A 41,053-nucleotide genomic window follows, 5' to 3' on the forward strand; every position below is an offset into this window, starting at 1 on the left:
GGCCCGCGCCAATAGCCTCGTTGCGGATTAAACTTTTCATGGGCGGCACTCAAAGTAGGGAATGGCATTGGCGTATTAAAGCGGGTGCTGTCCATCATCACTTTTACTGCTTCTTTAGCCTGATCGGCCGTAGCCACCTGGTTATATAAGGGTGCCCATCCCTCGGGTCCCTGGATACGTATTTTATCCTGGCTCTTTAACTCAACATCATAGAAAAAGCCATCTTCGGGACAATACATCACTTCCTGAATCTGAGCTTTCAAAGCATTGGCTTCCTTTAGATACATATCAGCCGTTTCGACTTCACCCAGTATACCGGCAATCTCATGAATATAGAGCTTTTCCTGTGCCAGGTAAGCATTCAAGTCCACCGACTCCTGATCCAATGAATAAGCTCCTTTGTGGTTTTCAATTATCTTAGCGTGATCAAAACGAACAGCATTATCCATACCGCTTTCCCATGCTGCAGCGATTCGTGTACCATCTGTAGATCCATATTCACACAAACCATTCTGGTCATGATCACGATTGATATACCACCACTCATGGTACTTCAACAGCTTCGGATACAACTCTTTTAAGAAGTCCAGATCCTGTGTTTCGCGATACACTTCGTAGATACACCATCCAGAAAGGGGTGCCTTGGTATTACGCCAGTTAACTCCTTCGATGCTCAAATCCCTGAAGAAACAGTCAGCAATCATGCCTTCCTCGTTCTGGTAATCGTACATAGCACGAATCTGATCTTTTGCCAGCTCTCCTTCGAAGGGTGCAATTGCTACGGCATGCTTCCATGAGTCCCAAGCCCATAAACCCTGAAAATATGCAGCTGCATAAGACGGTACAATACCCTGGTGATAGATATCGCCGGCTGCACTGCGCCAGTTATGTATCAAGGTAAGCAGAGACTTTACAGCCAGCTTGTCGTATGTATTCACATCCAGCAAACCCATGCCGGAACCATTCATAAGGATTTTCAGGTAGTCATTCCACCGTTTTTCGTTTTGTTCTAAATATGGCTTTGCATCCTTTAGCACTGGGTTATTCAACACTGCATATTTCTGTTGCTCCTCTTTTGTGAATGTGTAGGTAAAAGCAGCCACCAGCGATTTTTGCTCACCCCCCTTTAATTGAACAGGTTCTTGAAGGTAAGAGTAGGTACTATCGTCATGGCTTATGTTATCACCACTGAACATGAGCTGCGCCCTCTCCTGCTCATTGATATTAACCACCAAACCATTCTCTCCCGACTCCATCGATTCTTTCACATTGGAAAAAACACTACCCGTCCAGCCGAGCTGCAATTGCCGTTGCGCTCCTTTATTCTGAATATCTGCTGAAACAACCGTAGTGCGTTCGTTCACATTAAATAAACAGAGATTGACCTCCAGCTCATTAATCTCGAACGACTGCTTTAGTAGGCCGGGATAGAATGTGTTGGTCACTTGTTTGGCCTGCGACAGGTCCATAAGGCTGCCATCAGCCGGATCTTTAATCTGCAATCCAATAATAGAAGGGCTTAACCAAAAACTCTGCTGCTGCCGCATTAGATAGGGTCCAACAAAACTACCAACCTGGCTTTGATCTTTGTTCAAACTAAAGGAGTGCCAGGTGCCTAAATCAGAGAAGGACGCCACTCCGTCCTGCTGAGGCAAGGTAATGGTGCCTTTCATATCCAGTACATCCGGATAATCGTAGCGGCTGACTGCTGTTTGCTTTGCCTGGTTCTCACACCCCATCAGCAGTAACATGAGCAAAGAACCTGTAATAAACTTTCGCATACTTTTAACTTGTTTTAAGGTCTGACCGGCCTCTTCGGGCTGAAATAGCAGTGGCTGCAGCGACATTATCTGCTAATTTCATAATTGGTTAATACCTCTTTGATTACTTTCAATTACGAAGAAGGGGCTTAATTAGCAAAATGTAAAATGATTAACCTATACGGCATCTATACATTTTATTTCACAAGAACTTCTATTCTTTATTTATCTGTATTTAAAAGATATACAAGTTTATTGAGGTGATGTGATTCTATTATTTTCAGGATGGTTTGTAGAGGTAAAACTCTACATGATTTTGGTGATGTTGATGATGTTGGTCTATTTGTCAATCCCCCGAAAGCATTTTAGTTTGAAGCTTCGTTTTATTAACCCCCTTCGCCAAGGGGGAAAAATGTTTGAATTGAATAGCTAACCCTCTAAATCTCCCTTAAAAGGGAGACATGAATAGCAATTTTGCATGACGTATTGTAAAGAAACTCGCTAAGCGCTTTTATGCGCTAAGCGAATGACAGACACTATTAGTACATAGTATGATGAGAAACTACCATACCTTCTCAACATGCACTTTCCTGATATTAAACTGAACTAACTTATCTTTTTAATTCCTTCAAACCTTGATTTGTACAAACTACCGACTACTAATCTCCCAACTTCATAATAAAATCCTTTAGCTGAACACCTTTTTCAAGTTGCAATTTTTTACGGAGGCGATAGCGACTCATCTCAATGGATTTGACTTCAACATGGTATTTGTCGGCCAATTCTTTTGATGATAAGTTATTACGAATATCAATGATCAGTTGTATCTCCTTCTCTGTTAGTGATGGATATTTGCTTTGCAGTCTGAATTTAAGATCTTCTATCAGTTCTTCGGATAAGTGGTTGGAGTCATCGTATTGATTCAGAGCCAGCTCAAACTTCTTCCAGGCACTGGTTACTTCTTTGGAATTGGATTTATGCACGCTATCAGCCATCTGCTTGACCAGTTCATTACGTTTTGAAATGGTGAGGGCCAATGTTTCTATAGCCTCGTTCTTAATGGCTAATTTGTTACTCAGTTCGGCCTGCTGTTCTTCTTTCTTTTGTAGTTCCTGGCTTAGTAATTGCTGTCGTAACAAGGACTTTTCAGCCTTGGATTTAAACACATAATAAAACACGGCAATCACCAATAAGGTAAAAACAACAATCACAATGCTTAAAATGCGACGACCGCGCTGTAGTTTCTCAGCCTGCATCAGCAACAATTCATCCTGCTTAATCTTTTCATCCTGAACATTTAGCAGGTAGTTCATCACCTCCTGAACATTACGATTATTGATCTTTTTATAGAGCTGAATGTATTTATCCTGATAACGGTAGGCTGTTTGTAAATTACCGACGATTCGCTCGTATTCATACCTCACCTGGTAATATTCAATCAGGCTAAAACTGTATGAGGTTTGATAACTCAATTCCTCTGCCATGTCCAGATACCGTTGACACTTATTATGCTGATGCGTCCGCAGGTAAACCTTAGCCAGTAAAGCATAGGTTTCAACCAAACCCGATGCATGTCCCGAGCTGTTCTCAATTGATTTCAACAGATACTCTTCTGCCTTATTCCAGTCCTCATAGCTGATGTAAACAATTCCCATATTGTTTTGCAAGGTCGACATCAGTGAGTTATGGGGTTCACCGTTACGTTCGAGCAGAAACAGTGCTTTTTGAAAGAAACCCAAAGCCTTTTGGTACTGACTGGCGCTCAAAGCATTTAATCCTAAAGCATTGGTATATGTCACTTCACTCTGCAAGTCACCCCGGCTTTGTGCCACCTCAAGCGCTTTTTGATGATAGGGTAAGGCATGCTGAGAATTACCAATATCATAATAGATCCAGCCAATGGTAGCTAACACATCCTGGTGCATCCGCGAGGTATCTTCGTTATTAAATAGCTCTTTGCCTTTCAGGGCGTAAAACAAGGCTGTATGATACTGATGTTTATATAGGTAGGCTTGCGCCAGATTCCAATAGGCATGACTTTTCTCTTTTACCTGATCATCCGTCAAAAGGGTATAAACTTTTTGCGTGATGTAAATGCAACTGTCCGGGTTGCTCTCTTGCAGGCGACTGGCATGCTGAAGCTGTTTAACGAGTGAATCACTTTTGGCTGGTGCAGCTAAAAGAAGAACGCTAAGTATGATCAATACAAACCTCATAAGTGCCTTGTTTAAGCAATTAAATGTAAAACTAATGTTTTCATGAGATATGGAGAGATAAAATTTTACTTTACTGATATATCTCAGCTTGAGCCGCTGGGGCTGCTTCTTTTTTCTTGATAAAAAAGAAGCCAAAAAATCATTGACTACACCACTCAGCGACCCACTATTATCTTACTTCGGGAAAGATTTAATAATTTGCATTACATGCTCCAAATCTTTCTATCCTTCGCTTCAACGAGTGGGATCCCCGCTTACGTTGCTGAGGTCACAATAACTAGTAACAGTTGTTTAATTAGCTGAAACAGTACTTTAAAAGTGCGAGAGCTTGTCAGACAATGTGGCCAGTGCCGGGGTGAATGAAATGATTCGCGAATACTTCTTAAAAGGAGTTTACTTTTGCGTTCGATAGAATGCCTAACTTTTACTAGAAATATCGAATCGTTGCAGAGCGAAGGGGAAGTTCTGTCTGACCAGACGTTTTGTTTCTTTTACGGCAATGGTAAAAGAAAACCTGCCTCGTAAGGCTAATAATCACAATGTTTTTTTCAGCTTGAGCCGCTGGGGCTACTTCTTTTTTCTTGATAAAAAAGAAGCCAAAAAATCATTGACTACAACACTCAGCGACCCACTATTATCTTGCTTCGGGAAAGATTTAATGATTCGCATTACATACTCCAAATCTTTCTATCCTTCGCTGCAATGAGTCGGTCCCCGCTCGCGTTGCTGAGGTCACAATAACTAGTAATAGTTGTTTAAAGAATTGAAACGGTGCCTCAATAGTGCGAGAGCCGGTTCCATTGGCGAGTCTGCGCAGGCGTGAATAATCAATCATGCAGTTGAACAACAAAGGAGTTTGACTTACTTTGTTTGTGAAACTTAGGATTGCTTAGAGAGAGGGGAAGCATCAATAGAACTAGATCTTTTGTTTCTTTTACAGCAATGGTAAAAGAAAAAATAGTGAACCTTATAAACCAAATATTAAAACTCAATCATTAACAATATCAAGCAATACACCGTCACCACTTATGTTACCTAAATCTTCCACAAGAAAAATAACAACTTAACACCTAATCAATAAGTAGAAATTGATTTCTCTATTGCAAATACAGTAGAAAATCGCTATACTGCAGATGGCTACATGTTGAATGACAGATATTTGACTGATTGATTAAATGTTTAAAACAGATACTTTTCCCTCTCTCAAACTACACTCATTACGCTCTATATCAAATCCTTAATAGACATTCGTAAATTATTACTCTAAACACTTTTACAATGCATTTTTAAACTCAAAAGCTAAACTTGTTTCAATTTTAATTCAATAGCCTATTTTAAACAGAACACAAAATATCACACTAATATCCATTCATCATGTAGAAACATTAGTTTACCAATAATTTTGATTCATTCATCAGAACAAAGAAAGACTACACTTGCCAGTTAGGATCGATTTATTAGTTTTATGTCAAGTATTGAAAAGTAAACCGCCGGCGGGACATCAACCTTGCTTGATTGCAGTCGTGCTTTGGAGGATGTGGCCGGCGGAGCTTTGCAATATATAACTAAATCAGAAAACAAACCAATCTTGATTTGTTCAAAAATGGCAGATGACACTAAAAATCAAAAACAAAATTGAGAAAGGTAAAAGCTGATTAAACACTTAATTATATGGCTGTAAAATATAAAGTCATTGAAAGAGGCCAGCCTGGTGTCGAAGGCGGCGGTGTAAAAAAGCACTATGCCAGTAGTGTCACTAATGGTGAATTAACACTGGAGAAACTAACAAAAAGAATAGAGCAGAACAGTACTGTTGGTGGTGCCGACATACGAGCAGTTCTCTATTCGCTGGTTGAGGTGATGCAACATGGACTGGAAGAGGGCTCCATCGTTCGGCTGGGCGACTTAGGAAGCTTACGAATCAGTATTAGCAGCAACGGCGAAGCAACAGCTGAAGAGGTTACTTCGCACAGCATTAAAAATGCCAGGTGTATTTTTAATCCAAGCAAGGCTTTAAAGAATATGCTTAAGACTTTAGAGTACGAAAAAGTAGGCTAAAAACCTGCATTGTCATCTGCTATTAAAAACATCACTATGTTTTTATCAGAACTTAGTGAAGCACAACCCAAAACATAGTTACGTTTTGACTAAAACATAACTATGTTTTTTACATCTTAAAATTACTATTGATTATCAACGACTTACAAAGCCATTTCTCATGATAGAATTCAAAGCCGTTGCCAATAAAAGTAATCTGCAAAATGATGAGCAAAAAACACTTTACTATCCACGAGTTTGCAATTCAATTAAGATTGAGCCAGATCGATTAATTAAAGATTTATGTCAAAACTCAAGCCTAAACCCAATATCAGCAAAACATGTGTTGTTTGGATTGGAATACCTGTTAGAAGAATATATGAAACGAGGCTATCGCGTTGAACTACCAGGGATCGGTATTATATCTCCCTCCATAAAAGGCACTCCTGCAGAAAGCCCCTCTAAACTAAGCTCTCGTAATATCACAAGTACACATATCAACTTTATAGCAAACAAGCGGCTGAAGAATGCACTGAAAAAGGTGGACTTTAAAAAGCAGGTTTAATTATAACCTGTTATTCTCCCCTCACCTGCTCTTTATCATTAATCAAGAGACTCCATTATTTTATCAACATAAGAGGGTTTATTAAAGTAAAAATTCTATTTTAGTATTCACTAATCGGAAATAGCTGCCCTGCCAGGTGAGGCATGAATCAGAAACAAGGGGGTGGTACAGCAAAAATAAAATAAGTGGAACGCTCCTGTTACTTAGGAGCTGTAATCAATTATGTAACGTATTCAAAGCCATGTTTTTTTTTCAAATAAAAGAACACAATTAACTGCCAAGAACTGAAGGGTCGCGCAGCATGATGGGTATACAAAAAAGCATGTTACATTTTTCGATTTTCAAGTATTAACTAAATAAATGCGGATGCCGAAAAGCATTAATAGAGTAGGCACACTTTTAAACTCAAATTATGAAAAATTTTAAATTACTTTTAGTAGCGTTTTTCTTGCTCAATTTAGTGGCTTGTAACAAAGATAATGCAGTTGAACAATCTACTTTTCTCAACAAAGATCATGTTGAATTAATTAAACAAATGGGGTTTACTGAAGAAGATATTATTGAATTGACTGAGACATACATTCTTGAGGGAGATGTTGTTGTGTTTAAAGATGCGCTAGACCAAATTAATAAAAATGGTCAGAATGAAGGAAATGCAAGATTAAAACAGGCATTTGGTGGTATGTCATTTTTAGTAGGTTATGGATACAGGCATATCAATATCTTTTTAGATCAACAGTCGTTTAATAATTTAAATGTAGAAGCTGAATTAGAAGTTGTAGTTAATGCTTATAATTCTATGAAATCCTATCTTGAATTTAATATTGTTGACAATGCAAATGATGCAAGTATTATAATTGAACAGGGAGTTGGTCATGGAACAGATGACTGTGCGGAAGCAGGGTTTCCATTAAATGGCAGACCAGGAAGTACTATAATCATTGATGAAGGAGTAGTAGGAGCTAATTTTACACATAATCAAATGGTTTTTTTAATTGCCCATGAATTAGGACATTGTATTGGCTTGAGGCATACTAATTGGCATTCCCCAAGTAATGGATGGGGACCGGAGCCAAAGTATGTTACTCATCCTGATAATGATGCAATAATCGTATCAGCTCTTACTATTACCGGAACACCGTGGACTGATAATAATTCAGTATTTAATAGATTTACATGTGGGTATTCATGGAGTGGATTTTCTTATTACGATGATTTAGCTATAGAAACGCTTTATCCAGGGGTATCAGTCGCTATTAATGGTCCTAATGACTTTTATAATCAATGTCCTGCTACGGGCACATATACAGCTCACGGTAGTAATGGTACCGGAAGTTATAGTTACAAGTGGTATTTATCAACTAAAGCAGGTGGATTTGATGATTGGCTTTATATTGGCTCAGGAAGCAGTGTCACCAGAACATTTAACTATGATGATTTTCTCAAAATCCGTGTGGATGTAACCAGCGGGGAAGAACATGCCAGTTCTACCCTTGGTATAAACAATAAATGCTTAGGAGGAGGAGGGCCACTATAAACCCCTTATAACCAATTTTTTACCAAGTAGATTGAGCAATGTTTTTTGATATTAACGGATTTTAGGATCATTTATATTAATATGTCATATAAAGCATTTTAAACCAATGAAATAAACATCGAAACAACTTAACAAAGCCCCTGATGATCAGTAACTTCATGAATAATTTTGATAACTTCATTAAGATACTGATCATCAAGGGAACAACAATTTCAACATACACATAAATAGATTATTATAAACAACATCAATCATTGGAACATGAGTTTATTACAGAGACTCTTTTCTTGTGTTTGTGCATCAAAGGATCTATTAACTTCCTACAGTTGGGGCGCTTTGGTAAGTATAAAGAAGTCGGTTTAATTCCTGAACTCTGTTGTTCTAAACGCTACACAACCAACCAAGTCAAACCTCTCCTCCTACCCTTCCTATCTTTTATCAACTGGTATCTATATTTTATCAACATAAGATGGTGTATTAAAACAAAAATTCTATTTTAGCATGCACTAATCGGAAATAAGCTGCCCTGCCAGGTGAGGCGAGAATCAGAAGTTGAGGGTGGTACAGCATTATTTATATTACAATAGTCAGTTTACTGACAAAGAATTGATATTTAAAGAGATTATCTAATGAAGTTTCTTGCAAAAAACATGGGCAAGTCAGATACAAAATCACAAGATAATTCTCAGTATAATAATAACATACACAATGAGATGTATAATTAATGTATAGTGCATTGCACTATATACAAATGTTACCGCTAATTAAACAGAGACGACATACAAGTAATTAACATGGAAAACAGATTATTAAAAACAAAAAGAAAGAGATTTTTATCTTTCATCTTCGACATGATATTTATAATGTTCTTAGCATTTTCATTAAACGGATTGCTTGGAATGATTTTCAAACTTGATTCAGAAATTTACCAGAATGTAATACCTTATGTGTTACTAATTTTGGTATTGCCATACATTTTTTTCGGGGAAATGATTTTTAAGAATACTCTTGGTAAGTATTTGTTTGGAATTGAAGTTGTCAATTCTAAAAACTTTGAAAGATCATCAGTTTTAAGTTTTATAAAGCGAGGACTGATAAAGATTATCTGGCCAGTCGAAGGACTTGTTTTGCTATTTGCAAAAAATAAAAAAAGACTTGGTGATTTATGGGGCAAAACAATTGTTGCTAATAAAACAGAAAATCAATATAAGCCAGCGATTAGATTAGCAATTGGAGTAATAACATTAATAGTTTTATATTTCAGTTTTTCAACTTTTATGGGATTAGGTGTAAAAAATACTGATTTTTACGCAACTGGATTGGAATATTTAAAGACTCAAAACATTGATGTAAGTGGATTAACTAAAGAAGTAAATCAAAACGGAAACATTGTAAATTATGTTGTGCCTGTTGATTTTGATAATAAAAATAAATACGCACTAATTTGTTTAGAAAAAGTTGATGGTAAGTGGACTGTGTATCACCATGAATTAATGAAAAAACACAAAGGACGTACTTTTAATTTTACTTTATCTTCATCGCTTAAGAAAGAATACCATGAAAATGGAGAACTGCGTTTTGAAGGAGCCGTAATTGAAAGTAATAAAGAAGGAACTTGTAAGTGGTATCATGAAAATGGACAACTTAGCGAATTGACTGTTTGGCATAATGATTTACCAACAGGAAAAATATTGATGTATCATCCAAACGGACAAAAATCAACAGAAGCAAATGCTGTAAACGGAATAAAAGAGGGAAAAGCAATGTTATGGCATGACAACGGACAAATTAGTGAAGTTCTGTATTATTCAAATGATTTAATAAACGGAGAGTATATTTCCTATTATCCAAATGGACAGGTAAAGGAGAAAGGAATTTTTGAAAATTCAGAAAGAATTGGAGATTGGGAAAAATATGATGAAAATGGAAGTAAAATAAAGGAATAACTAGCGGTAACAATGTATACAAAATAGGCGAGATAGCAATAAATTCAAGGGATGTAGCCCGCTTCAACTTCTCCACAGTTTGAAAGTTTTAAAGCCCGAATTCACCTACTTTGCATGTACTCACCATTATGGGCAACCAAAAGAAAAAACTGCAATTTCATGAATCTATATAATGAAATATTGAATTTAATTCAGTCTAAAAGAGAAGGGACACATTGGGACTTTAAAGCTATTCCACACGAAAATAACGCCTCTCTTTTACATGATATCTTATCATTAGCAAATTGTAATCATAATGGAGATAGGTTTTTGATTATTGGCGTATCTGACCCAGATAAAGGGTGCGACATTGTTGGCTTAGAAAAACAACAGATAAACAGAAAGAATCAACCAGGTTTTGTTGACCTGCTGAGAACTAAAAAGTTTGGAGGAGACTTAAGGCCTGAAATTGAACTTACAACATTAATTGTTGATGAAAAGGAAATTGATGTTATTAAAGTCATAAATAAGCCCAATAAACCGTATTATTTAACTGAAGACTTTCAAGACAAAGGAAAAAAGGTAAGAGCTAATCACATATACACTAGGATACAAGACACAAATACACCAATTGATAAATCAGCAGATATCTATCATGTTGAAAAAATGTGGAAGGAAAGGTTTGGTATAGACGTGTCACCGCTTAATAGAATGAAATATTTGCTTCAAAAGCCTAATGAGTGGTTTAAAGATTTAGGTAATAAAAGTTATTCATATCATAAACAATTTCCTGAATTTAGAATTGAGTTTTCAGAGTTAGAAAAAATACATGAATCATACAGCTTTTTATATACAAACCCTAATTCCTACCTTGGTACTGCTACGTTTAAGTTTCATTCAACGACGCTTTTTGAACTTGAATATTTGACTGTTGATGAAATGCGTATTCATATTAGTGCTCCCAAACCTCATTGCATAAGGAATGGCAGTGATAAAGATTTCTATTATTATTTTAACTTGTCAGAGTTAGAAGGTATTTTTCACATATTCTTGACAGATGGAAAAATTGAAGAATCCGCTAGAGGAGATAAGTGTCCATTTTTGTTTTTTAGCAATGAATTGGAGCAAAAGAGTTTTGATGATTATTTCTTAAAGAATCAAGAAACAATAAAACAAATAAAGCCGAGTGTATTGTGGCTTCATGCGGAAAAAGAAATGAAAAGACATGGTTATAATTATACAATAAATCCAATTTCGCTAATGCAAATAAGACAAGCATATGATGATTGGAATTTTTCTAAATAAATGGCAGCCCATAACAATGGCTCATAAAGCATAGCTTACCATAGGCGTAACACAAGCTAAGCTTCATTGTGACATCCGTTTATAACCACCAGCAGTCAAAAAAGGTTAATCTTAGATATTAAATCAAGTTATGAGAGCAATTAATTTGAAATGGAAAGTTTTAATGATAATCTTACTGTTGACAATCTCAATAGTATATAATTTTATGTATTTGGAACAGCCATCTTTAAAATCATTCCTTAATATTGCCTTTGGATTTCTCGGATCTAATTTAGTTGGCTTAGGCTTGTTCAAAGCGCAAAGAAACAAATATTACCTCTGGATAGACTTTTGGTTGACACTTTATCTGTTATTTGTAATTGGGAACCTGTTTCTTAATTTTTCTGTATAGCTTTTCAATGTGATTAATTGTTATGGTATATTTTCTAGAACATTATGACAAAGAATTAAGGAAATTGGAGCTATAACTATGAAGCACTTAAATGATAAGATTAAACAACGTTTATTATATTCTATTTTACCACACATTTTGATTCGCAATAATTGTAGGTGGCTAACACGCCGTAACGAACATGAATTTTAGTATTCTAAACTATATACACGAGAATGATTAAGATTCATAGAGAGTTCCACATGACAATTGAAAACAAATTATAAACAGATGACAAAGTATATCATTTTAGCAATTTCTTTAGTGCTAATATCATGCACGGAAAAAACAGATAAAGAACAACTCATATCATTAAAAGAAAAGTTGCATTCAATAAAGTCATGCAATTATGACTTAGTATATCATAAAGAAAGGCTCGGCAGTGATAGATCTGTACATTACAGCCAATATGAAGTTATTCATTGTGAAATTACAGATTCAATTTTTGGATATAAATGGTCAAAATTAAAGAATGATGCTCCAATGTTTTATGACGGACTAAATATTGTACAGCTGTATCCAGAACAAAAAGAAGCATGGTGTGACACTATAAGATATGTGCCTTGTCCTTTGCCACATAGTCCGGGGATTATTCAAATTAAATCATTGGTAAATTATTCGTTAGAAAACTTTAAAGATAGCCACGTTGAAGTTGTAAATAGCAATGATACAATTTTGTTCAAGTTCAGGTTTGATAATTTGAGTATAGGTTTTAGTAGTTTGACTCCCTTTAAGTATGAATCAGATGAGGATACAACATTTTGCAATTTATACCTTAACAAAGTTCTGGAACCTCTGCGCTTTGAGCATAAGCAAAAAAATCAATTTGCCTCTTATAAGTTTGACAATTTCGAACAGTTAGATACAGAAAACAGAGCTTTTAATGCTTTAGAAACTATTCCACATGATTTTAAGCGCAAACCTATATATAATTAAAGAACGCTGTATGACAATGGTTAATAAAGCTTTGGCGATTCAATACATTATAGAGAGTAACTACAAAGGCGAGCAATTACATAATCACATATCAACAATTTAATAATGAAAGAAATAACAGACCATAATCGAATAGGTGCACTGGCGGCCGATTGGCCACCAGTGCACCTTTCATGCTTCTTTAAGTTGGACTGGCTGCACTCGTCTCCTACGTCAACACAGATTTATAACCTGCACTATAATTGACTTTAGCATGCTTTGTTTTTTTGCAGCCAAATAATATACCCAGCCAGCTTATTCGCCGAATGACAAACTCATAGATGATCATACTCCCTGCAATACTACCAATGGTTAGTATAGCAAACTTTAGCTCCGTCACAATAATAAGTGGTAGTACCACAACCGCTCCAGCATATAGAAATACCATATGCCATATATACACCGGGTAGGCTGCTTTACTCAGGTAGCTTAATAAAGCACTTGGGCGATTAAGGTATTGATACCCAAAAGCAAATACGGTATAGATCCATGCTATTGACTCAATGGGTAGTAAATACATTGGTGCCTGCAATTCAAAAACCAGTAAACGAATACTATACAAAAGCATGGCCATTGCAAAGTACGCCCAGCGCCAACGGCTAATGACCTTCCAGAATTGTCGACCGCCATATACCATTATAAAACCAAAGAAAAATGCCAACAGCCCTATAAAGAAACCATGCCAGCTCATGGCATATAGCTCGTATGCTTCAGGCTGTAAAACAAGTGCCTCTGCAATAAATGGAAGTACAACAACCAACAGGCTTAAGGGAGAACCTAACAGCCTTTCGATCAACCGATGAAACGAATTATTGACTTTCTTCTTTAAGTAGTAAAACACTGGCAATAGAAGCAGCACATAGGCAAATATATTCCCAAGAAACCACAAGTGTCCCCGACTTACGGAATAGCTATATTCCTGGTTATAATAATTGTGCCAGATCAGCTCATGAAGGGGTACAATACAAACAACACCAAAAAGGAAAGGCAGTAAGATACGCCTGCTACGTTCACTGATTAAGGCTTTCCATGACCGGTTTCGAAGTGCAAAACAAACACCCATACCCGAAACAAAAAACAATAAAGGTATACGCCAAATATTTAGCATCGACATGGGTATCCACAGCCACTCCAATGATTTCTGACTTTGAATAAAACCAATAAATACACCCCAGGGCTGAAACACAATTGCAGCATGATACACCAACAGCAAAGCAATAGCTATCACCCTCAACCAATCGATATCATATCTTCTTTCTGCAGCTTCCATCTCTTTGTTTTTTGATTTTTAACGAAATACTACTTTAAAAGCTCAGCTATCAACGGACGATTCTCTTCCAGGAAATCATAGTCCAAACGTAAACCCAGGGAGCCTAAGTCGCGGTTTAACTGCTCATAAATTGGCTTTACTTCAGCAAAAGAACCGGATACCGTCTGAAGTGGTGTTGAACCAAAGTTATTGGTTAAGCTTTTGTCAGCTCCATTCGTCAGCAAGCACTTAACAATCTCAGTTCTGCAAAAGAAAGCTGCAATATGCAATGCTGTCGAGCCATCACCACTCTTAATGCTTAGATCAGCACCTCCTTCAATCAGGGCTTTGGCCACTTCCTGTTTATTAAAAGTGACAGCGATGGCCAAAGGTGTTGAGTCATATTCATCCTTTACATTTAAATCGGTTCCTGCTTTGATATGATAATGAATAGCTTTGACATCACCCATAAAAGCAGCAGCATGAATATCCAACACCTTCGTGTTTTGTTTATCGTTTTTGTTTTGCTTGTTACTTTGTCCGCCTGCACCACACGAACTCAATAAGATTAAACTTAAAACCAACATTTTTGAAACCTTTAATACATTGTTATTACTCCTCGTTTTCATAGTCCTTTTATTTAGTTCCGGATGGGAACGGTTAATACTTCGTTTTGACAATGTAAAGTTGCCTAAGATGATGACGTAAAGCTTATCAACCACGTAGTCAATCTTATAAACTTTGAATCGCAACTGTAACTTATGGCGCAAGGGTATAAAATATGATGCAATTGTTATTTTTTATATCAGAAGTATGTATAGAAAGTGATATTCGTTTCAAAGATTTAATGCGTAGTCAGACGGTGTTGATTACCTGTTCTGATTACCAGAAACACTTAGTATCACGTACTCCTTGCAAAAGAGAATTCTTTTTGCTAGAGCCGCAAGGGCTTCTACTTTTTGCCTCCAGCTCAAAAAGTATACTCTGACAAAAACAAGTGTTTATGCAACTTTTTCATTCAGTCTGGGATCCTCTGTTATATATCCTAGTTGGTATCTTTTTCCTGTTTTAACAACGCTATATATTGTTCGTAGTAATTTATTAGAAATATTATTCATAATGAGAAAATAAGGTTTTCCTTCAAGCTTTTTTCTGTCAAAATATAATCGGTATTCCGGGTTTAAGCGGGCGGCGGATACAGCGCACATATATAGTAGTGATTTCATTTCTTTATCTGCCATATGGCTAACCCTGGACTTGCAAACCATCTTGCCACTGGAATTGGGAAAAGGACATACGCCTGAGTAGGATGCAGCTTTGCGTGCTGTGTTTATTGTCTTGAAGTTATCTGTCTTAACGATTAAATCACAAGCTGTAACCTGTCCTATTCCTATGATATCTGTAACCAGGTTATAATTCCTTCTCAAGTCTATATCTGCATCAATGATATGCCAAATTTCTTTCTCCAGCTCGTCTATTGATCTGGTAAGGCATTCTAGCATATTTGTTGTGATACTATGTACTTTAATTGAATTATATGGCATATGAATTGTGCGTTTCTCATGCGTTGCCAGCATCTTTCTTTCCTTCACTAATTGCGACCTCAGCTTAAAAAGTTCTTTCAATTCCTTCAATGATTCACTTTGGAAATCTATGGATGTCAATTTGTCTCCAAACCGCTCTCCATACTCTCGTATCCTGATTGAATCAATCTTGTCTGATTTTCCTTTAAGAAGTCCTAAGCTATGTCGTATTTGATACCCTGTACTAAGTGCAATAGGTATCTTTAAACATCCACACATAAAGACTAAGAGTTCTCCATATACACCAGTATGCTCTGCACATAAAAGAGCATCTGCCGGGAGTTCCTCCAAGAAACGAACAATTCCATTTAAATTGTTTTTTATGATCCTGTGAACATTCTTGTTAGACTCGTCCATAAAGCTTACATCAAACTTTTTCTGTGATAAATCAATTCCATAAATTCGTGCCATACTTAATTATTTAGGAGGCTCCAGATTGAGTGGCTACAACCGTAATAATGGGTTTTTCCCGATATACTCTCTGGCTTTAACTCAAAATATATACTGTCCTTAAAACTTTTTATAGGTTTTACCTAAGACAAAAATGAAGTTTACGCAGTATAAAGGAGTCTCTTTATTAAACCTCTTTAAGTTCAATAAAATCCAGAGGTAAATCTAACGGTAGACAAAAACGCCGTCGACTGATGCACTCGCTTACCCATTATGACAATGTTCCGGGAAAAACTTAAAGATTGACATATCATACTCCAAATTTTTCTTTCCTTCACTTTTGTCAATGGGTCCCAAGCTACGTTGCATGGATCGCTATTACTTAAACACGATTACACTGAAAGCTTTTCCTCCTACTAAAATGAAATTGCTATAATTTGTATCTTCATGCCAAATTCATACTAGCACAAGTCGATAATATGGACGAGGCATTTATCAACAAGCTGAAAGAGCTTATTCTGCAGAATATTTCCAATGATAAGTTTGGGGTTTCGGAACTCGCTGAAGCTATTGGAATGAGTCGTTCTAACCTGCTTCGTCGTATCCGGAAAGAACAACAGTGCTCTGCCAGCCAGTTTATTCGAAACGTTCGTCTGCAAGAGGCTATGTCGATATTAAAAAGTGATAGCAAAACTGTTTCGGAGGTTGCTTACATGGTGGGCTTTAGCAGTACCTCTTATTTTATTAAATGCTTTAGAGAACAATATGGCTATCCCCCAGGTGAAGCTAATAAGCACCATTCAGATGATACCAACGATACTAAAGTATCTAAGAAAGTCAATAAGCCAATATGGGTATATGCTGTGGCTATAATTGCAATTGTAGCATTAAGTATCCTGTATTTCAACACTAATAGAAAAGAAGTTCATGTTGAGAATTCTATAGCCATTCTTCCATTTAAAAACAACAGTAGCGACTCCACAAATGTATATGTGATCAACGGATTGATGGAATCGATCTTATACAAACTACAATCGCTAAAGGACCTTAAAGTAGTGAGTCGCACCTCGGTTGAGAAATTCAGACATTCACAATTAACTATACCTGAGATTGCAGACGAGCTTAACGTTAGCTATATACTTGAAGGAAGTGGTCAGAAAATTGGTGATCAGATTCTTTTAAGCGTGCAACTGATTAAAGCCAGCACCGATGATCATTTATGGGCCGAACAATTCAATCGGCAAACCGAAGATGTTTTTCATATTCAGCAGGAAGTGGCGCAAAAGATTGCAGGAGCCATACAGATAGCCATCAGTCCTGATGAGCAGGATCGTATTAATAAAGTGCCTACCAATAACATGCTGGCTTACGATTATTTTCTAAAAGGAAAAGAAGAGTTGAACAAAGAATCGAAAACGGGACTTACTAAAGGTATTGCGCTGCTGCGAAAAGCCATTAATGAAGATGAACACTTTGCTCTGGCACACGGCGTTCTGGCCATTGCCTACTACTACCAGGATCTTTTTGCAGCGCAAAAACAATACAATGATTCACTTATCTATTTTGCAGATAAAGCACTGCTTTACAACCCTCAACTATCTCAGGCATTAACTGCTAAAGCATTGTATTACATGCGAACAGATGAAATCGGGCAAGCCATTGATTACCTCGAAAAAGCATTGCAATACCAACCTAATTCGGCAATGGTAATCAATACATTGTCTGAAATTTATACAAATTACCAACCTAACACCAGAAAGTACCTGGAGTATGCGCTTAAAGGTGTTAGTGTGGACATTAATTCCTACGATTCCATTACGGCTAGTTACATTTACTTACACCTGAGTAATGCCCTGGTGCAAAATGGCTTTGTTCAAGAAGCTGAAAATAGCATTAACAGATCATTAAGTTACAACCCCAAAAACCTGTTTTCTGAATATGTAAAGGCCTATATTATGTATGCCAAAAATCAGGACCTAATGCAAACAAAAAACATGCTGATAAAGGCTCTTGAGAAAGACACAACGCGCTTTGATATTATGCAGGAAATAGGCAACATCTGTTATTTCCAACGCAATTGGGATGAAGCCTACCACTACTTTAATAAATACCTGGTCATTAAAAACCAATTACAATTGGATGCTTATGCACATAAGAACCTGGAAATAGCCTTTGTCTGTCAGAAGGTTGGTGATCGTGCTTTGGCCGAGAAACTACTGGCACAATTCAAAGTATTTATTGAACAAGAACAATCGGTGTATCGTCATTTGTTTTGGTCAAGTTACTATGCCTACCTGGGAAATGAGGACAAAGCTATAGAGCACATTCTGTTATTTGCCAATGAAGAACACGTGCAGATTTGGGTACCCCTTTTTACTCCCAAAGAACCTTTGAACGATGGCATTAAAAATAATCCTGCCTTTATACAAGCAATGAAAACAATTTCAGATCGCTTTTGGAAAAACCATAAAATACTAAAGAAGAAATTACAAAAGGATGGACTTTTGAAAGAATTGTCGGTTTAATTTATACAGTCTGTCTCACTCACCGCCATACAATCAACAAATCAAACCTCTCCTCCAACTCTTCCTATCTTTCATCAACAGATACCATTATTTTATCAACATAAGACTGCTTATTAAAACAAAAATTATATTTTAGCATGCACTAATCGGATAGCTAACCTATCAAATAGCATGTTACATGAAGATTTAGACATATAACGATTAATAAAACTTTAGGTGATTTACCTTGGTTGCTTGTTGCACCCAAACAGCATAAAGAACTCATTTACAAACAATAAACACCGAACAGTTCGATCAATTATAAAGAAATAATCTAATTATGAATGAAGAAACAGCATTTGATAAATTAAGCAAATATTTAAAAAATAAGAATATCGAGTTTAGTTCACATGTTGATGATAAACATTATATACTATTTCCAAGCGATCCAATGTCAAGAAAAAAGTTTATTGTCTTCAAGTCCAACAATTGCTATTTTATAGCAAATGACTCATATAGCACAAAAGCTTATAGCTCTAATACTTTCTCAGGATTATTTTGCGCTATTGATTTACCAAAAACTTTTAATCTGAAGATGTATAAAAAACACTGGGTAGATCTTGTATTACGAACTAAAAAGAGAAAAACAGGCAGTTTGAACATTGATAAGAAAGTAACAATTACATCAAGTATAAAAACTATTCCATCTCGTTTATTTGATACAGAAACAATTTCCAAATTTTTGGATCTTAATGAGAAATTTACCCCGTTTAAAATGATTATCGAAGATGACTATATTCCATTTATAAAAGATCTTAAAGGAAAAATGCTTGTTGGGATAGAGACAGATTATTGGATTTTTAAAGAAGAAGAGTTGGAAACACTTCTTAGGAAAGGTGAATTACTGTTGAATAACATGAAGAAAAACGCATCCATTATTAAATGAACATCATTATGGATTAATCATGACATCTGATATTATTGGAACTGTTGTTAACAGTTAACCAGAGCACATAAACCCACTTATATAAGAAGTTAAACTTAAATATTACAACCTCACATACAATGAAAAAAATACTAACCATCAGCCTCTTTGTTATATTGCTAGCTGATCTATCAGCACAAAGCATTCCGACACCTAAACTTTTTACAGGACGTAAACATCGTGGTTTTTTCCTGTCTATGGCAATGGGTGTTAATCAAACCAATGTAAAGATCGACACCAAAAACTTTGGTTTTACAACCATTAGCGGTCCGGGCGCTGGCTTTGACATTAAAATTGGTGGTACCTTAACCGAAAATCTTATTTTGCACGCCACTTTATTGAGTCATGGCGTAACGGGTCCTAAAATCAACAGTGATTACTGGGGCATCAACAATACCAAGGCCGATAATAAAGTAAGTTTAAGCGAAGGCCTGATTGGTCTTGGCCTAACCTATTATACACATGATAATTTCTTTTTCTCATCTTCAATGGGATTTGGAGGTTTCACACTCATCAACGAACATGAGGATATTGACATCACCACTGATAACGGCCTTAGCATGCAGCTCAAAGCAGGTAAAGAATGGTGGGTATCTCCCAAGTGGGGTATTGGCTGCGCCATCTATTATCATCACACCAACACTCTTAACCAAGAAGGTACCTTCGCTGAAGAACAATTGAAGAGTAATAATTTTGGCATTGTATTTAATGCTACATTAAATGGGAGAAAGTAAACATCCAATAAGAGATTCTAAAATACAATTAAACTATCAAACAATAACTTAAACCATCATCATGAAACATTTATTCATTATTCTATCTCTGATTCTATTATCTACAAGTAATGGAATTGCACAAAATTGTCAGGTCAATGAAGATCCTTTTACCAACGAAAAGGTAATCACCTATAATTGGAAACGGGGCATTGTATTTTATGAGCAAACCAAAGAGCACATCAAGTTTGGCATAAAAATTCACTATAGTGGTGAACGTAATGTCATCATCGAAAAAGGCACTAAAGTACTTTTTAAGCTGGATAACGGTGATCTATTAGAACTACATACGTGTGCTGATGCACATCCAGAGTCACAAGTAAGTGCATCGCAATATAGTGCATCTGTTTTAACGGCTTATAGTTTTGTTTTTTGCATTACAAACCAGGAACTTAAAAAACTTGCCACACATAAACTTACGGCGGTACGATATCCCGACACTAATGGAGAACCTTTAGATATTATCTTGAAAGGAAAGCGAAACAAATATAGCAGAGCTGTTAATGAAGGCAGCCAATGTATAATTGAGCATTCTTCTTAAAATAATCAGCTACTGCCATCAATTATTTATTATTAGTAGCAGTGATTTAATCATCAAAAACGCATAAATCATGCGCACCATTCAAATCACAAGCGATTTTTAAAGAAGCAAACCAGACAAATGGAAAATATCTTTGCCAGCAAAATGAAAGGTAAATCTGATCTTGAGTTACAAGAAATAATAGAGAACAGATTTGACTACCAGGAAGAAGCTTATTCTGCTGCTTTGTATGAAATAGAAACGAGAAGAAAAGCCAAAGCACAAATGCCTGCAGAGCCCGAAGAAGCAATACAAAATAAACAGGAACATATAGAAGAGGTAGAAGAAGATGATGACGAGCACAAATCGTTTTCAGGTGTAATGGAAGCTTTGGTTCCCTCCAAAAAATACTTTATTACACCCATCATCATTTACCTAAATATTTTGATATATATCGTCATGGTATTGGCTGGTGTTCATCCTATGGAACCAAGTGTTGACGATCTTATTACCTGGGGTGGTAACCTGCGTGAGCTTACATTGCTTGGTGAGCAATGGCGATTACTGTCGAATGTATTTCTTCACGGTGGTGTATTTCACCTCTTATTCAATATGTACGCCCTCTTGTTTATTGGTAAAGAAATTGAAACACAAATAGGTTCTTCCAGGTCTTTATTTGCCTACCTGGCCACCGGTATATTAGCCAGTATTGCAAGTATTGGGATCAATTACAACATTGTATCGGTTGGAGCCTCTGGGGCTATTTTTGGTATGTATGGCTTACTCATTGCCCTGTTGGCGTTAAAAGCCATTGATCTGCCCAAAGCAACACGTAAGAACTTTGTAACAAGTGTATCATTTTTTGTTGGATATAATCTCCTATTTGGATTTAAGGAGGAGGGTATTGATAATGCAGCTCACATAGGCGGCCTGATAAGTGGAGTAATTATGGGAGGTATTTATTATTTAGGAATGAATAATGCTCGTGCTACTAAAGCTATCTATGTAGCAAGTTCTTTAGTCATCTTTATGGTGATTATGATCTTGCCAAAGCTGGTGCCCAATAACCTGGGAAACTATAGCCTGCTTATGGAGGAATTTGCTTCAGCTGAGACAGAAGCATTAAGCATAAGTGAACTGGAACCCAATGCAAGCGCTGATAAATATCTGAAAACTATACAGGAAGATGGTATTCCTAACTGGCTTAAATGCCAATCTATTCTCAATCAGGTCGACTCAATTGAGAACCTCCCTCTGGAACTGCAAGAGCAAAACAAACTTTTTAAACGCTATTGCGACTACCGAATTGAAAGTTTCAGGTTAATGGAAAAATCAATAATAGAACAAACAAATAAGTACGACTTCAATATTGAAGAATACACCGAGAAAATTGATTTAATAATCAAGAAACTGGAAGGAGAATCCATTGCTGATAGTGCTCTGGTTATTAATATTCTACCTAAAAGTGACAAAAAACCGTTGTATATTCTGGATGGAGTACCTGTATCATCAAAACCAGACATCAAGCCTGAAAAAGTTGAGTCAATGGAAGTATTAAAAGATGATGCAGCTATCCAGCTTTATGGCAGTCGTGGGAAAAACGGAGTAATACTGATCAACACTAAACAATAAGGAATTGCCATAATGACTTATTAATTCGAGGTTAATGGTTTTTAGCATAAGGTGGAAATCTTCCGCTATCATATTAACGAACTAAAGCTATTCGATACCAAAGCCTGATCACCAAACGTAGTCAAAATGAAAATAGGTCATCAACGACTTGTAATGAGCTATCCATCTCGACTACGCTCTGTTAACACTTAAATCAGGTTCCAAATAACCTCATGAATTCATCAAATATTAACCACAACATCCATCTGATGAATTTGATTTCTTATCATCAGGCTTAACCTCTTCAATATTAATATCGCAGCAACCTGAAGTTTCTTTCAATTGTTTATCGTTTTTTACCTCTTCAATCTGAATGGTACAGCAGTTCGATTTCTTCTTTGTTTTTTTAAATAATCCCATCTTTCTTACTATTAATCAGAGTTATAAAATAATGTTAAATGCATAGCCTGAGATAACCGCCACAAGGAAAATCACTGTAATAAATGAGATCAACAGCTTCTTCTTAAATATTTTAGCCAGCATCGTCATTTCAGGAATAGCCATACCTGCACCACCTATGATCAAAGCAATAGCCGTTCCCATACCAACACCTTTTGAGATCAGTGACATCGCAATTGGAATAGCTGTTTCTGCCCTGATGTATAGAGGAATCCCAATAATTGATGCCAATGGAACGGCAAACAAGTTTTTTTCTCCTGCATATTTGGCAATGGTTTCACCTTCGGGCAAATAACCATATATGGCAGCACCTATACCAACACCAATAAATAAATACGTTAATATTGGCTTAAGAGAATCCCATCCTGCTTGCAATGAGATGTTGATTTTCTTTTGAACAGATAACTTTCTGCGTACATCAACTCCATCCACAACCAAATCCTTTCCACCGGATACTCTAACTGTTTTAACATGTTGGGTGAAACCAAGTTTTTCAAGTGCAAATCCAAATACGACTGATAATGTAAAAGCTAAACTAAAATAGATAACCGCATTTTGAACACCAACCGTTGCCGCCAACATTGCTACAATAATAGGATTCAGTAATGGTGATGAAATTAAAAATGACATCACTGAACCAAACGGAAGTTTAGCATTTAAAAATCCAACGGTCATAGGTATGGTTGAACAAGCACAAAATGGTGTAACAGCACCAAATATAGCCCCCGCAATATTGCCTATAATGCCTTTGCCTCTGAACAGCTTCTGCAACTTATTTTGATTGACATGAATCATGATGTATTCAATGATTGCTGTTATCGCAATAAAGAGCACAAACAACTCAAGCGTTATAAAAACAAAGTTTCCCAATGTTTTTGTTAAGCTATCAAGGAACGGAGTTGCATTAACCCCAATCACATCATAGAATAATCCTTTTATAGCATTTATAATTCCTTCCTGCATTTTCCTAATCTTTATTGTTTTCTATTAAACCATTATTAATTACCACAGCATGAAGACTGTTTTTTATCAGATTTCCTTTCAACAGCTGTTTCTTCAATTTCTGAATCCATACAACACGAACTAACTGTTTGCTTATTAACTGTTGATTCAGCCTCCGGAGTGGAACAACAATCTGGTTGCATTTGACCTTCACTGTTGACGTTTTCATTCAATAAGAAAGATGCAGAAACAGCTATTACACCTAACCAAAGCATGGGTTTGGGCAGCCAATTTGATTTTTTCGAAGGTGTGCAACAAGAAATGGTCAATTCTTTATTTTCTTCAGTGCTACAATCAGTCACAGGTTTAGTCTTAGCTCTTTTGAAATACACTATGTAGAAGCCATAGGCCAAAGCAATCATGGCAATACCTGTGAATAGCCATTGGTATTCAGAGAAAAAACTTAACTGCGAAGCGCCAATGCCAAACCAGGCCAAAAAAGCTGCTATCAATGGAAATCCACAACAACTAATAATTCCTAAAAAACTAAATACTGACGTTAGTAATCCCACAATGGGTATTGTTACCAATTTCTTTCTGGTCATTTTTTGACAAGTTTTAATGTTATTCTTCGTTTTCAATAAGGAAGTCGCTAAAACCTCAAAAAAGACACAATCCAAAAAAGGAAAATTTTAAATAAAAAAAGGAAAACCCTGAATCTCAAACGAAATGCAGGGGCTTCTTTTTTACAAATACTGTACAGATCACTCTATTTTCTTTTTCATATTTTCCTCAACCTTTAGTAAGGTATCACAGGATGATTTAATAGTGCAACCGGCAAATGCACCACTCTCCGTATATTCAATGTCACAACACTCAGAGAAAAGTTCATGCAGTTTTTTTCTGCCCCGCTGACACCTCATCTTTGTGGCCGATAATGATAAATGAAGACGTTTCGCTATCTCAGCTTGTTTTAAGTTCTCAATATCACTTAAATAAAGAGGTTGGCGATATTCTTCAGGAAGTAGGTTAATCATCGGAATAATAAAATCCTCTTCTGAGATTAAGCGTTCTTCTTCATCAGGAACATCATTGCTGATATCGGCAAAATCGAGTATTTCCTTCTTACGGTAACGATCTGCAAGTATGTTGCGGGTAACCTGAAACAACCAGGCTTTAATATTAGAAACAGGCACTTGTTTGTCGTATGCATCTATTAACCTCCCCATCACATCCTGCGTAATATCTTTTGCAAGCTCCGCGTTATTTACTTTTTTAATTACGTATCCCAATATTTTTTCATAAAAGTCATTAATGATTTTATGCGGATCACAACATGCCTCCTTATTCCCTGTCTCTTTCATGTCTGATAAATATCTGTTCCAGTACAAATTTAGAAATTCTAAATGTCAATTTTCACTTTGTGTCTGATGTCTGGTAGTAGCATAATTGCACCAACTTGTATGCTATATCATAGCCATTGATAGTTGAAAGAAGAAGTGATATTTTTGAAATGATAACATTACAACAGATTACTCTGGCTAACTATTACAGAATGCAAAAACTATGAATACCACCTTTCTAAAAAAATACCTATCAATACTAATTCTCCTTACAATTTCGATGCACATTAATGCTCACCCAACTGGTAATCTTATTCAGGTTGGCAAGTATTTACTATGGTCCTACATTGATCCTCTTGATGATGTTATGCACCATGCATGTGTTATGATCTGGAGTGAAGGCTCCAAGCCTCGTGTGTTGATAAATTCGGAATATCCCTCTAGTGACTATATGCTTTCAGCAAATGATGAAACTATTTATCTGATTGAACGGTGCTTTTTTCAAGCCAGTCAATCCTTTCAGATTAGATTACTAAAGATGAAAATTGATGAACAACCACAAGTGATATGGGACTGGATTGAAGATAAGTGGCGCATTGGTGAAGGGGGCTTTTTTATGCTCTCAGATGACCAAATGGTGTTTGCAAGTTACCCCTCAGTATATTCAATTAAGAAGGGACAAGTACCTCACAAATTATTCGAGTTTAAAGGAGCAGTAAATCGTTTACGAGCTGTAGACAAAAATAAGATTCTGCTTCTTGGCGATAGTTCATGTTGGCTGGTTAATCACATCGGAACAATCATCCACCAATGGGAGAATCTTATCGACCCTAAGGTTACTAATCCGCCACTTAATCGCAACCGCATCTTTGACGTTGATTATAAAGATCAGCAGCTGTTAATCGCTTATTGGGGCAAAAGAACTTTTGAAACAATTGATAAGAATGATCTACGATCCAGTATCCTTCAACAAAAAGAGCCACTCACTCCGCACTGGGTTACCTATTATAATAACACCATGATGCTGTTCTCATCACGCCTGACATTTAATAATAATGAAAGCCCCAGGCCGCTGCTCCTGCAATATGATAAGCAAAAGAAGATGCGTGAAATATGGACTGATTAATAATACTTTACTTGATAGCCTTAGACCCTAAATCTTCCATCTCAATCTTTGGTGAGTTCAGGATACTCTCTATATCATTTATACTTACATTAGCAGCATCCAGGAAATCAGATGGAACAACTACAATTCTAAATATCTGGTTTGTTGTATAGGCAGGAGGCAACGAGGCAAAATCAATAAATCCATCAAGAAACACTGACATGTCGAGAATACGATCGCTGCTAATATCTGCTGCAAAATCATAGTTATAGTTAAAGGAACTACCATCACTAAGATAAACTGTTTGTGGTAAAGGTCGCCAATAATCCACCCCGGCATTTGATTCCCATAATATGTAGGCTATAATCACGTCCGACTCGTAAGGTATAAAACCACTTTGCTGAAAATCAAACACCAGCTGATAATCATTTCCTTGGTTAAAATCACCGGTAAACTCAAAAGTCTTTCCAACAAAATCATCCCCAGGGCCGGAAGGCGAATCAATACTGTCATTGCAAGAAGCGAGCAACAGCGAGAATAGTACAAATAGTAAAACAATAGGCTTTTTCATAGTATAATCGATTTAATAAAGCAATCGCTAAATCAATTTTCATGCCGAAACAAATTCTACCTATAAATATCAACATACTCACTTCTCAATCTTCATCCATAATATCTTACTTTGTCTTGTTTTTTTGCAAAGATTGACAAAAGCGATCATCCACTGTAACTTGCATTTCTCCTTAATCCGCCAATAAGCTATCTTACTTTCATTAATATTAAGTTCCCATGAAAACACTTTTATCATTCAAAAGGCAATTCTGTTTCTGCTTTGTTCTGGTTCTAATAGCAGCCTCTTGTACACAAGCTCCATCAGAGCTAGATGTTAAAGCAGACATTGAAAGGATCAATGAAACGATGACGACTGCAATCAGTAATCAGGATGTTGAAACCTTAATGGCTCACTATACCGATGATGTACTTATGCTGCCTTCAAACCACGATCCGGTGGAAGGCATAGAAGCTGTCAGGCAGATGTGGACAGATGGATTTAAACATGGTATGGGCCACCTTGAATTTATCACCGGCGATGCGACAGCCGTTGGCGATATTGCACAGGAACACGGCGTGTACAAGTATTATACTCCTGATAAGCAAATGGTTGATCATGGAAAGTACATGGTTTTATGGAAAAAGGTTGGCGATCAATGGAAAATTGCAAAGGATATTTGGAACAGTTCGTTACCTATGCCACCACGTGCTGGTGCTAAGGACACTATTGCTTTAGCAATAACCAAGGTTAAGCCGGAAAACATCGAACCACTTAAGAAATTTGGAAGTGAAGTATTCTTACCGGCATTTGAAAAACACTTTGCTGATGCTAAAGCAACAGCTCGCCTGTTTGAGGTTGTGAATAACGAAAAAGGTGAAGGTGAACTGATTTACTTTATTGATCCTTACAAATCTTATCACACTCATGATGTTAAAGCGATTTTGACTAAACACTATGCGCAAGATGAAGTTGAAAAATATATGAAAGAATTTAAGTCTTATATAATAAAACAAGAAATGTTGATGGCCGTACCTGTAGGGTGGTAATACAAAATGCATAATGTGATATTTAAATTAAAGAGGCTGTTTAAAATTTATCATTGATTACAGCCTCTTTCTTTACAGGGTATACGGATCGTATCTTTAATTACAGTCTGCAAATAAAGATGCGATCCTTAATAACAGAGTACTTTTCCCGCGATAATCTGCCCAATCAGTGAGAAAAGGAAAAACTTACGAATCTCAGGTATCATTGGGATGATATTTCAACTACTATCTACTGACTAAAAACTAACAAACTAAGAATTAATTCTTTGTATTTTAATTATAGGATGATACATTTGTGTGCGCACACATTAACTAACTACGAATAAAATATGAAGATATCCTGCACCGCACTTTCATTCATTTTGTTCATTCTTCTTTCCTGCGAAAGTTCACAAGAGAATAAAAACCGTTTGCCCAATATTATTATAATTTGTGCCGATGATCTTGGATGGTCTGATATTGGTTGCTACGGAAGTGAAATTAATACGCCTCATCTTGATAGATTAGCATCTGAGGGCATGCGCTTTACACAGTTTCATAATACTTCGAAGTGTATGCCTTCAAGAGCTGCATTGATTACCGGCGCTTACGCACAGGATTGTAATTACCATAAAACTCATAAGAACCCGATAAGCAATGCGGTTACAATCGGGGAAGTATTGCGCACGGTTGGTTATCGAACCTTATGGTCAGGGAAGCACCACGGCAAAGAAAATCCAATTTATCGTGGATTTGACCACTATTACGGATTAAAAGACGGATGTTGCAATTACTTTAACCCAGGGAATCAAAGAAAAGGAGAACCGGCACCAGCACGAAAAAGAACACGCTACTGGTGCATTGATAGCACTGAATTCTTACCATACACACCAGAAGCGGAAGATTTTTATACAACTGACTATTTTACCAAATATGCTATTAAATGGCTTGATGAAGAAAAGGACTCACAAAAACCTTTTTTCCTTTATTTGGCATATACTGCTCCTCATGATCCCTTGATGGCATGGCCCAAGGATATAGACAAATATAAAGATGTTTATAAAGTTGGTTATGACGTTGTTCGTCAAAATAGATACCGGAAACAATCTAAAACCGGACTAATTGACTCCAGCTATCAATTAAGTGTAGCTACGTTCTCATATTGGAATGACCTGTCTGATAAAGACAAAGAAATTGAAGCACAAAAAATGGCTGTCTATGCGGCGATGATCGATCGGATGGATCAGAACATTGGTATCCTGATGAATCATCTTGAAGAAAGTAATCAATTGAATAACACACTTATCTTTTTTGTTTCAGACAATGGAGCTTCGGCTGAAGTAGTCAACCTAAGGGATGACAACGACAATGCCCCCATTGGTTCTTCTGAAAGATATGTTTCATTGGGAAAAAACTGGGCAAATGTTTGTAACACACCCTTTCGTTATTTCAAAAACTACAGCTATGAAGGCGGGATTAATACGCCAATGATTGCCTGGTGGCCCGATCATATAAAAGCTAATAGTATCAGTCGGTTTCCTGGTCATATGATTGACTTTATGGCCACTATTATCGATATAACCGATGCAAAATACCCAAAACTCAGAAACGGTGAAACCATTGTTCCATACAAAGGTCAAAGTCTCCTTCCTGTATTTGAAGGTGAAGAGATCAGGGGGAAGCCATTATTTTGGTCATGGGCGGCTGGTAAAGCTGCACGTAACAGTGATTGGAAAATAGTGAAACATGGCCATCACAAAGATTGGGAACTTTACAACATGAAAATTGATCCGTGTGAGAATAATAATGTGGCTATGCAATTTCCGGAAATAGTGCAACAATTAGACAGTCTGTATTTAGATTGGGAGAAATACTATCAATAAACATGGTTACTATCCTTTATACCTTACGCACAAATCGATAACTCATTGCTAAAACTAAATTCTATTCAAATGAATAATGGAGTTTCCTTCTATCTTATCATCATACTACTTGGTTTAACTAACAATATTAATGGCCAGGATCGACCAAATATCCTTTGGCTGACCAGCGAAGACAATAACATAAATTGGGTTGGATGTTATGGCAATCCGTTTGCCGAAACTCCTAATATTGACCAATTAGCACAAGAAGGCTTCAGATATACCAATTGCTATGCAAATGCACCTGTGTGTGCACCTTCCAGAAGCACCTGGATCACCGGTATCAATGCCATCTCTATGGGAACGCACCCCATGCGAAGTCGCAATAATATTCCCCATAACATTATTTCATATTATCCTGATCTATTAAAAGGCAATGGTTATTATGTGGCCAATAGCGCCAAAACAGATTATAATATTGGAGGACGAGACGATAAATCATGCTGGGATAATAAATGTGCCTCAAATCCATCATGGGAAACATTAAAACAAAATCAACCATTTCTGCAGGTTATTAACTTCGGCCAATCGCATGAAAGCAGGGCTCATGGCAGTCTTGACGATATTAAACATGATCCTTCTGAGACACATTTGTACGCTTATCATCCTGATTTACCGGTAATACGGGAGAATTATGCCAAGTATTATGATGCGATGAAAAATATGGATGCTAAAGTGGGCGAAGCAATCCGTAAGCTTGAAGAAATGGGTTTAGCTGAAAACACAATTGTTATCTATAATTCTGACCATGGAGGTGTGATGGCACGGAGCAAGAGATTCCTGTTTGCAAGCGGCATCCACTCCCCTTTTATCATTCGTATTCCTAAGAAATTCAGACACCTTTGGCCGGAAAAAAACGTTGGAACAGCAGTTGATCGGATGGTTAGTTTTGTTGATATGCCCAAAACATGGTTAAGCATAACCGAAACAGACGTTCCTGAATATTACCAGGGCAATATCTTTTTAGGTCCACAATCCGAAAAAGAACCCAAGTATCATTTCGCTTTCAGAGGCCGAATGGATGAACGCTGTGATAACGCCAGGGCGGTTTATACAAAAGACTTTCTGTACATTCGAAACTACATGCCTTATGCTCCCTGGATGCAGCATCTTGAATACTTATGGAAGGCGAAAGCTACAGAAGCCTGGTCGGATTATGTGAAGACTGGTAAAGCCAATGAGATTCAATCGCAATATTTCTATCCTAAGAAATATACCGAAGAATTTTATGATCTTAGGAATGATCCTGACAATGTGTACAACCTCATTGCGGATAAGCGTTACAACAATCAAATAAAAAAAATGCGAAACGCTCTAAGGACCTGGCAGATTGAAATTCACGACTCCGGCCTTCTTCCAGAATCAGAGTTGGTAAGGCGCGCATCAGGCAACAATATAACCATATATGAGATGGTAAGAGACCCCGAATTATATAACTTACCTGAATTGCTGAATGCAGCAGACCTTGCACTAGAACAACAACTCGAAAACAAGGATAACCTAAGAAAATTATTAAAATCTAACGATTCAGGGTTACGTTACTGGGGTATGGTTGGCTGTTTTCTTTTAAATGATACAAAAGCTGCACAGCTTGCCATTAATGATAATAGTGATGAAGTGAAGGCCCTAGCCGCCTGGACATTAATTAAAAACAACGAGAAAGAAACCGGTCTAAAATGCTTAAATAAGATGATTAATGCTAACTCATACGCTATGCTAAAAATTCTCAATATTGTGGATTGGCTTGGTAAAGACGGTAAAGCGCTGATTCCTGCTATCAAAGAAAAACACTTTGACGATAAGTACTACCAGAGAATACAAAACTTACTAACCAATCAAACCAGGTAGCTTTGAGCATACCTGGTAATTGTTACCTTAATGCAAAGAACAAGATAATCTATAACACGTTATTCACTATCCACTTTGCTTAAGGTCAATCTAATATCATTTGCTTGCAAAACCACCGAAGTTGATGTATAGTCTTTCACCTTCCAGCGATGATTTAAAATAATAAGTTCTTGCATACCAAAAGCCAGCGAAAGAAAAAGATCCTCTTCCCGGTCTCTTTGCCTGTCCAAATAGTCATATTCAGGATCATCTATATCAGGAACAATTGTTTCATCATTGTCATAAATCAAGATATAAGATCCATCCAGTGAGTTTAATACGCTGGTACTTTCTAAACTGTGTGCTACAACCTTGCCATCTTCAGTAAATGTCAATTGGATAGCTGAATGATCAAATATATTTCTTGTCAATGAATGTTGAAGACCAACCTCCCAACTTCCTTTGGTTAATGCTTCTGACAAAATAGTTTTGTCAGACAGGATTTCTGATTCATCTGAACAACTGACAAAAATGCCCAGATACAATACTACTAACCCAACTAATATTCCTTTCCTTTTCATGGTTTAAGTTTTAATCCTAAGGTAAGGCTCTCATTTTGCCTTAATGTTAGGTCAATATTAGCTATGTATTAATACTTGGGTAGATGTAATAAGACACCGGAAAGCCAATGAAATTCCATCAAACAGTACTCAACGGTAACCTTCGCTTACATAGCTAAATATTACCCAAGCCAGTTTAAATACACATTAATAAAATTCTATTTTTTCTTGATAAAAACGAACCTAAAACATTCCTTACCGTAGTATCAGCCAAGAAATTTTATTAAGCATGAGATTATTCCTGACAGCATTTTTTTTAGTATTACTTGGTTCCGTAGCAGCCCAAAATAAAACACTAAGCATTATTTACAATTACATCAATCATGCTAAGCCCAATACTTATCAAATGGAGTTGATAGCAAAGGACAATCAGGTATTAAGTTATACCATCCGGTTAACAAAGAGCGGTGCAGGCAAAAATATTCGTTATAAACAAACTACCGATTCAACTCGTCTGTTTAAAGATTATAAAAACAACAACTTAGTATACGAAGAACGACTCGGACGTGACTACCATGTCGTTAAAGAGGATTTAAAGCTCTTTAAATGGAACCTCAGCGAAAAGAGGGATACTATATTAGGCTATCCCTGCAAAACTGCGTTTGCAGAGTTCAGAGGGCGTGAGTATCAAGCCTTTTATACAACTGCTTTAGATTTTACAGCCGCGCCTTGGAAATTACATGGTCTTCCAGGTGTTATGTTGAAAGTCAGAACAACGGACGATGTGTTGATTTACGAGGCTTTGGCCGTTGAAACCTTAGATGAAGGAAGCACACTTTACAATCCTTTCAATAATTACGAACCAATTACCTACGACACTTTTTGTAAGGAATACAAAGCCTATCGCAAAGAAGTCATTAAAAAACGTAATCAGCGGGCTAAGCAACAAAACCGTCCTGCTCCAAAAAACGATAAAGCACCACGTGTGGAAGTGATTATCCCTGAGAATCGTTTTATACTAAATGAATAATAAAGACGATTCAAGAACCAGGATATAAGATAGGACGATCCATATGGTGAAAAGAAACGCATCAGACATGATGCTCGTCTTCATATTTCAACAAACCAATAACCTGTAACAATACAAGTCCCTTGTATTTACTGGCCCCGAGGCAATTTATACCCGTCCATTAGCAATATGCTGACTCCAACCAGCAACTTGTGGTCGTCAATCAGTCAATAGTACCCTTCCCTGAGTAATTTGACGCTTCCAATCACTATCAGTTGGTCTTCCATTGGTAATAATTTGTGGTTCCCTGAGAATTTCATGGTTCCTAATGGTAATTTTTCGCATTCAATTGACACCACAGCCTTCGGTTTAACTATTGAGGTGTTAGTCAAAGCATTTTGCATTACACATATTTTTTATGCAACTTTGCTATGCTCTTAAAGTTAAAAAGATATTGTGAATCATTCGCATAAAATAAAAGGATACCGATGTTTGTTTGAATGCCTGATGTTCTACAAGCCGGCTTCGTAACACAGTTAGTTTTCTCTGACTGCTACCTCTCCGTTTTATATTTATACTTAATTTGAATTGCGCAAGAGTGAACAATCACTCGATATTTGTGTGTAATTCTGCTTTGTAAATACTTCTTAAAACGTAAACAATGACAACTAAAACAATAAAAGGTCGTCCTGATCCTAACGGTGCCGGCTTACCAACCATAAAAGAGATATTAGGAAAAGAAAATCCTGCTAAAGAAGCCGAAAGAGGTGCTTCTGCCGAAGGTAATTTTTACAAGCCACTTGGAGAAAAGTTGGGTCCGGGTATGAATCCACGTATTCAGCGACTCCGTAAAAAGAGCTTTGAGGCAGAACCAAGCATCTCCATTGAGCGCGCCTTGCACCAAACTGCCTTCTACAAAGAGCATTATGGCAAACATTCAATTCCTGTACTACGTGCATTAACATTTCTTGATCACTGTCAGAAGAAAACCCTGTATATGGGCGATGATGAACTAATTGTTGGTGAACGTGGCCCGCTACCTAAAGCAGTACCAACCTTCCCTGAATTAACCTGTCACAGTGTGGAGGATTTCCATGTGCTTAATACACGCGATCAGCAACGTTACACTACCAGCCAGGAAGATATCGACACTTACGAACGTGAGGTCATTCCTTATTGGCAGGGACGAACACAGCGTGAGCGTATTTTTAACCACGTGCCGGAAGAATGGAAACGCGCTTATGAAGCCGGATTGTTTACCGAATTTATGGAACAACGGGCTCCGGGTCATACCTGCCTCGACGGTAAGATTTACAGGAAGGGTATGCTGGATTTCAAGAAAGATATCAAAGCACATTTGGATTCACTGGATTACCTTTTAGATCCTGAAGCCAATAACAAAGCAGAAGAGTTGAAAGCCATGGACATCTCCTGTGATGCTGCCATTGTATTTGCTGAGCGTCATGCCGCTTTGGCCGAAGAAAAAGCGAAAACCGAATCAGATCCGAAACGTAAAGCTGAGTTGTTGAAAATAGCCGAAGTATGTCGTTGGGTACCTGCCAATGCACCACGTACCTTACACGAAGCCATTCAAATGTATTGGTTTGTTCACCTGGGCACCATCACCGAATTGAATGGCTGGGATGCCATGAACCCTGGTCATTTCGATCAGCACCTGGCACCTTTCTACGAAAAAGAAATTGCAGAAGGCACATTGACGCGCGACGAAGCCAAAGAACTGATCAGCTGTATGTGGATTAAGGTGAATAACCAGACGGCACCACCTAAAGTTGGTATTACGGCCAAAGAAAGTGGTACTTACAATGACTTTACCAACATTAACATTGGTGGTGTGAAAGCTGATGGCTCCGATGGCAGCAGCGAAGTCTCGTACATCATGCTCGAAGTAGTTGAGGAACTTCACTTATTACAACCGGGTTCATCAGTTCATATCAGTCATGTGACGCCAGATAAATTCCTGAATGCCGCCTGTAAAGTCATTCGTCAGGGACATGGTTATCCTTCAGTTTTTAGTCCGGAGACATACATCACTGAGATGCTGGCGCAAGGTAAATCGCTAAAAGATGCCCGCGAAGGTGGCTGCAGCGGTTGTATTGAAGTAGGAGCCTTTGGTAAGGAAGCCTATGTATTAACCGGATACCTGAACGTTCCAAAAATTCTGGAGGTTACCTTAAATAATGGTATTGATCCCGTTACAGGTAAAGTAGCGGGATGCGAGTCTGGTAATCCGCGCACTTTTAAAAGCTATGATGACTTGTATGCCGCCTTTAAAAAGCAACTGGAGTTTATCGTGGACCAGAAAATTCGTGTGAGCAACTATATTGACACCATGTTTGCCAAATATGCCCCGGCACCATTTCTGTCTGTTGTTATCGAAGACTGTATTTCGAAGGGAAGAGATTATTATAACAGCGGTCCCCGCTACAACACCAATTACATTCAGTGTACCGGCCTTGGAACTGTTACTGATAGTTTATCTACATTAAAGCACCATGTCTTTGAAAAGAAAACCTTTGACATGGATCGTATATTAACAGCTGTGGCCAATAATTTTAAGGATGATGAGATCCTGCGTCAAACAATAGTTAACCGCACGCCTTTCTTTGGCAATGATGATGAATATGCTGATAGCATCGCATTAAAAGTTTATGACGATCTGATTAAAACCATTGATGGGAAGCCAAATATCAAAGGTGGAAAATATCATTTGAATATGCTGTCAACCACCTGCCATGTATATTTTGGAAAGGTAATGGGTGCAACGCCTAACGGTCGCTTAGCCGGTAAGTCCATTTCCGATGGTACATCACCATCACACGGTTGCGACGTGAACGGCCCGTCTGCAGTGATCCGTTCATTAACAAAGCTCGATCATACCCGTTCAGGTGGTACTTTGCTTAATATGCGCTTTCTGCCAAGTCTGTTAAAACGTGATGAAGATATCACCAAAATGGGTAAGCTGATTCGCAGTTATTTTACAATGGGAGGTCACCATGTGCAGTTTAATATTGTTGATACGGCTACATTACGGGCTGCTCAGGAATCACCAGAAGATTACAAAGACTTGTTGGTGCGAATGGCTGGCTATAGTGATTACTTCAATGATATGAATGCCGACCTTCAGCAGGAAGTGATTGACCGAACTGAGAATGAATCGTTTTAAGTTATCTCCCGCAGATGACGCAGATTAACGCAGAGAAATCCCCCTCAGTCCTATGGGGGAACGATATTATCAATGCTAAAAACAATTTGGACTCAATGGAAGCACCTAGTTTAATATTTGATATAAAGCGCTATGCCATCAACGATGGTCCGGGTATTCGTATCACCATCTTTTTAAAAGGTTGCCCATTACGATGCAAATGGTGTCACAACCCGGAAAGTCAGCTCAGGAATCAGCAAAAAATGTACAACCACAGTAAGTGCATCGCCTGCGAAGAATGTGTGAAGCATTGTCCTGAGAATGCCTTGACATTAACACCTGATGGTATTGTAACAGATGGTGATTTATGTACCATGTGTGGTATTTGTGCTGATGTTTGCCCTACCAAAGCCATCGAAATGACCGGTAAGATAATGAGTGTGGATGAGATCATGACGCAAATTAAAAAGGAAACCATGCTGATGGATAAATCTGAGGGTGGTGTTACTTTTTCGGGCGGCGAACCACTATTGCACCATGAGTTTCTGATTCCTTTACTGGATGCCTGTGGTGAAGAAGGTATTCATCGTTGCGTGGATACAACCGGCTATGCTAAACCAGAGGTATTGATGGAAGTGGCCAAACGAACGGATCATTTTTTATACGATCTGAAAATGATGGATTCGGAAAAGCACAGCGAATGGACAGGCATGCCCAATGGGAAAATATTGGCTAACCTGAAGACATTAGCCACAACCGGTGTTGATATGAACATTCGCATTCCTTTGATCAAAGGCGTTAATGATGATGACTGGAACATACATGAATCAGCCAAATTAATAGCCTCACTGGACGGGAAAAAACCATTGGTGAATCTGCTTCCCTTTCACAATATTGCCGAAAAGAAATACGAAAAGCTGGGCGAAGCATACGATAAAGGTGAGATGGATGAACCCAGTCCTGAACGTTTACATGAAATTATTGCCATATTTGATTCTTATGGCGTGAAGTCGATGATTGGAGGATAGATGTTTCATAGGAAGTTCGCTAATACGGATCGCATCTTTATTTACAAGAAGCAAATAAAGATGCGATCCCTAAAGGTACAATCTCACTTAAAAACAGTATTACATCCGCTTAGCGCTTAAATGCGCTTAGCGGATTATAGGAAACAGAACAGCAAAAGCTTCCCTCCTTAGTACAGATATCTGTTATGCAATTGCACTTCACCCTACAAACGTTCATACTGACAACATCCATGCAGATCATCATAAACAGCATCATCGGCTTTGTATTTCTCGGTATCGTGCCCCACATTAGCAATAGCCCTCTGAATAGCATCCGCTGTTGCATCTCCTCCAAAGTTCACATGAATCATCTTTGTTTCTTTATCCCAATTGGCAGATGTCACACCATCAATGGTTAATGCCGCTTCTTCGATTCGTTCTTTGCACATACCACAATTGCCACCTACGGTAAACATAGCATGCTGCAAATCACCTGCTTCTTCAGTTGTACCGGCATTGTCAGTTTTCGTATCTAAACGCTCATACTGACAACATCCATGCAGATCATCATAAACAGCATCATCGGCTTTGTATTTCTCAGTATCGTGCCCTGCATTAGCAATAGCCTTCTGAATAGCATCCTCCGTTGCATCGCCTCCGAAGTTCACATGAATCATCTTTGTATCTTTATTCCAGTTGGCTGATGTCACTCCATCAACAGTTAGTGCCGCTTCTTCAATTCGTTCTTTACACATACCACAATTGCCACCTACGGTAAACATAGCATGCTGCAAATCATCTGCTTCTTCAGTTGTACCTGCATTGTCAATTTTCGTATCCAAACGCTCATACTGACAACATCCATGCAAATCTCCATAAACTGCATCATCAGCTTTGTATTTGTCTGTATCATGACCAGCTTCTGCAATGGCCTTTTGAACAGCTTCAACCGTAGCATTATCAGGATCGTATTTAATAATTATCTGCTGCTTTTCGGCTGACCAACGTGCGCTTGCCACACCGTATATGGTGCTTGCTGCCTTTTCGATACGTTCTTTACACATATCGCAATTACCGGCAACAGCAAATTCAGTTTCTACCTGATTTTTAGCACTTGGCGCATTCATCATGCTCTTTAAACCAACCAACTGGGCTGCTGCATCAATTTTAAATACGCCGTTTGTTGCAATCTCCTCGCCTGCCCTTAAACCTTCTTCCACAACATAATAAGCACCTGCTTCTGCTCCCAATGTAATTTCACGGTATAAAAATGTAGGAGCTTCCCGGTTCTCAACTTTGGTATACACCACAGCACGTTTACCAGTCCAGAGAGCTGCAGTTTTAGGAATCATAATTACCGGTTCGCTTGCCACTTTTGATTCCAGTACTGCATTGACAAACATTTCAGGTTTTAGCTTCATCTTATAATTATCCACCTCAACGCGTACCTTGGCAACACGTGTCTTAGGGTCTATAAACGGATCGACATAACTGACGTTGGCTTCGTAAGACTGACCAGGAACAGCTTGTAAAGTGAACCTTACCTTATCGCCTGTTTTTATCCATGGTAAATCTGATTCGTAAGCATCAAACATAGCCCATACCCGGCTAAGGTCAACGACCTTAAATAACTGCATGCCATCTTTCACATAATCACCAAGAGCTACATGTCTCATCATAACTGTACCGCTAATAGGTGATAAAATATCGAAATTAACGCTTGGCTTGCCAGCCGTTTCAATTGAAGTAATCTGCTTTTCCGTCAAACCCCAGGCTAAAAGCTTAGCCCGAGCTGCTTTGTAAAGTGCTGGATTACTCTCCCTGACCAGATAAGTCTCGATCAACTCTTGCTGAGCACTTACTAATTCAGGCGAGTATATGGTTGCCAGCTTTTCCCCTTTTCGCACCTGCTGGCCGGTAAAATTGATGTAAAGATTTTCAATCCGACCACCAAAGCGGGCTGTTAACTCAGCAATACGGCGCTCATCAACGTGTATTTTTCCCTGCAGATAAATGGACTTCTCAGGTATACCCAGCTGAACAATGCTGGTTTGCACTTCTGCCAGTTTGGCTGCTGATTCGGTCATGGTTATTTCATCCGGATCAGCATCTTCAGCTTTATCCATGCCGGATAAGGGAATCAGGTCCATGGCACAGATGGGGCATAAACCAAACTTGTCCTGCTTGATCTGTGGATGCATTGAACAGGTCCACACTGTAGGTTCTTCGGAATGATCATGACCTTCGTGGGCATCTGTTGTTTCACCATTTCCAGACGGTGTCATTACCCATCCTATCATTAAACCAGTAATTAGTGTCAAAATCACCAGTTTATAATTGTCTTTTATATTTTGAATTATTTGTTTCATCATCCTAAATTTTCGTAGTTACTCAGGCTATGTGTTTATTGGTACTGCATTGTATATGAAATCTTGCGATTCCACTGCTACCGCGCGAATCCTTTCGCGTGGTACTCGTATTTTCACTGTTACCACGCCAAGAGATTCGCTCGGTAGCAGTGTCTTGTATCTTGATTCTTCATTTAAGTTATTATTTCCCCATTAAATAGTTTATAAAAGCAATAGCTGCCTGTTTATCAGTCTTCGCTTTTTCCAGCTCAAGATTATACTTTAACAAGCGCCTTTCCATGCGAAGAATTTCTTCAAAATTCTTGTTTGCATAGGCATATTCTGTCTCTAACAGCTTCATTGATTTTTGAGCTAATAACAGTTGTGTGTCAAATAAACTAATCCGGCGGTTGGCATCGCTGTAATCCTTCCAGGTATTTTCGAAAAGTAACTCCAATATATTTTCTTTATCAATGCGCTCATAATCCTTAGCCGCTTCCTGATAAACCACTTCCTGCACCATACTTTTATATTTGTTACGATACAACGGAATGCTCAGTCCGACTTTAGGAAATGCAATGGCATCCTTGCCCGACAGGCTGCCTTCTTTACCAATAGAAATATAATCAATCCCAAGGCTGAAAGATGGAGCCCCTGCCTTTTGGGCCGCCTGCCGTTTATAAGCCAGGGCCTGCCTCTGCATGTCAACACTTAACAATTGATGATTCTTAAGCTTTATTGAATCGAGTGTAGCTGTTTTGTTCAGGTAAAAATCAGTTGTCCAAAGGCTATCAGGCAAAGTAATATTTACAGTTTGCCGAGTATTGAGCAGTTTATTAAATGCTACTTCCAAAACATACTGCTTGTCCTTTAACAGAGCCAGCTGATTTTCCAGATCATTTATCTCCATCTCAATACGATACTGGTCAACAGCCGATACCTTTCCAGCCTCCACTTTAACAATGGCCAACTTTCGAAAAGTATTGAGAATGTCAATGTTATCAAGTGTAATTGCAATGGCCTTATTGTTGAAATAAAGGTTATACCAATTGGCTTTGACATCATTATACAACTTCGACTTTTGCTCTTCAAAAGCCTCGTATTGAGCCCTTGCATTTTGAACAGCAGCGTTCTCTCGTGCCTTAAGTGTTCCAAACCAGGGAAACATCTGGGTGGCAGATATTTTAAACTGCTGCGGTCCGTTACGTGTTTCAACTGGCTGGATAAAATAACCAAAAGCCAGTTGCGGATCGGGCAAGCTACTAACCTGTGGAGCCTGCTCCAGGGCCGCCATGTATTTATTGAAACCTGCCTTCAGTGCCGGATTGTTTTCGGCAGCTATTGTCAGGTACTGATTGAGTGCTTCTTGCCCAAACAGATAGGCAGGCAACAACAATACCAGTAGCATTATATTGATTTTTCTTA

The 41,053-nt window shown here is 37.8% G+C and carries 31 protein-coding genes; 18 read left to right on the forward strand and 13 right to left on the reverse strand.

What is annotated here, in order from left to right; all coding sequences use genetic code 11:
• A partial coding sequence (locus AC4MRQ_RS09405; protein WP_491197412.1) for an MGH1-like glycoside hydrolase domain-containing protein occupies positions 1-1,781 on the reverse strand: 1,781 nt, incomplete at its 3' end.
• Positions 1,782-2,419: 638 nt separating this feature from the next.
• Positions 2,420-3,976, reverse strand: coding sequence for a tetratricopeptide repeat protein (locus AC4MRQ_RS09410; RefSeq protein WP_491197413.1), 1,557 nt, complete (start codon positions 3,974-3,976; stop codon positions 2,420-2,422).
• A gap of 1,671 nt (positions 3,977-5,647) precedes the next feature.
• On the opposite strand from AC4MRQ_RS09410, the gene AC4MRQ_RS09415 reads away from it, so the two are divergent.
• The 6 genes from AC4MRQ_RS09415 to AC4MRQ_RS09440 all read left to right on the forward strand — a co-directional run bounded on the left by AC4MRQ_RS09415 (position 5,648) and on the right by AC4MRQ_RS09440 (position 12,711).
• On the forward strand, positions 5,648-6,034 hold the full coding sequence (locus tag AC4MRQ_RS09415) for an HU family DNA-binding protein (protein ID WP_491197414.1): 387 nt from the start codon (positions 5,648-5,650) through the stop codon (positions 6,032-6,034).
• Between the two features lie 160 nt (positions 6,035-6,194).
• The gene (locus AC4MRQ_RS09420) at positions 6,195-6,578 is read left to right on the forward strand and encodes an HU family DNA-binding protein (protein ID WP_491197415.1); all 384 of its coding nucleotides are present in this window, start codon (positions 6,195-6,197) and stop codon (positions 6,576-6,578) included.
• Positions 6,579-6,990: 412 nt separating this feature from the next.
• Complete coding sequence (locus AC4MRQ_RS09425; RefSeq protein WP_491197416.1) at positions 6,991-8,115, forward strand: M57 family metalloprotease; 1,125 nt, start codon at positions 6,991-6,993, stop codon at positions 8,113-8,115.
• A 794-nt stretch (positions 8,116-8,909) separates the two neighbouring features.
• The gene (locus tag AC4MRQ_RS09430) at positions 8,910-10,061 is read left to right on the forward strand and encodes an RDD family protein (protein WP_491197417.1); all 1,152 of its coding nucleotides are present in this window, start codon (positions 8,910-8,912) and stop codon (positions 10,059-10,061) included.
• Between the two features lie 159 nt (positions 10,062-10,220).
• On the forward strand, positions 10,221-11,345 hold the full coding sequence (locus AC4MRQ_RS09435) for an AlbA family DNA-binding domain-containing protein (RefSeq protein WP_491197418.1): 1,125 nt from the start codon (positions 10,221-10,223) through the stop codon (positions 11,343-11,345).
• Between the two features lie 661 nt (positions 11,346-12,006).
• The gene (locus AC4MRQ_RS09440) at positions 12,007-12,711 is read left to right on the forward strand and encodes a hypothetical protein (RefSeq protein ID WP_491197419.1); all 705 of its coding nucleotides are present in this window, start codon (positions 12,007-12,009) and stop codon (positions 12,709-12,711) included.
• A 208-nt stretch (positions 12,712-12,919) separates the two neighbouring features.
• On the opposite strand, the gene AC4MRQ_RS09445 is transcribed toward AC4MRQ_RS09440, so the two are convergent.
• From AC4MRQ_RS09445 to AC4MRQ_RS09455, 3 genes are all read right to left on the reverse strand, one after another.
• On the reverse strand, positions 12,920-14,020 hold the full coding sequence (locus AC4MRQ_RS09445; RefSeq protein WP_491197420.1) for an acyltransferase family protein: 1,101 nt from the start codon (positions 14,018-14,020) through the stop codon (positions 12,920-12,922).
• Positions 14,021-14,049: 29 nt separating this feature from the next.
• Entirely contained in the window at positions 14,050-14,628 is a 579-nt protein-coding gene (locus AC4MRQ_RS09450) for an ankyrin repeat domain-containing protein (protein ID WP_491197421.1), read from the reverse strand.
• Between the two features lie 372 nt (positions 14,629-15,000).
• Positions 15,001-15,993: an IS110 family transposase gene (locus AC4MRQ_RS09455; RefSeq protein ID WP_491197422.1), complete on the reverse strand. Its 993-nt coding sequence runs from the start codon at positions 15,991-15,993 to the stop codon at positions 15,001-15,003.
• Positions 15,994-16,451: 458 nt separating this feature from the next.
• Between AC4MRQ_RS09455 and AC4MRQ_RS09460 the strand changes: the two genes are divergently transcribed.
• The 5 genes from AC4MRQ_RS09460 (at position 16,452) to AC4MRQ_RS09480 (ending at position 22,386) form a co-directional block, all read left to right on the forward strand.
• Positions 16,452-18,497, forward strand: a complete 2,046-nt coding sequence (locus AC4MRQ_RS09460; RefSeq protein ID WP_491197423.1) for a helix-turn-helix domain-containing protein — start codon at positions 16,452-16,454, stop codon at positions 18,495-18,497.
• Between the two features lie 319 nt (positions 18,498-18,816).
• Positions 18,817-19,422, forward strand: coding sequence for a hypothetical protein (locus AC4MRQ_RS09465; protein ID WP_491197424.1), 606 nt, complete (start codon positions 18,817-18,819; stop codon positions 19,420-19,422).
• A 119-nt stretch (positions 19,423-19,541) separates the two neighbouring features.
• Positions 19,542-20,195, forward strand: coding sequence for a hypothetical protein (locus AC4MRQ_RS09470; RefSeq protein ID WP_491197425.1), 654 nt, complete (start codon positions 19,542-19,544; stop codon positions 20,193-20,195).
• Positions 20,196-20,256: 61 nt separating this feature from the next.
• The gene (locus tag AC4MRQ_RS09475; protein WP_491197426.1) at positions 20,257-20,775 is read left to right on the forward strand and encodes a hypothetical protein; all 519 of its coding nucleotides are present in this window, start codon (positions 20,257-20,259) and stop codon (positions 20,773-20,775) included.
• A 120-nt stretch (positions 20,776-20,895) separates the two neighbouring features.
• On the forward strand, positions 20,896-22,386 hold the full coding sequence (locus AC4MRQ_RS09480) for a rhomboid family intramembrane serine protease (RefSeq protein WP_491197427.1): 1,491 nt from the start codon (positions 20,896-20,898) through the stop codon (positions 22,384-22,386).
• 228 nt (positions 22,387-22,614) lie between these two features.
• Here AC4MRQ_RS09480 and AC4MRQ_RS09485 read toward each other — a convergent pair whose 3' ends face one another.
• The 4 genes from AC4MRQ_RS09485 to AC4MRQ_RS09500 form a co-directional block, all read right to left on the reverse strand.
• Positions 22,615-22,785, reverse strand: a complete 171-nt coding sequence (locus AC4MRQ_RS09485) for a hypothetical protein (protein ID WP_491197428.1) — start codon at positions 22,783-22,785, stop codon at positions 22,615-22,617.
• Between the two features lie 21 nt (positions 22,786-22,806).
• Complete coding sequence (locus tag AC4MRQ_RS09490; protein WP_491197429.1) at positions 22,807-23,787, reverse strand: permease; 981 nt, start codon at positions 23,785-23,787, stop codon at positions 22,807-22,809.
• A 35-nt stretch (positions 23,788-23,822) separates the two neighbouring features.
• Positions 23,823-24,371 carry a MerC domain-containing protein gene (locus AC4MRQ_RS09495; RefSeq protein ID WP_491197430.1) on the reverse strand — a complete coding sequence of 183 codons (549 nt, stop codon included), beginning with the start codon at positions 24,369-24,371 and terminating at the stop codon, positions 23,823-23,825.
• A gap of 159 nt (positions 24,372-24,530) precedes the next feature.
• The gene (locus tag AC4MRQ_RS09500; protein ID WP_491197431.1) at positions 24,531-25,130 is read right to left on the reverse strand and encodes a sigma-70 family RNA polymerase sigma factor; all 600 of its coding nucleotides are present in this window, start codon (positions 25,128-25,130) and stop codon (positions 24,531-24,533) included.
• 202 nt (positions 25,131-25,332) lie between these two features.
• Between AC4MRQ_RS09500 and AC4MRQ_RS09505 the strand changes: the two genes are divergently transcribed.
• Entirely contained in the window at positions 25,333-26,235 is a 903-nt protein-coding gene (locus AC4MRQ_RS09505) for a hypothetical protein (protein ID WP_491197432.1), read from the forward strand.
• Positions 26,236-26,242: 7 nt separating this feature from the next.
• Here the strand turns inward: AC4MRQ_RS09505 and AC4MRQ_RS09510 are convergent, their stop codons facing one another.
• Complete coding sequence (locus AC4MRQ_RS09510; RefSeq protein ID WP_491197433.1) at positions 26,243-26,785, reverse strand: hypothetical protein; 543 nt, start codon at positions 26,783-26,785, stop codon at positions 26,243-26,245.
• Between the two features lie 218 nt (positions 26,786-27,003).
• Here AC4MRQ_RS09510 and AC4MRQ_RS09515 point away from each other — a divergent pair, with 218 nt between their 5' ends.
• The 3 genes from AC4MRQ_RS09515 to AC4MRQ_RS09525 all read left to right on the forward strand — a co-directional run bounded on the left by AC4MRQ_RS09515 (position 27,004) and on the right by AC4MRQ_RS09525 (position 31,562).
• Entirely contained in the window at positions 27,004-27,813 is an 810-nt protein-coding gene (locus AC4MRQ_RS09515; RefSeq protein ID WP_491197434.1) for a YybH family protein, read from the forward strand.
• Between the two features lie 329 nt (positions 27,814-28,142).
• Positions 28,143-29,675 carry an arylsulfatase gene (locus AC4MRQ_RS09520; RefSeq protein WP_491197435.1) on the forward strand — a complete coding sequence of 511 codons (1,533 nt, stop codon included), beginning with the start codon at positions 28,143-28,145 and terminating at the stop codon, positions 29,673-29,675.
• Positions 29,676-29,744: 69 nt separating this feature from the next.
• Complete coding sequence (locus tag AC4MRQ_RS09525) at positions 29,745-31,562, forward strand: sulfatase family protein (protein ID WP_491197436.1); 1,818 nt, start codon at positions 29,745-29,747, stop codon at positions 31,560-31,562.
• 59 nt (positions 31,563-31,621) lie between these two features.
• Here the strand turns inward: AC4MRQ_RS09525 and AC4MRQ_RS09530 are convergent, their stop codons facing one another.
• The gene (locus AC4MRQ_RS09530) at positions 31,622-32,122 is read right to left on the reverse strand and encodes a hypothetical protein (protein WP_491197437.1); all 501 of its coding nucleotides are present in this window, start codon (positions 32,120-32,122) and stop codon (positions 31,622-31,624) included.
• Positions 32,123-32,390: 268 nt separating this feature from the next.
• Between AC4MRQ_RS09530 and AC4MRQ_RS09535 the strand changes: the two genes are divergently transcribed.
• From AC4MRQ_RS09535 to AC4MRQ_RS09545, 3 genes are all read left to right on the forward strand, one after another.
• On the forward strand, positions 32,391-33,131 hold the full coding sequence (locus AC4MRQ_RS09535; protein ID WP_491197438.1) for a GLPGLI family protein: 741 nt from the start codon (positions 32,391-32,393) through the stop codon (positions 33,129-33,131).
• 640 nt (positions 33,132-33,771) lie between these two features.
• Positions 33,772-36,294, forward strand: a complete 2,523-nt coding sequence (hypD, locus tag AC4MRQ_RS09540) for a trans-4-hydroxy-L-proline dehydratase (protein WP_491197439.1) — start codon at positions 33,772-33,774, stop codon at positions 36,292-36,294.
• A gap of 95 nt (positions 36,295-36,389) precedes the next feature.
• On the forward strand, positions 36,390-37,301 hold the full coding sequence (locus AC4MRQ_RS09545) for a glycyl-radical enzyme activating protein (protein ID WP_491197440.1): 912 nt from the start codon (positions 36,390-36,392) through the stop codon (positions 37,299-37,301).
• Positions 37,302-37,504: 203 nt separating this feature from the next.
• On the opposite strand, the gene AC4MRQ_RS09550 is transcribed toward AC4MRQ_RS09545, so the two are convergent.
• Together AC4MRQ_RS09550 and AC4MRQ_RS09555 are read right to left on the reverse strand one after the other, a co-directional pair.
• Complete coding sequence (locus tag AC4MRQ_RS09550; protein WP_491197441.1) at positions 37,505-39,649, reverse strand: efflux RND transporter periplasmic adaptor subunit; 2,145 nt, start codon at positions 39,647-39,649, stop codon at positions 37,505-37,507.
• A gap of 181 nt (positions 39,650-39,830) precedes the next feature.
• The coding region (locus tag AC4MRQ_RS09555) for a TolC family protein (protein WP_491197442.1) at positions 39,831-41,053 on the reverse strand (1,223 nt) is incomplete at its 5' end.

The organism is Carboxylicivirga sp. (genome assembly GCF_982718395.1).

Coding starts and splice junctions, on each gene's coding strand:
- AC4MRQ_RS09410 (WP_491197413.1), bottom strand. CDS start 3,976: ATGAGGTTTGTATTGATCATACTTAGCGTTCTTCTTTTAGCTGCACCA.
- AC4MRQ_RS09415 (WP_491197414.1), top strand. CDS start 5,648: ATGGCTGTAAAATATAAAGTCATTGAAAGAGGCCAGCCTGGTGTCGAA.
- AC4MRQ_RS09420 (WP_491197415.1), top strand. CDS start 6,195: ATGATAGAATTCAAAGCCGTTGCCAATAAAAGTAATCTGCAAAATGAT.
- AC4MRQ_RS09425 (WP_491197416.1), top strand. CDS start 6,991: ATGAAAAATTTTAAATTACTTTTAGTAGCGTTTTTCTTGCTCAATTTA.
- AC4MRQ_RS09430 (WP_491197417.1), top strand. CDS start 8,910: ATGGAAAACAGATTATTAAAAACAAAAAGAAAGAGATTTTTATCTTTC.
- AC4MRQ_RS09435 (WP_491197418.1), top strand. CDS start 10,221: ATGAATCTATATAATGAAATATTGAATTTAATTCAGTCTAAAAGAGAA.
- AC4MRQ_RS09440 (WP_491197419.1), top strand. CDS start 12,007: ATGACAAAGTATATCATTTTAGCAATTTCTTTAGTGCTAATATCATGC.
- AC4MRQ_RS09445 (WP_491197420.1), bottom strand. CDS start 14,020: ATGGAAGCTGCAGAAAGAAGATATGATATCGATTGGTTGAGGGTGATA.
- AC4MRQ_RS09450 (WP_491197421.1), bottom strand. CDS start 14,628: ATGAAAACGAGGAGTAATAACAATGTATTAAAGGTTTCAAAAATGTTG.
- AC4MRQ_RS09455 (WP_491197422.1), bottom strand. CDS start 15,993: ATGGCACGAATTTATGGAATTGATTTATCACAGAAAAAGTTTGATGTA.
- AC4MRQ_RS09460 (WP_491197423.1), top strand. CDS start 16,452: ATGGACGAGGCATTTATCAACAAGCTGAAAGAGCTTATTCTGCAGAAT.
- AC4MRQ_RS09465 (WP_491197424.1), top strand. CDS start 18,817: ATGAATGAAGAAACAGCATTTGATAAATTAAGCAAATATTTAAAAAAT.
- AC4MRQ_RS09470 (WP_491197425.1), top strand. CDS start 19,542: ATGAAAAAAATACTAACCATCAGCCTCTTTGTTATATTGCTAGCTGAT.
- AC4MRQ_RS09475 (WP_491197426.1), top strand. CDS start 20,257: ATGAAACATTTATTCATTATTCTATCTCTGATTCTATTATCTACAAGT.
- AC4MRQ_RS09480 (WP_491197427.1), top strand. CDS start 20,896: ATGGAAAATATCTTTGCCAGCAAAATGAAAGGTAAATCTGATCTTGAG.
- AC4MRQ_RS09485 (WP_491197428.1), bottom strand. CDS start 22,785: ATGGGATTATTTAAAAAAACAAAGAAGAAATCGAACTGCTGTACCATT.
- AC4MRQ_RS09490 (WP_491197429.1), bottom strand. CDS start 23,787: ATGCAGGAAGGAATTATAAATGCTATAAAAGGATTATTCTATGATGTG.
- AC4MRQ_RS09495 (WP_491197430.1), bottom strand. CDS start 24,371: ATGACCAGAAAGAAATTGGTAACAATACCCATTGTGGGATTACTAACG.
- AC4MRQ_RS09500 (WP_491197431.1), bottom strand. CDS start 25,130: ATGAAAGAGACAGGGAATAAGGAGGCATGTTGTGATCCGCATAAAATC.
- AC4MRQ_RS09505 (WP_491197432.1), top strand. CDS start 25,333: ATGAATACCACCTTTCTAAAAAAATACCTATCAATACTAATTCTCCTT.
- AC4MRQ_RS09510 (WP_491197433.1), bottom strand. CDS start 26,785: ATGAAAAAGCCTATTGTTTTACTATTTGTACTATTCTCGCTGTTGCTC.
- AC4MRQ_RS09515 (WP_491197434.1), top strand. CDS start 27,004: ATGAAAACACTTTTATCATTCAAAAGGCAATTCTGTTTCTGCTTTGTT.
- AC4MRQ_RS09520 (WP_491197435.1), top strand. CDS start 28,143: ATGAAGATATCCTGCACCGCACTTTCATTCATTTTGTTCATTCTTCTT.
- AC4MRQ_RS09525 (WP_491197436.1), top strand. CDS start 29,745: ATGAATAATGGAGTTTCCTTCTATCTTATCATCATACTACTTGGTTTA.
- AC4MRQ_RS09530 (WP_491197437.1), bottom strand. CDS start 32,122: ATGAAAAGGAAAGGAATATTAGTTGGGTTAGTAGTATTGTATCTGGGC.
- AC4MRQ_RS09535 (WP_491197438.1), top strand. CDS start 32,391: ATGAGATTATTCCTGACAGCATTTTTTTTAGTATTACTTGGTTCCGTA.
- hypD (WP_491197439.1), top strand. CDS start 33,772: ATGACAACTAAAACAATAAAAGGTCGTCCTGATCCTAACGGTGCCGGC.
- AC4MRQ_RS09545 (WP_491197440.1), top strand. CDS start 36,390: ATGGAAGCACCTAGTTTAATATTTGATATAAAGCGCTATGCCATCAAC.
- AC4MRQ_RS09550 (WP_491197441.1), bottom strand. CDS start 39,649: ATGAAACAAATAATTCAAAATATAAAAGACAATTATAAACTGGTGATT.